Genomic DNA, 49,159 nt, shown 5'->3' with positions numbered 1-49,159 from the left:
TCAAGGCCTCAGCAGACCCAAGCCAGCCCGAGCACCAACCCAAGGACCGCAGAGTGGCGATCCCGGACCGACATCGTCGACCAATACGGCAAAGTCACACTCCGCTACGCCGGCAAGATCCGACACCTCGGCATCGGCAACGCCCACAACGGCACCCCCGTGCTCATGCTCATCCACGACCGCGACGTCGTCGTCAGCAACAGCAACACCGGAGAGACCATCGGTGAGTTCACCATCGACCCCGACAAGAACTACCAACGCAAGAAGCCGTGACGACTACGTCAACGATGACGCGACTCACCAACCCCACGTCAACCGTCAACACCCAAGGCAACAAAAAAGTCCTGAGCCGCGACTAGTTCGTAAACTATGTCGCGACTCAGGACAATGNAGGGGATTCGAACCCCTGACCCCCTGCATGCCATGCAGGTGCGCTACCAGCTGCGCCATAGGCCCAATTTGGGGCTTCCCGCTGGGGAAGCAACTCAACGACTATAGCCCAGATCTGAACGCGCGCGCAAGTTGAGCGCGTCCGGAGAGCCCAGCCCCGGGCATCCGCCCTACTTCTTCGACTGCGAGCGCACGTCCCAGATCATGCGAATCGCCACGAGCACGAGGAACACCGAGAACGTCACGTTCGCGGCGAACGGCGACAGCACGGTCGAGAGCCACACGCTNAACGGGGTCACGACGCCCGCGGCGACGCCGAGGGTCAGCGCGCCAACCGTGTCGACGTTGCGGTGGCGGATGTTCGCCACGGTGCCCGACAACCCGGTCGCGATGATCATGAGCAGCGACGTGCCCTTCGCAACGAGGTCGCTCGCGCCGAAGAGCACGACGAGCGCGGGCACGACGATCACTCCCCCGCCAATGCCGAGCAGGCCACCGGCGATGCCGGCCACGAGGCCGACGAGCACGATGAGCGCACCGCTGAGCAGGTCGACGTGCACCTCGGCATCGCGCGACGGCACAACCAAAAACAACGTGACGATGACGATCACCAAGAAGCAGATGAACACGATCTGCACGATGCGCTTCTCAAGCCGCTTGAGCAGCCACGCGCCGATCGGCGCGCCGACGATCGACCCCGCCGCGAGCAACAGCGCGAGCAGATAGTCGACGTCGCCGCGCAGGCCGTAGCTCACGACGCCGACGACGGCGGGAATCACGATCGCGAGCAGCGAGGTGCCCGACGCGATCTTGTGGTCATAGGCGAGCAGGTACACGAGCGCCGGCACGATGATGATGCCGCCGCCCACGCCAAACAGGCCCGACGCGATGCCGACGGCCACGCCGATGAGCATGAGGCCGAGCCAGTTCCGCTTCGCGGGAAGAGAGGGTGTCGTCACCCTGCGATGTTACTCCGGCGCCTGGTCGGCGTCGGGCTCGTCGTCGACTTCGGCTTCGGATGCGCTCGCCGCGGCAGCCTCAGCGGCCTCCGCCAGCCCGAGCGGCACGACCGGCGCATCCCGCCAGAGTCGCTCCAGCGAGTAGTACTCGCGCTCTTCCTCGTGGAACACGTGCACGACGAGGTCGCCGAAGTCGAGCAGCACCCAGCGACCGAGCTCGGTGCCCTCCTTGCGCAGCGACTTCACGCCGAAGTCCTCGCGCAGCTTGTCTTCGATCTCTTCGGCGATTGAGAGCACCATGCGCTCGTTGCGGCCGGAGGCGACGAGAAACACGTCGGCGTACGGCAGCGTCTCGCTCACGTCGAGGCCGATCTGCTCGGTGGCCTGACGCTCGTCGGCGGCCAGTGCGGCCGCCTTGGTCAATGCGATGGCGTTCTCAGAAGCGGTCATAGATCAAGGCTCCAACCCGGCAGCTAAATGCTGCGCTGTTCATCCGGCCGATAGAGCCGGTTCTTGGTGATGTATTGCACGATGCCGTCTGGCACGAGGTACCAGACCTGGGCGCCGGCGCGCACGCGGGCGCGACAGTCGGTCGACGAAATGGCGAGCGCGGGAATCTCGAGCACCGAGACATTCTCGAGCGACAGGCCCGCGAGGTCGAGCTCGTGGCCGGGTCGCGTGACGGCGACGAAGTGCGCGAGCGCGAACATCTCGTCGGCGTCTTTCCACTCGAGAATCTGCGTCACGGCGTCGGCACCCGTGATGAAGAAGAGCTCGGCCTCGGGCATGAGGCGGTGAAAGTCGCGCAGCGTGTCGATGGTGTAGGTCGGCCCCGGGCGGTCGATGTCGACGCGGCTCGTCTTGAAGCGCGGGTTCGACGCGGTCGCGATCACCGTCATGAGGTAACGATGCTCGGCCGGCGAGACGCCGTCTTTCATGTACGGGTTGCCCGTCGGAACGAAGAACACCTCATCGAGGTCGAAGTGCTGCGCAACTTCGCTGCCCGCGACGAGGTGACCGTGGTGAATCGGGTCGAAGGTACCACCCATAATGCCGACGCGGTGTCGTCGGCGCTGGGCGGGCTCGAATTCGTTCGGCGTCACGCCAGTGGTTCGCTAGTGATCTTGGTGCCGCTGTGCAGCACGCTGCTCACCCTGCGAGCGGCCGATCTGGTCGCGGACGAGTGCGTCTTCGTGGCCGGGCACAGCTCGCGCACCCTCGTGGGCGCCTTCGGCAATCGGATGACCCGGGTGACCGATGGGCTCATAGACGTAGACCGTCGGGTTCTCGGGGTGGCTCGCGGCCATGTTGCGGAACGAGAACGCCACAAGGGCGCAGACCAGCAGAATCACGAGGGCGATGATGCCGAACACGATCGGGGGAAACCACATCTCGCCCGGGTGGACGATCATTTCACCGGCCGACTGGATGACTGCGGGAAGCTCGAACATACCCACCATCCTAGCGCGAGTTCTCAGCCGATTCGGCCGCTTCGTCGTCGCCGTTCCAGATGCCAGCCTTGCGTTCGTCCTCAAGCTGCTCGCGGGCGGCCGACTTGGCGTCCATCCAGCGGTAGTAGTCCTCGCGGCGCTCCTTCGTGGTGCGACGCGTGCGCTCTTCGAAGCGGATGTCCGAGCCGCGCGCCGTCATCACCTCGGCGGCCGACGAAAGTGTCGGCTCCCAGTCGAAGATCATGCCGTCGCCAGGGCCAATCACCACGGTCGACCCGGCCTGCGCGCCCTTCGCGACCAGGGCATCCTCGAGGCCAAGCTTCGCGAGGCGATCGGCGAGGTAGCCGACGGCCTCGTCGTTCGCGAAATCGGTCTGCGCCACCCAGCGCTCGGGCTTGCGGCCGAGGATGCGGTAAATGTCACCCCAGGTGCCACCCTCGACGCGAATCGTGTAGTCCTTCTCGTCGACTGCCTTCGGTCGAATGACGATGCGTTCGCGCTGCTCGGTCTGCTCGGCACGCGCGGCGCGAGCCTGCTCGACGATGTCGCCGAGCGCGAAGCCGAGCTCGCGCAGGCCCTCGTGCGAAACGGTCGACACGAGGAACACCTTGTAGCCGCGCGCCTCGAGATCGGGGCGGATGAACTCGGCCAGCTCGCGCCCATCCGGCACGTCGATCTTGTTCAGCGCGACGATGGCGGGCCGCTGCGTGAGCGGCGTCTGCCCCTCGGGCACCTCGTAGGCGTCGAGCTCGGCAAGGATGATGTCGAGGTCGCTGAGCGGGTCGCGGCCCGGCTCGAGCGTGGCGCAGTCGAGCACGTGCAGCAGCGCCTCGCAGCGCTCGACGTGGCGCAGGAACTCGAGGCCGAGGCCACGGCCCTCGCTCGCGCCCTCGATGAGGCCCGGCACATCGGCCATCGTGAAGCGGCTGTTGCCGGTCTCGATAACGCCGAGGTTCGGGTGCAGCGTGGTGAACGGGTAGTCGGCGATCTTCGGTTTCGCGGCGCTCATCGCGGCGATGAGCGAGCTCTTGCCGGCGCTCGGGTAGCCCACGAGCGCGACGTCGGCGACGGTCTTGAGTTCGAGCACGAGCTCGGTCGTCTCGCCCGGCGTGCCGAGCAGCGCGAAGCCCGGGGCCTTACGCTTCGAGTTCGCGAGCGAGTTGTTGCCGAGGCCACCGAGGCCGCCCTCGGCCGCGACCAGGCGCATCCCAGGCGTGTCGAGGTCGACGATCACCTCGCCGTCGGTGTCGCGCACGACGGTGCCAACGGGCACGGGCAGCTCGAGATCGCCGCCCTTCGTGCCGTTGCGGTAGTCGCCCATGCCGAAGCCGCCCGAGTCGCTGCGCTGGTGCGGCGTGTGGTGGTAGGTGAGCAGCGTGGTCACATCGGGGTCGGCGACGAGCACGATGTCGCCACCGTCACCTCCGTTGCCACCGTCAGGGCCAGCGAGCGGCTTGAACTTTTCGCGGCGAATCGACATGCAGCCATTGCCGCCGTCGCCAGCGCGCAGGTACAGACGTACCTCATCGACGAACGTTGCCATGAGTGCTCCTTCGTTCCCGTTCCATTGTGCCGCCCCGCGTGGCGCCCGTGTTCAGGCCACGTGCGGCGCGGCAATGAAAAAAGGGGCGGAGAGTGTCCGCCCCTTTTTCAAAGTGTGCCGGTTTGCCGGCTCACAGCGCCTTACTCGGCAGCTGCGACGATGTTCACGACCTTGCGCATGCCCTTGGCGCCGAACTCGACCTTGCCGCCCGCGAGAGCGAACAGGGTGTCGTCGCCGCCACGGCCGACGTTGACGCCGGGGTGGAACTTGGTGCCGCGCTGGCGGACGAGGATCTCACCGGCGTTGACTTCCTGACCAGCGAAGCGCTTCACACCGAGACGCTGAGCGTTGGAGTCGCGGCCGTTCTTGGACGAGCTTGCGCCCTTCTTGTGTGCCATTTCAGTATGCTCCTGACGACTTACTTAATGTCGGTGATCTTGACCGTGGTGAGCTCCTGGCGGTGGCCCTGGCGCTTCTTGTAACCGGTCTTGTTCTTGTACTTCATGATGCGGATCTTCGGGCCGCGGAGGTTTTCAACAACCTCGGCCGAGACCGTCACCTTTGCGAGCTTGTCAGCGTCGCTGGTGATGTTGTCACCGTCGACGAGCAGCACGGCGGGAAGAATAACCTTGCCCTTGTCGTCTGCGACGACGCGGTTCATCGTAACGATCGAGCCAACCTCGACCTTTTCCTGCCGGCCACCGGCGCGCACTACTGCGAATACCACTTCAGCTACCTTTTCTTTGTGCTCGGCGACCGAAGTCGCTTCGCGAACGATTTGCGTGACGTGCCGGTGCACGTACCCTGACGCTCTCACTGCGCGGCCGACGCCGCGTCGCTCGAAGAGCGTGCAACAGCGACCTACTTTAGTCGATTCTTCGGGTGAGCGTCAACCCTCGGAGTCGACCCGCTCGCGGGGAACTACTCCCCCGCGATCGGGCCCGTCGTGATGCGCCGACGGCGCTTCGGCGAGCTGGTCTTCGGCGCCTCGGCGGCCGGGGCCGGCTCGGCGCTTGCCCGCGGGGCGGCCTGTGGCTGCTCCTTGGGCTGGCTGCTCGACTCGTTCGGCTCGGCGGTGCCGGCGAGCGAGTCGAGGGCGGCGTCGAGGGATTCGAGGCTCAGCGACGCGTCGACCTGCGGCTCGGCCTTCGGCGCCGGCTGCTTCGCCTCGGGCAGCTCGATCGAGAGCGCCGACTCGCGGCGCGCCTCGCTGCTCGAGGCATCGGCCGTGACCGTGCCGGTGCTCACGCGGCGGCGGCGCGGCTTGGATGCGCGGGGTGCCTCCTCGGCCTTCGTCGCGTCCTGCGCGGGCTGAGCCGTCGTGGTTGCGGCGCGGTCGTTGGCGCTGCGGTCGTTGGCGTTGCGATCGCTGTTTGCGCGGTCGCTAGTGTTGCGGTCGCTGGCCGAACGGTCGTTACCGTTGCGGTCGCTGCCCGACGCATCCTGCTGGATCGAATCGCGGCTGTCGCGGGCATCGCGACTGTCGCGCGCATCCTGCTGACCGTCGGCCTGCTCGGCGTTCGAGTTCTGCGACTCGTCGCCCTGCTGCTCGGCGTTGCGGTTGCGACCGCGGCCGCCGCGGCGCGAGCGCCGCGAACGACGGCCCTCACCGTTCGAGTCGTTGTCGTTCGACGCCTCGCCACCGGCCGCGAGCACATCGGCAGCGGGCTTGCCCGACGCTGCCGCGGCAGCCGCATCCGCGAGCTTCTCGGCCGCCTCGCGCACCGCCTCGTCGTCCTTCGCCGACACCATGGTCGACGCGGCGATCTTCGTCAGCGCGTTGCGGGCGTCATCGGTGATCTCGTGGGTGCCGCCGCCGTTCGAACCGCTCTGCGTCTGGTTCTGGTTCTGGTTCTGGTTTTGGCCCTGGTTTTGGTTGCGACCGTTGTCGTTCTGGCCCTTGTTGTTGCCGCGGCGCGACTGCGAGCGGCCCTTCGACTGGTTGCTGTTGCCGCCGCCGTGGTTGACCGGGTGCGAGTGCACGACGACGCCGCGGCCGGCGCAGGCAGCACAGGGCTCCGAGAAGGTCTCGAGCAGGCCAAGGCCGATCTTCTTGCGGGTCATCTGCACGAGGCCGAGGCTCGTGACCTCGGCGACCTGGTGCTTCGTGCGGTCGCGCGAGAGGCCCTCGACGAGGCGGCGGTGGACGAGGTCGCGGTTCGTTTCGAGCACCATGTCGATGAAGTCGATGACGATGATGCCGCCGATGTCGCGCAGGCGCAGCTGGCGAATGATCTCTTCGGCCGCCTCGAGGTTGTTCTTCGTGACGGTCTCTTCGAGGTTGCCACCCGAGCCGACGAACTTGCCGGTGTTGACGTCGATGACCGTCATCGCCTCGGTGCGGTCGATGACGAGCGAACCACCCGACGGCAGCCAGACCTTGCGGCTGAGCGCCTTGTCGATCATGTCGTTGACCTTGTACTCAACGAAGATGTCGTCGCCGGTGTACTTCTCGACGCGCTCGAGCAGGTCGGGGGCGACCTGACCGAGGTAGGTCTTGATCGTCTCGAGCTCGGAGTTGCCCTGGATGATCAGCTGGTGGAAGTCCTCGTTGAAGACGTCGCGGATGATCTTGATGAGCATGTCGGGCTCGGCGTGGAGCGTCTTCGGGCCCTTGCCTGCCGAGGCGACCTGCTTCTGGATGTCTTCCCACTGGCGCGTGAGGCGCTCAACGTCGCGCTGCAGCTGCTCCTCGGTCGCGCCCTCGGCGGCGGTGCGCACGATGACGCCAACGCCGTCCGGCAGCACCTCCTTGAGGATCTTCTTGAGGCGCGTGCGCTCGGTCTCGGGCAGCTTGCGGCTGATGCCGTTGAGCGTGTTGCCAGGCACGTACACGAGGTAGCGGCCGGGCAGCGAGATCTGGCTGGTCAGGCGGGCACCCTTGTGTCCGACAGGGTCTTTCGTGACCTGCACGAGCACCTTGTCGCCCGGCTTGAGGGCATTCTCGATCTTGCGGGCCGTATTCGGGCCAAGCTTCGCGGCGCTCCAGTCAACCTCGCCCGAGTAGAGCACGGCGTTGCGGGCCTCGCCGATGTCGACGAACGCGGCCTCCATGCTCGGCAGCACGTTCTGCACGCGACCGAGGTAGACGTTGCCAATGAGCGAGACGTCTTCGTTGCGGGCAACGTAGTGCTCGACCAGAATGTTGTCCTCGAGCACGCCGATCTGCACGCGACCGTCCTTGGCGCGCACGAGCATCTTGCGGTCGACCGACTCGCGGCGGGCCTGGAATTCGCTCTCGGTGACGACGGTGCGGCGGCGGCCGAGCTCGCGGCTTTCGCGGCGGCGGGCGCGCTTCGCGGCGAGGCGCGTCGAGCCCTTAACGGCCTGCGGCTCGTCGATGACCTCGGCGTCGGTGTCGTCGTCAAAGTCGCTCGAGTCGCGGCCAGAGTCGCGGCTGCGGTCGCGGTCGCGCTCACGGCGCTGGGGTTCGCGCTGCTCGCGCTCCTGCTCGTCACCGCGGCGGCCGCGGCGCGAGGTGCGGCGGCGGTTGTTGCTGTTGCTCTCGTTGTCGTCGCCGTCCTCGTCGTTCGCGTCGTCGCGCTGCTGCGGCTCGCGCGGCTCGTTGCGGCTGCTGCGGGGGGCCTCGGACAGCGGCGGCAAGTCGGGCGCAAGGAAGAAGAGGGTGCGCTGCGTGATGACCTCGGGAATGCGCGGGTGGCGCTCGTCCTCTGGCTTCGCGTCGTCGGTCTTCGCGGCGTCGTCAGCCTTGTCGGNGTCGGCCTTCGCGCTGTCGTCAGCAACTGCGGCCGCGTCGTCACTCTCTGCGACGTCAGCCTTTGCAGGGTCTGTGCTGTCGGCGTTGCTGGCCTCAGTCGAGTCGGCGGCCTCGGTCGCCGCCGCGTCGGCGTCGCCCTTGGCGTCGTCCGAAGTCACGTCGGCTGCAGTTCTGCCCTCGTTTGACTCGGCGTTGGCCGCGGGCTGCGACTCTGTGTCGGTCGATGCCGCGTCGACAGCATCGCTCGTCGACTCAGCCTGCGGCTGAGCGGCGTCGTCGATCTGGTTCGCTTCGTCGTTGGAGGTATTGGAATCGTTGTTGTGGTTGTCCACCGTCACTGGGGTGCTCCTGCTGTCGCCGACCAGTCGCTGGCGCGATTCCTGGTCGGAACTGTGTCTTGGCCGCGGTCAGCCCGCGGGAAATCTGTCGTCGTGGGTACGGCGTGCCGCTGGTGCGGCGGGAGCGGTTGCTCCGAAAGTCTCAGTACGCTTTCGCGCACTCTGACAGTATCGCACGGTGCGCCCCCGACCTGCTCGGTCAGTGACCCCGAACGCGCCACTTTGTCGGTACCCATTTGTACCGCTACGGCAGGACTGCTGCACGCACAGACCAATCCGGATCAGGTGACGTAATCGGGTCGATTTCAACGCGGAACGCGGAGGTTCCCGCGCAAAACACNCCAAAATCTCGCCGTTCGTCCAATAAGTCAGCCTTACCCCGCGTCGACGTAGGCCCGAATCGGGCTGCCGTCGCCGGCGTCGAGTCGCAGCGGCACCCCCGCGAAGCGCACGCGCGACGGCAGCCCCGTCAGCCCGCGCAGGTTCTCAATAATGAGCCGGTCGCTGCCCAGCACAAGCCGATGCACCTCGAGTTCGCCGCCGTCGCTCGGGTCCGGGTTGAGCGTGTCCATGCCGAGCACGTGCATGCCGGCCCCGATCAGCGCACGGCACGCGTCGGCGCCGAGCGTCGGGTGGGCGAAGTACGAGGCCTCGCCCCAGTGCGCGTCCCACCCCGTCGCGAGCAGCACGATGCGCGCGCCGCCGAGCCCGGCATCCAACAGCGGCGCGAGCCGCTCGACGGTGATCACCTCGCCGGCCGCGAGCCCGGGCAGCTGCAGCACGGCCGCCTCGCCGACGATCTCGTCGAGCGCGACCTGGTCAATCGTGCGGCCGCCGGCGATCGAGTGGGCCGGCGCATCCACATGCGTGCCGCTGTGGCTGCCGAGCTCGAGCCGGGCGACCGCGAAGCCGTCGCGTTCGAGCTCGGCGGCGGGCCGCACCGTGACCTCGGGGTCGCCGGGGAACACCGACATGCCGGTGCCGATCGGGTGCGAAAGGTCGATCAACATGGGGTCACGCTACCTCGGTGTCTTCGGTGAACCTGCCGCTCCCCCGGCGGAACGAATTCCGCGCGAGGAAGCGGTCAGGGTGGCCATGAACTTCGCGGCTACGCCGCCTCGGCGAGGTGCTGCGAGCGCGCACCCGCCTCGGCACGAATGCCGGTCGCCTTCACCCAGACGAAGTAGACGAGCGCCGACACGAGCACCGTCGGCAGCGCCGCGCCAATCGGCGAGAGCCATACGAACGCGAGCACCCAGTAGGTGGCGCCGCCGACGACCCAGGTGAGGATCGCGCCGATGTTCCAACCGCCGGCGAACCAGTACTTGCCGCCGCTGTGCCGCAGAATGTCGCGGTCGTAGACGCCGCGGCGCGCGACGTAGTAGTCGATGATCATCACGGCGAACACTGGAATGAACAGCGCGCCGATCGTCGAAAGGAACGTCGTGAACTGGTCGAGCAGGCCGAGCCAGGTCGAGCCGATGACCGACACGATGCCGAGCCCGAGCGCGGTCGGCACGAACGGCAGCGGCTTCTTTAGCGGGAACGCGTGCTGCAGCGACAGCGTCATGCCGAACACGACCATGGTGTTCGTCGCCATCACCGAGAGGAACATGACGATCGCGAGGGGCGCGCCGAACGCGTCGATGACGACGGTCGGGTCGAAGGGGATCGCCTCGTTGCCCTCAAGCAGCACATACGAGATCGCGACGGCGCCGAGCAGCATTGCGAGCACGGTCGAGAGCGTGTAGCCGATGGCCGCACCGGTCGCGCCGGCGCGCGGGGTGCGCGCAGTACGGGTGAGGTCGGCCGAGAGCACCGTCCACGAGATCGCGGTGGCGAACACGATGTCGAAGACGCTGAGGCCGGTCATGCCGAGCTCGGCGTCAGCCTGAATCGCGAGGTAGTCGCTGAGCGAGTGCTGCCCGAACGCTGAGATGAAGACGTAGGCCATGAAACCGAGGATCACGATGCCGAGCCACGGCTCGATCTTCGCGATGCCCGCGTGCCCGAAGATCGCGAGCAGCACAACGACAACCTCGCAGAGGGCGGCGAAGAGCGCGGGGTTGGTGAAGCCGGTCCAGCTAAAGATGAGGTAGTCGAGCGAGATGCCGGCGAGCATCGCCTGCACCCACGACCATCCCATGAGAATCACGAGGTTCGACAGGGCCGGCACGATCGAGCCGCGCAGGCCGAACGAGCCCTTCGTGAGCGCCATCGTCGACAGGCCGGTGCGCACGCCCATCGTCGCAATGAGCGTGAGCACGCACGCGCCGAGCACGGTGCCGACGACGATCCAGAGCGCCGACTCGGCGAACGTCACACCCGGCACGAAGAGCGTGCCGGTGAGCAGCGTCGTGACGACGAGGTTCGCGGCGAGCCAGATAAGCAGGATGCGCCCGCCGCCGAGCGTGCCGCGGACCGGACCCTCGGCTTGGGTCGCGTCGGCCGATTCGGTGTTGACGTCGTGGCTCACGCTGCGGCCTCGCTTACCTCGGACGCCTCGTCGATCGTCGAGAGGTGCTCGTGAATGGCGATGAGTTCGCCATCGCGGCGCGTGAAGACGATGGTCTCGCGCTCTTTGTACGTTTCGGTCTCGTCGCCGGTGCGCGAGGTGGTCTCGAGCTCGTGCACGAAGATGCCGCCCTCGGGGATGAGCTGGATGTGCGTCACGAGGCTGTGGCACTCGATGACCTCNCAGCCCTCGGCGCGCAGCTCGCGCCAGCCCTGCTGCCACTCGTCGCGCGCGGTGTGGATCTCGCCGTCGGTGTGGAACGCGAACGAGCAATCGGGCGCGAAGCGCGCGAAGTAGTCGGCCTCGTCGTTCGCGGCGTAGGCGGCGACGATCGCCTGCGCGGCCGCCGCGATGTCGTCGACGGTGATGGTGGGGTTCGTCATTGAGTCCTCCGGGAGGTGATCGCCGAACGAGCGGCGGTTGCGCTCCGCACGCAACTTTCTACGATTATGCAATCTTTGTTTTCTATAGTGCAACCTACGTGGCGCGGCTCGTGTGCGCGCGCTGGTGGATACTGGAATCCACCCAACGGAAGGACCATCGATGCGCGGCGTCACCCCCATGGCCGAATCCCAGGCGGCTCGGATCGGTGCCAAGCTGCGCGCAGCGCGCCGCGCCCAGGGACTCACGCTCGCCGAGGTCGCGAGCGGCACCGGCCTATCCAAGGGGTACATCTCGCGCGTCGAGCGCGACGAAACCTCGCCCAGTGTCGCGACACTCCACTCGCTCTGCCAGGTGCTCTCAGTGACGATCGGCAGTCTCTTCGACGAGCCCGACACTGCAGTCGTGCACCTCGACTCGGCACCGCACATCAACCTCGGCGGCTTCGGCGCACGCGAGCAGATGGTCACACCGCGCGGCCAGTCGGCCGTGCAGGTCATCCACTCGACGATCGAGGCCGGCGCCGACGGCGGCGACGAGCTCTACACGATCAACTGCGACGTCGAGGTGCTCCACGTCATCTCGGGCTCGCTGGAGTTGCGCCTCAGCACCGGCTCGATCCACCTCAAGGCAACCGACACGGTCACCTTCCACGGCGCCGAACCGCACAGCTGGCACTGCGACGAAGCGACCCGCGTCATGTGGATCCTCATCCCGGCCCCGTGGAGTAACGGCCGCTAACCCTCGCTCAGCCAAGTCGGATGCTCGAGACTTGCGCGGGCCGTGCACCGCGCGTAGTTTCGCAATAGACAACTTTTGTAATCTGACGGTGAGGTTGAGATGCGTCCCGAGTACGTGCAATTTGAGAGCGGCAAGCTGGGCCCCGCCGACGCGAGCAAGTCGCCGCGATTCGCCGACATTGCGACGTTCGCGCGCCTCCCCCGGCTCGAAGATGTCGAGTCGGCCGATGTGATCGTCGTCGGCATTCCCTTCGACAGCGGCGTGAGCTACCGCCCCGGCACCCGCTTCGGCCCGTCGCACGTACGCGAGGCGTCACGCCTGCTGCGCCCCTACAACCCGGCCGTCGACATCGCGCCGTTCAACGAGGTGCAGGTCGTCGACGCCGGCGACATCCCCGTCAACCCCTTCGACATCACCGAGGCCGTCGCCGAGATGGAAGCCGGCGCCGACCAGCTGCGCGCCGACGGTGCCCGCCTCGTCGTCATCGGCGGCGACCACACCCTCGCGCTGCCGATGCTGCGCTCGGTCGCGAAGCAGCACGGCCCCGTCGCGGTCGTGCACTTCGACGCGCACCTCGACACCTGGGACACCTACTTCGGCGCGCCCGTGACGCACGGCACGCCGTTCCGCCGCGCATCCGAAGAGGGCCTGATCGACCTCGAGGCGAGCCTGCACGTCGGCACGCGCGGCCCGCTCTACAGCAAGCAGGATCTCCGCGACGACGAGCGCCTCGGTTTCGCGATTATCTCGAGCGATGAGATCGAGAACGAGGGCGTGCCTGCGGCGATCGAGCGGATGCGCACCCGCCTCGGCGACCGTCCCGTCTACCTCTCGGTCGACATCGATGTGCTCGACCCGGCGCACGCGCCCGGCACCGGCACGCCCGAGGCCGGTGGCATGACGAGCCGCGAGCTACTGCGGATGATTCGCCAGTTCTCGGACTTCAACCTCGTCGGCGCCGACGTCGTCGAGGTCTCGCCGCCCTACGACCACGCGCAGATCACCGCCGTGAGCGCCTCGCACGTCGCCTACGAAATCGTCAGCGCGATGGCCGCCCGCCCGTAGCGCGCCAGCTCCCTCAGACTGTGGCCCTCGTCTCCCCGGAGACGAGGGCCACACTGCTTTCCACCCTTGACGCGTGTGTACAACGGACTTCCGGCGTCGCTGTGGATACTTGGCCGTCCACAGTTGGGCTCCACCACTCAACGTTTGCGTGACCGCACCGGGCAGGCTGCCGCCATGCACGACGATCTCGACGCCTACCTCAATCGCAACCACCAGGTCATCACGACCGAGGAGCTCCACGACCTCGGCTATGACCGGCATGCCATCGGCAAGTTCGTCGCGACCGGCCGACTCAAGAAGCAACAGCGCGGCTGGTATCGCCTGCCGACCACTCCCCTCACGATGTTTGGCCGTGCCCGGATCGCCGGCGGCGCCGTCACTTGCCTCAGCGCACTGCAGCACCTCGGCTTCTGGACACCAGAGTTCAGCGAGCTACACCTGCGGGTGGGCGCCTACGGGCTCGGCGACACGTGGCACCACCTGCCCTCGCTCAGCCTCCCCGATGATGCGCTCGACAGTCACGAGGGAATCCTGTTGTGTGCCCAAGACTGCTGCGAGCTCGACGAACTCGTGGCGATCCTCGACGAGATGGCCAGGCGCGAACTCGACGTCACGTCGCTTAACGAACACCCGCTGGCCAAGGAGAAGCTGCAGCGCGCCATCGCGTTGTCGGGGCATCGCGCCGACTCGGCGCTCGAGTCGCTCGTGCGAGTGCGGCTTGACCAACTCGGCATCAAGCACCGTCGGCATGTGAAGGTGGGTGTGTTCGAGCTCGACTTTCTCATCGGCGACTACCTCGCCGTCGAGTGCGACGGCTTCGCCTACCACTCGAATCAGGCCGACGTAATCCGCGACCGCAAGAAGGACCGCTACTTCGAGTCGCTCGGCTACTCGATGCTGCGGTTCACGTACTGGGACATCATCGAGCGCTGGGACGAGTGCGCGTCGCAGATCCTCGCGATGGTGCGCGCTGAGCGACACCGCTACCCGTCGTCTCGCCGAGTCGCCCCCTTCGCCGTCTAACCCAAAAGTCTGTCGAGACGAAGCTCACGTATCGACGCGGGTCGACACGCGTAGCGCGCAAGGCAACGAAGAGCGACGCGCGGAGTTGTTGGGTCGAATTATCGTGTGTTCTGGCGCGCCACTGCGAAGAACTGCGGCCTCGCGGGGCCGGTGACCTCGGGAAACANNNCCAAAATCTCGGCGTTCGTCCAAGAATCTGCTCCGCACCCGACCCAAGCAGCCCGATTTGCGGCTCAAACGCCCCCACTTGGTGACCGCGCCAGAACACCACTGGCCGCTTCGGAAACGCGAATGGTCGCGCCGGGGATCCGGCGCGACCATGAGCGTTGGTGCGAGCAGCGTTACTTGAACCAGATGCCGAGCTCGCGGTCGGCCGAGAGGGTCGAGTCCGAGCCGTGCACGATGTTCTCGATGACGGCCTTGCCCCAGTCGCGACCGAGGTCGCCGCGGATGGTGCCGGGCGCGGCAGTCGTCGGGTTGGTGGCGCCGGCGAGCGAGCGGAAGCCCTCAACGACGCCGTTGCCCTCGACGCGCACGGCGACGGTCGGGCCCGACATCATGAACTCGACGAGCGGCTCGAAGAACGGCTTGCCCACGTGCTCCTCGTAGTGCTCGGTGAGCAACTCGCGGGTGGCGCTCACGTAGCGGAGGTCGGTGACGACGTAGCCCTTGCGCTCAATGCGGGCGATCACCTCGCCGATGAGGTTGCGGCGAACGCCATCGGGCTTCACGAGAACGAGGGTCTGTTCGGTCATTCCTGCTCCTATTCGTTGCAGCGGATATCGCTGTCGACGTTAGTCGGTGGTGGTTGCGGCGCGCGGGGCGCCAGTGTCGTCAAGCGGGGCGCCGGTTTCGTCAATCTCGCCCGCCGCGAGGGCGCGTTCGAACTCGGCGATGATGGGCGCGCGCTCGGCGTCGATCTTGCCGCCGCGGAACATGCAGAACAGCCAGACGGCCAAGAACAGCCCGCCGACGATGAACACGATCGAGTCGAGGAACCCGCCGAGGGTGAGCAAAACCTGCAGCCCGAGCACGTACCAGCGACCCCAGTTGAACCGCAAGAAATACACGCCGGCCACAAACGCGAGCACGAACACTGCCCCGCCACCAAGCGCGGTGCCGGCGGGCAGCGCGCGCAGCCCGAACAGCGCGAGGGCGACGAGCGCGACCGAGATCACCTCGAACGCAATGAGAATCGAGCCGAGCTGCTCGGTGACGGTGCGATACCTTCGCGCCACGCCTACTCCCCCGCGTCTTCCGGCGGCAACTTCCAGCCGCCCTCGTGCGCGAGCGCGTACGCCTCGCCGATGAGCGTGATCGAGCCGGTCACGAGCACGCCGGCCGACTGTGGGAGACCGTGGTCGTCCTCGCCGAGCTCGAACGTGGCGGCCTCGGCACGGGCCTGCAGCAGCGCATCCTCAGAGCGGTCGATGACGCGCACCTGCTTCTGCTCGGCGAGCTCCTCGCCCAGCACGTCGCGCACCATTTCGGCGAGGTCGTAGGCGTCGATCGCGCGCGGCGAGTCGGACTGCGTCACGATGATGCGGTCGGCGATCGTCGCGAGCGGGCGCACGATGCCCTCGACGTTCTTGTCTTCGAGCACTGCGAGCACGAGCGTGAGCTGGTCGAACGCGTACGTCTCGGTGACGGCCTGCGCGAGGTGCGCGGCGCCGTGCGGGTTGTGCGCGGCATCAACAATGACGGCCGGGGATGCGCCAACCAGCTCGAGCCGGCCGGGCGAGAGCGCCTCGGCGATGCCGGCCTCGACGTTCTCGGCGAGCAGCTCGCGCTCGCCGCCGAAGAACGCCTCGACCGCCGCGAGCGCGAGCGCCGCGTTGTGGGCCTGGTAGTCGCCCGCAATCGCGAGCGGCAGGTCGTCGTACTGCCCAGAGAGGCCCCGCACCGAGATGAGTCGGCCGCCGACTGCCATGTGATCGGCGGTGACGGCGAAGTCGGTCGGCTCGACGAAAAGCTTGGCCTCGAGCCGCTCGGCTGCCGCGGCGATTTCGGCGGCGGCCTCGGCGGGCTGCGCGGCCGACACGACCGAGGCGCCGGGCTTGATAATGCCCGACTTCGTGCGCGCGATCTCGGCGACGGTCGAGCCAAGCCGGCCGACGTGGTCGAGCGAGATCGGCGTGAACACCGAGACCGCACCGTCGGCGACGTTCGTCGAGTCCCACTCGCCGCCCATGCCGACCTCGACGACGGCGACGTCGACCGGCGCATCCGCGAAGCACGCGAACGCGAGCACGGTGAGTGCCTCGAAGAACGTCAGCCGAACCTCGCCGGCCTCCTCGAGCTCGGCGTCGACGATCGCGAGGAACGGCTCGATGTCGCGCCAGTTCGCGACGAGTCGCTCGTCGGCGATCGGCGCACCGTCGATACCGATGCGCTCATTGAGCCGCACGAGGTGCGGGCTCGTGAGAATACCGGTACGCAGTCCGTGGGCGCGCAGCAGCGACTCGGTGATACGCGCGGTCGACGACTTGCCGTTCGTGCCGGTGATATGAATCATCGGCCACGCGCGGTGAATGTCGCCGAGCAACTCGCACGCGCGCCGCGTGGGCGCGAGCCGCGGCTGCGGCTGGCCTTCGCCGACGCGCTCCATGAGCTCGTCGAACACGGCATCGGCTTCCTCGCGCCAGTCGGTCTGCTCGAGGCGGCGGCGCTCCTCGGCCTCGCGGTCGCTGAGGCGCACCTCCTCGGCGGCAAAGTCGTCGGCGAAGTCGGTGTCGAAGTCGAGGCCGTCGTCGAACGGCGCCCCGCCGAGCAGCTTCGCGATGTCTTCGGCGGTCAGTTCTTCTTCGGGGAGGTTGTCGTCGGACTCGTCGCGATTGCGGTCATCGCTCATGCCTTCTCCAGTTCAATCTCGAGGGCGCCGTAGCTGTGCGCCACGGATGCGCGCGCCGGGTCGGGCGCGGCGCCGCCCGTGATCTCCAGGCTAGTGGCGAGCGTCTCGCCCGCGAGCAGATCGCGGTTCGCCTCGAGCGAAGCCACCGACGCGTCGTCGGCGCGCAGGCGCAGGCGGATGCGGTCGCTCACCTCGAGCCCGGCGGCCTTGCGGGCATCCTGCACCGCGCGCACGGCGTCGCGGGCCGTACCCTCGGCCGCGAGCTCGCCGGTCACTTCGGCGTCGAGCACGAGGATGCCGCCGTTCGGCAGCAGCCCAAGGACGTCGGTACCCTGCGAGTCGGCGACCTGGAGGTCGACCTCGTACTCGTTCGGCTCGAGCGCGATGCCGCCGGCGACGACGTTGCCCGCGTCATCCTGCTGCCAGTCACCCGACTTCGAGCCCTTGATGGCCTGCTGCACGAGCTTGCCGATGCGGGGTCCTGCGGCGCGCGCGTTCACGCGCAGCACGCGCGAGACGCCGTAGGCAGCAGCGGCCTCGTCGGTGCGTGGCTGCAGCAGCACCTCGCGCACGTTGAGTTCGTCGGCGACGATCGACGCAAAGCCCTCGAGCTCGCCCGCGCGCTCGGTGAGCACGGTGAGGCGGTGCAGCGGCAGGCGCACGCGCAGCTGGTGCTGCTTGCGCAGGGCCTGGCCGGCCGAGACGATCTCGCGCACCGCATCCATCGACGACACGAGCTCGACGTCGGCGGGGAACGACTCGGCGTCGGGCCAGTCTTCGAGGTGTACCGATCGGCCGCCGGTGAGCCCCTGCCAGATCGTCTCGGTGACGAACGGCGCGAGCGGCGCGGCGACGCGGCAGAGCGTTTCGAGCACGGTGTAGAGCGTGTCNAAGGCGTCGCGGTTCGCCTCGCCGTTGTCGCCTTCGAGTCCCTCCCAGAAGCGGTCGCGCGAGCGGCGCACGTACCAGTTCGTGAGCACCTCGGCGAAGTCGCGCAGGCGCTGGGTGGCGTTCGAGGCGTCGAGCTCGTCGAGGTCGGCCTGCACGCCACGCATCGTCTCGCCGAGCTTCGCAAGGATGTACCGGTCGAGCACGTGCGCCGAGTCGGTGCGCCACTGCGCCTCGTACCCCGGCGCATCCGGCCCGTTCGCGGTGTTCGCGTAGGTGGTGAAGAAGTAGTAGGTCGACCACAGCGGCAGCAGGAACTGGCGCGTCGACTCGCGGATGCCCTCTTCGCTCACGATGAGGTTGCCGCCGCGCAGCACCGAACTCGACATGAGGAACCAGCGCATCGCGTCGGAGCCGTCGCGGTCGAATACCTCGTTCACGTCGGGGTAGTTGCGCAGCGACTTCGACATCTTGCGGCCGTCCGAGCCAAGCACGATGCCGTGCGAGATGACGTTCGAGAACGCCGGGCGGTCGAACAGCGCGGTCGAGAGCACGTGCATCATGTAGAACCAGCCGCGTGTCTGCCCGATGTACTCGACGATGAAGTCGGCGGGCGAGTGCGTGTCGAACCAGGGCCCGTTCTCGAACGGGTAGTGCACCTGCGCGAACGGCATCGAGCCCGAGTCGAACCACACGTCGAGCACATCGGGGATGCGGCGCATCATCGACTTGCCGGTCGGGTCGTCGGGGTTCGGGCGCACGAGCTCGTCGATCGCGGGGCGGTGCAGGTCGGTCGGCCGCACCNCCGAAGTCGCGCTCGAGCTCGTCGAGCGAGCCGTACACGTCGACGCGCGGGTAGTTGTCGTCGTCGCTCTTCCACACCGGAATTGGCGAACCCCAGTAGCGGTTGCGCGAGATCGACCAGTCGCGGGCGCCCTGCAGCCACTTGCCGAACTGGCCATGCTTCACGTTCTCGGGCACCCAGGTGATGTCTTCGTTGAGCTCGACCATGCGGTCGCGGAACTCGGTGACCCGCACGAACCAGCTCGAGACGGCCTTGTAGATGAGCGGCTGCTTGCAGCGCCAGCAGTGCGGGTACGAGTGCACGTACGACTTCTGCTGCACGAGCCGGCCGCGCGCCTTGAGCTCCTGCACGAGCGGCTTGTTCGCGTCCTGCCAGTTCAGGCCGGCGACGAGCGGCACGTCGGCGAGGAACTTGCCGCCCGCGTCGAGCGAGAGGATGGTCGGGATGCCCGCGGCGTCGTTGAGCCGCTTGTCGTCCTCACCGTAGGCGGGCGCCTGGTGCACGATGCCCGTACCGTCGCTCGTCGTGACGTAGTCGTCGACGAGGAACTGCCAGGCCCGCTCGGTGCCCCACTTCGCGGTGTCGGTGTAGAAGTCGAACAGCGGCTCGTAGGTGACGCCGGCGAGATCGCGGCCGGATATCATCCACGGATCGAGCATCTCGGAAGCCAGTTCGGGGTCAATGCCCTGGTCAACGAGATCCTTGTAACCGACGCGTTCGGACGCTGCGGCCATCGCATCCTCAGCGCTCTCGTAGCCGAGTTCCTTGAGGTAGGCAGGGATGCGCGCCTCGGCGAGCAGGTAGGTGGCGGTGCCGTCGGCCTTCGGCACAACGACATAGTCGATTTCGGGGCCGACCGCGAGCGAAAGGTTCGTCGGGAGGGTCCACGGCGTCGTCGTCCACGCGAGCGCCGCAACGCCCNAGGCCGAGCTCGGATGCGCGGGCGCCGGTGAGCGGGAACGACACGGTGACCGTGTTGTCCTGGCGATCCTGGTAGACGTCGTCGTCCATGCGCAGCTCGTGGTTCGACAGCGGCGTCTCGTCGTTCCAGCAGTACGGCAGCACGCGGAAGCCCTCGTAGGCGAGGCCCTTGTCGTAGAGCTGCTTGAACGCCCAGATCACCGACTCCATGTAGGTGATGTTCAGCGTCTTGTAGCCGTTCTCGAAGTCGACCCAGCGGCCTTGACGCTCGACGTAGTCCTGCCACTCCTGCGTGTAGCGCAGCACCGATTCGCGCGCCTCGCGGTTGAACTCCGCGACGCCCATCTCTTCGATCTCGTCCTTCGTTGTGATGCCGAGCTGCTTCATGGCCTCGAGCTCGGCGGGCAACCCGTGGGTGTCCCAGCCGAAGACGCGGTTGACCTGCTTGCCGCGCATCGTGTTGTAGCGCGGGAAGACGTCCTTCGCGTAGCCCGTGAGCAGATGCCCGTAGTGTGGCAGGCCGTTCGCAAACGGCGGGCCGTCATAGAACACCCACTCCTCGGCACCCTCGCGCTGATCAATCGACGCCTGGAAGGTGTTGTCGCTGCCCCAGAACTTGAGCACCTGCTGCTCGAGGTTCGGGAACGAGGGCGAAGCGGGCACATCGGCGCCGAACGCCGAGGCGGAGGACTTGGGGTACGTCGCGCTCATATGGGTGGTCTCCTGCAGATGACTGGTTTGCCAGGCCCAGGGGCGCTTTCGCGCGGTACCACCCCGATTGCAGCGTGCGCTGCCACTTCGTTACGGCTGTTTCGGGCCTACCCGTTCGGTTCTACTTGGCCGCGGGCGGCCGTTCTTCCGAAGACTCCCCGTTGATGGCGGATCATCGTCACTGCCGCCAAGTCTAGCGGCCGGCGGGCGGCCGCCGCTACCAGGACTCGTCGCCCCAGACGAACGATTCCTCGGGCAGCGGGTCGCCGATCGTGATCGCGTTCGGCGCATCCGCATCGACCTGGTAGCCGACCTGGCCGAAGCGCTCGACGAGCCAGTCCGGCGCGGTGAGGGCGAGCGGCGTCGACTGGGGCAGCCCCGCCAGGGTGAGGAAGTCGACGTCGAGCGTCGCCCGCTCGGGCGCGACGCCGGCAAAGTTCACGTCGACCGACGCCGCCGAGGCCGTGAGCGAGCGAATCTCGCCGCGTGCGCTGAACGTCGCGGTCGGTCCAGCGAGCTCGAGGGTGTCGATGTCGCCCCGCACGTCGGCCCAGCCGGGGCCGGTGACCGTGACGCTCACTCGCTCGGCGTCGGTGTTGAGCCAGAGGTTGGCGTCGTCGGAGAGCGACGCGGTGATCTCGAGCCCCGCCGCCATGTCGCTCGGCAGCAGCAGCACGCCGGTCGCCATGGCATACCCGTCGCTCCGCCACGGCATCGGCTCCTGCTCGGTCGAGGTGATGCGCAGCGTGCCCTCTGCCGACGTGTCGACCTCGAATGGCCCCTGACCGTCGATGCCGGTGCCGTACACCTCGAGCGTCGGCCGCTTGATCTCGTTGTCGCGCTCGACCGAGAGCGTCGACACCGTGCCGAGTTCGAGCTCGATGCGCTGGGCCATGGGCAGCTCTACCGTGCTCGTGACGTCGAACTCGCGGGATGCGCCATACGCCGAGACACCGGCGATCGTCGCGCCGGCGAGCACGATCAGGATGCNGACGGCGGCGAGGATGCGCGCTGCCCAGCCTGCGCGTGGGCGAATGGCGGGAGTCGTCATGGCTGCCTCGCTTCGACCTCGAGATAGGTGAGCACGGCCTGCACTCGGCGGTTGCCCGCGCGGTCGGTCGAAAGGTCGAGCTTCTGGAAAATCTGTGCGCTGTACTTCTCGACGGCGCCGTTCGACACGAACAGCTGCCCCGCGATCTCGGCGTTCGAGCGGCCCTGCGCCATGAGCCCGAGCACCTCGCGTTCGCGAGGTGAGAGCGCCGCGAGCCGGTCGTCGCTCGTGCGACGCGCGAGCAGCTGGGCAATCACGTCCTCGTCGAGCACGTGCTCACCGGCGTGGATGCGCTCGAGGGCGTCGAGGAACACGTCGATGTCGGCGACGCGGTCTTTGAGTAGGTAGCCGAGCCCGGCGCCGGGCTGGCGGATGAGCTCGGTCGCGTAGCGCTCCTCGACATACTGCGAGAGCACGAGCACGGGGAAGCAGGGGCGCTCACGTCGCAGCTCGAGCGCGGCAAGCACGCCCTCGTTCGTGAACGTCGGCGGCATGCGCACATCGAGCACCGCGATATCGGCGTCGGCCGCCGCGTCGGTGAGCCCGCGCGCATCCGACAGCGTCGCTACCACCTCGTGGCCGGCCTCGCGCAGCAGGCGCACGAGGCCCTCCCGCAGCAGCGCGTGGTCTTCGCACACTACGACGCGCATGGCACCATCACCTCAATCTCGGTCGGGCCGCCAGCGGGGCTCGAAAACACCATCGAACCACCCGCCGCGGCGACGCGTTCGCGCACGCCCTGCAGACCGCCGCCCGGCGTGAGCAGCGCCCCGCCGTGCCCGTTGTCGCGAATGTCGGCGCGCAGGCCGTGCTCGCTGCGCCAGATGCGCACGTCGATGTTCGTCGCGCCCGAGTGCTTCATCGCGTTCGTCACCGACTCGGCGACGGCGAAGTAGACGACGAGCTCGGTCGTCACGTCAGCGCGGTCGGTGACCTCGTTGACGAGCCGCACGGGCACCGCGCTTGACGAGACGAGCGCCGAGAGGGCGGCGTCGAGGCCGCGGTCGCTGAGAATCGCGGGGCGCATGCCCCGCACGAGCGCGCGAAGGTCACCGATGCTCAGCTTCGTCGTGCGAATCGCCTCGTCGATGAGCTCCTCGGCCGCCGACGCATCGGTCGCGAGCTTGCGTTTCGCGAGTGCGAGCGTCATCGCAACCGACACGAGCTGCGGCTGCACGCCGTCGTGGAGGTCGCGTTCGAGCCGGCCCTGCTCAATGTCGGCGGCCGAGATTGCGTGGCGGCGGCGGTCGCGCTCGGCGCGGGCGGCCTCGCGCAGTTCGGCTTCTTTCGACGGCACGAGCATCGCGCGGGTGAGGATCGCGAACAGTGGGAGGATGCCGACGATGAGCCCGAGGCCAACGACGATCGCGCCGATCGCAACGCCGATCACGGTGCCCCGGTCCACCGGCACCGTGAACACGGCGACGACGTTCGAAGGGTGCGCGATCGCCCGCACGAGGTAGCCCACCCCGATGCCGATGGCCATCGCGAGCAGCAGCACCGCGGTGCCGGTGAGGACCGCGACGACGGCGTTTGCGAAGCCCCACCAGTTGCGCCGGTCGGCGAACTGCGCGAGCGAGCTCGCCGACACTGAGAACTCCTCGCCACTCCCGCCGCNCGCACCGGATGCTCGGGCACGGCCAGGCCGTACGTCTCGCGTCCGAAGCGCTCCTGCACTCGCGCCGCGCCAGCGAGCACCCAGGGCGAGGCGACCGCGATCACCGCGAGCAACACGAGGGTCGCCGCGACGTACGCGAACGTCGTGCCGATCGCCCACCCCACCGATTGCGCGAGCACCAGCGCCGCGAACAGCATGCCGAGCACCACGGTGGCCTCGAGCACGAGGTGACCTGCCGACAGCAGCAGGCGCGCGGGGGTGATCTTCATGCCCGTAACGCTACGAGGCGGGGTGGGTGCCGCCAATGCAGTTTTCCCTACAGTAGACACAGCCCCTACAGTCGGCACAGGCCCGACGGTCGAAATAGCCCCGACGGTCGACACAACCTCTGCCGTTGCAACCGCACCGACGCTCGTCGCCGACGCGCGCGCTACTCGCCGCGCCACTGGGTGCCGAGCACCGCATCCATGCGCTCGGCGAGCGCGCCGCGGGCGACGCCGTCGCCGGCCCAGTCGACGACGACGAGCACGACGCCAAGCGCGCCCATCTCGGCGCGGATGCGCTCGCCCGCGTCCTGCGGGTGCGGTGCGATGTGGCGCACGAGTCGGCGCGCGCGGCTCAGCGCCGTCTCGGCGATGGCGTTCTGCGCGCCCATCGCCTCGGCATGCGTGAGCGCGGCCGGCGGGCCCGCGACCTGCAGGCGCTCGACGACGTCGACGAGCGAGGTGCCCGCGTCCGCCGCCTCGTCGAAGGTCGACCAGAGCACGTCAGACTTCGCGGTGAAGTAGTTAAAGAACGAGGAGCGGCTTACGCCGGCGCGCGTCGCGATGTCGTTCACTGAAATCGCGTCCCACCCCTGCTCGAGGGCGAGTTCCCCCGCGGCCTCCTCGAGCGTGACGCGGCTCGAGGCCGCGGGACGACCGATGCGGCCCTTGCGCTGCGACATGCATGACTCCGTGTTCTCTCGTGTTCGTATGCGATGCTATCGGGCGCACCAGCATCACTTTTGGAGGAATACCATGCGCAGCGTTTCCCGCGCGCTGACCGGCCTCGCGGTCGGCATCTCGCTCCTCGCCCTCACGGCGTGCGGCGCCGTCGGCCCCGAGTCGGGCGGCGAGCGCGAGACGACGCAGCAGGCGGTTCCGAGCGAGATCACCTGCGCGAACATCGGCAGCGAGCTCGAGCGCATCGGCTCCGACCTCAGCACGGCGGCCGAGTCGGCGCTGACCGACCCGCAGGGATTCATTGCTGAGCTCCAGCAGCTCTCCGAGCGCGTCACCCAGCTCACCGACAGCACGACCGATCCCGAGCTGCGCACGCGCATGGAGGCGGTCGAGACCGCGATCGGCGAGCTCGTGTCGAGCGTGTCGAGTGGCTCGGGGCTGAGCGATCTTGGCGAACTGCAGCAGCAGGCGCAGGAGGTTGGCGACGCCGTCACCGCCGTCAGCGACTACTGCGGCTCGGCGGCATAGGAAGATAGGGAGCAATGATTTCGTCTCGCCGCACCCTCACTGTCGTCGCCACCCTCGCCGCGACCGCCACGCTGCTCGTTGGCTGCAATGTCTCACCGCCCACCGGCGTCGTCGACGGCGGCACCGTTCTGCCGACGAACACGCACCCCGCGCCGACCTCGGTCTCGTGCGCGACCATCGAGAGCGATCTCGCCTACGCGAACCAGATCGTCTCGGAGGCGGCGCAGAACTTCGGCGACGATCCGTACGCGACGCTCGACCGCATGCGCGTCGCGATCGGCTACATCAAGGACCTCCGCAATGTTGCCGAGGACGTCGAACTCGAGGGGATGCTCAACGAGGTTGCGGTCGAGGGCGAGGACCTCGTCGACACGATCGAGCGGGTGATGGACAACGGCACGATTCTGCTCGAGTTCGACCAGATCGCCGACGGCGCGGATGCGGTGGAAGACCGCATCAACGACCTCGTCGACTACTGCCGGTTCTAACGCTCTGCGCGCAACCCGCCGTTTCTAAACACGGTCTACAAACAGCTAGGCTGGGAGCTATGCCTGCTCCTCTTCGGCGTGCGCTCGCCGTGGCTACGGGTCTCGCGCTTCTTGCGCCCCTCGCCGCCTGCTCCGCACAAGCCGCTACCACCACCCTTGTCTACGCGACCGGCCAGTCGGAGCCCGATTGCCTCGACCCACACGTCGGCGGCAACTGGCCTCAGGCCGAGCTTGGCCACCAGGTGCTCGAGTCGCTCTTCGCCCGCGACGATAACGGCGACATCGTGCCCTGGCTCGCCGAGTCGTCCTCGCTGAGCGACGACGGCCTCACGCTCACGGTGCCGCTGAAGCAGGGCATCGAGTTCTCCGACGGCACGCCGTTCGACGCGGATGCCGTGGTGGCGAACATGGAGCACGTGCGCGACCCCGACACGGCCTCGTCGACGGGCATCCTCGCCCTCGCGAAGGTCGACGAGATCGTCGCGACCGACGACTCGACCGTCGAGTTCCGCCTCAACACCCCCGACTCGGCGCTCACCGCATCCCTCGCCCAGACCTGGCTCGCGATCATGTCGCCCGCCGGCCTCGAGCGCGGGCAGGACGCGAACTGCGAGGACCCGATCGGCACCGGCTACTTCAAGGTCGACTCGTGGGAGCGCCAGAACCAGGTGACGCTCGTGCGCAACGAGACGCACCAGGCGAACATGCCGGGCGAGATTCTGCCCGACGAGGGCTCGCGCCTCGAGCGCCTCGAGTGGCGGTTCATCCCCGACGCCGCGACCCGCGCCGCCGCCCTGCAGGCGGGCCAAGTCGACGTGATCGACCAGGTGCAGCCCGACACCCTGAGCCAGCTCAGCGACGAGGCGGGCTACGAAACCGTCGTCGCGGCGCGCCCCGGCACGACCGCGCGCATCGAGCTCAACTCGACCCGCGCGCCGTTCGACGACCCGAAGGTGCGCGAGGCGTTCGCGGTGTCGACCGACATCGATGCGGCCGTCGAGTCGCTCTACTTCGGCACGCTCGACCGCGCCTACTCGCCGCTCTCGTCGGCGCTGCCCGAGGCGGTCGAGTCGTACGACGGCACCGACTTCTCGGCCGTGCTCGCGGCCGACCCCGACCGGGCGAACGAGCTGCTCGACGAGGCCGGCTACACCGAGCGCAACGACGATGGCATTCGCCTCAAGGACGGCGAACCGCTCACCGTCAGCTTCCCGCTCTCGACAAACCAGTCGATTCCGGCCGAGGTCTCGCTCGTCGAGCAGATCGCCGCGTCGGCCGCGAAGATCGGCTTCGACGTGCAGATCGAACAGCTCGACATCTCTTCTTGGTACGCCGCGAGCGGCGAGTGGGACTTCGACGCGATCATCGCGCCGTACTCGAAGTCGTCGGCCGACGTGCTGCGCATCGTGTACCACTCCGACGGCAACACCCCCGCGCCGAGTGGCTACCATGCGAACAACACCGGACTCGCCGACCCCGACATCGACGCAATGCTCGACGAAGCCGGCTCGACGACCGATGAAACCGCCCGCGCCGAGCTCTACGCGCAGGTGCAGGCGTACCTCGTCGCGAACTACTACGTCGTGCCGCTCTACGACCAGACGGTGCAGTTCGCCTACCGCGACGCGGTGCAGGGCTTCCGCCTCGACCCGTCGCTCAACCTCGTCACGTTCACGAACGTCGTCATCGCCTCGTAGCTCGTGACCGTCACCACCGCCGCCCCGTCGGCGGCGCCCACCCGGGTGCCGCCGACGGGGCGTTCGTGGCGGCGCCTCGGCCTGCGGGTCGCCGGCCGGCTCGTCGCGGCCGCGGTCGTCGTCTGGGCGGTCGTCACCTTCACGTTCTTCGCGGTGCGCGCCGTGCCCGGCGACCCGGTCACCGCGATTCTCGGCGGCCCCGGCTCGAACGCGTCCGAGGAGGCGATCGCGCAGGCGCGCGCCGACTTCGGCCTCGACCTGCCGCTCGGGCAGCAGTACCTGCACTACCTCGGCCAGCTGCTGCGCGGCGACCTCGGCGAGAGCTACCGGTTGCACCGCGACGTCGCCGACATCGTCGGCCAGCTCGTGCCCGGCACCCTCGCCCTCGCGTCGCTCGCGCTCGTGCTCGGCTGGGTCTTCGCGCTCGGCCTCGCCTGGTGGTCGGTGCGCGGCGGCCGCGGCTCGGCGCTCGCCGCCGACTTCATCGGCATCATCGCCTCGGCGCTCCCCCACTTCTGGCTCGGCGCGCTCCTTATTTCGTTGCTCGCCACCGGCCTGGGCCTGCCGGTCGCGATCTCGGGCCCCGGCTTCGGCGGCCTCATCGTGCCCGCCCTCACGCTCGCGCTGCCGCTCGGCGGCTACCTCGCGCAGGTCATGCGGGATGCCCTGGTGGCGACGCTCGAGGAGCCCTACGTGCTCGCGGCGCGGGCCCGCGGCGAGACCCGGGCCGGCGTGTTTTTGCGCCACCTGCTGCGGCGCGCGGCGGTACCCGCGATCGGCCTCACCGGCTGGGCCTTCGGCTCGCTCGTGTCGGGTGCCGTTGTCGTCGAGCAGCTCTTCGCGCGCCCCGGTCTCGGCCGCGCGCTCGTCGACGCGGTGCTCGCGCGCGACGTGCCAATGGTGCAGGGCGTGCTCATCGTCGTCGCGGTCGCCTATGTCGTCGTGACGCTCGCCACCGACGTGCTCGAGCGAGCCGTGTTGCCGCCGGCGAAGGAGGCCCGCGCATGACCGTGCCACCGATCACCGCGTCGCTGCCCGCCCAGCGGCTGCGTGCATCCGGCCGCGGTATGCGCGCCGGCATTCTGCTCTGCCTCATCGTCGTCGCCTGGTACGTCGTCGCGGCCCTCGCGCCGCAGCTGCTCGCGCCGGGCAGCCCGCTCGACATCGACCCGGCGCAGGCGTATCAGGCCCCGAGCCTCGCGCATCCGTTCGGCACCGACGAGTCGGGTCGCGACATCTATACCCGCGTTGTGCACGGCGCGGCCCGCTCGCTCACGATCGGCGTCGTCGCGACCGTGATTGGCCTCGCACTCGGCACCCTCCTCGCGCTTGTCGCGGCGTTCGGCGGTCGCGTCGGCGACTGGCTCTCGACGCGGCTCGTCGAGACGCTCTACGCGCTGCCGGGCATCCTGCTCGCGCTGCTGCTGCTCTCGCTCACCGGGCCCGGCGTCGTGCCCGCGACGATCGCCGTCGGCCTCGCGACCGCGCCCGGCTATGCCCGGATGCTCCGCTCGCAGCTGCTGCGCGTGCGCGAGTCGGGCTACGTCGACGCCGACCGGATTCTCGGACGAAGCTGGGGCTGGCGGCTGTGGCACACCGTGCTACCGAACGCGTTCGCGCCGCTGTTTGCGCTCGCGACACTCGGCATCGGCCAGGCCGTCGTCTGGGCTGCCGCGCTGAGCTACTTGGGCCTCGGCGATCCCCCGCCGAGCGCCGAGTGGGGCGCCATGCTCAACGCCGGAGCGACGTATCTGCCCGCCGGTGGCTGGTGGATGTCGGTGTTCCCTGGCGCCGCGATCGCGCTCGTCGCCGTCACCGGCACGCTGCTCGGCCGATTTGTCGAGGCCGAGGCGAGGAGATCGCGATGACGCTTCAAGTTCAGGGCCCGCTGCGCCGCTTTGGCCGGTGTGTCGAGGCCGAGTCGAGGAGGCCGCGATGACGCTCGAAGTTCAGGGCCTGCGCATCGGCTTCGGCCGCGGCACCGACGCCCGCGAGGTCGTGCGAGGAATCGACCTGCGCATCGCGCCCGGCGAGGCGCTCGGCCTCATCGGCGCGTCGGGCTCGGGCAAGTCGCTCACCGCAAAGGCCTTGCTCGGGCTCGTCACCTCGTCGGCGCCCGACGCGCGCGTCACGGCCGAGCGGCTGCGGCTCGGCGACACCGATCTGCTCGAGCTGCGCGAGGCCGGCTGGCAGCGCCTGCGCGGCCGTCGCGTCGGGCTCGTGCTGCAGGATGCGCTCGGCTCGCTCGACCCCGCGCGCACGATCGGCGCCGAGCTCGCCACCGCAATCACCACCCACGACCGCCGCCTCAGCCGCGCCGCCGTGCACGAACGCTCCCTCGAANTGCTGCGCCGCGTCGGCCTGCCCGAACCCGAGGTGCGGCTGCGCCAGCGCGCCGTGCAGCTCTCGGGCGGCCAGCGACAGCGCGCCCTCATCGCGACCGCGATCGCCCACGAGCCCGAGCTGCTCATCGCCGACGAGCCGACGACCGCGCTCGACGCGAGCGCGCGCCGCGAGCTCCTCGCCCTGCTGCGCGAGCTCGCCGACGCGGGCATGGGCATCCTCTTCGTCTCACACGACCTCGCCTCGGTGCAGCTGCTCTGCGAGCGCGTCGCGGTGATCGACGCGGGCGAGATGGTCGAGACCGGGCCGACCGCGCGCATCCTCACCGCCCCCGAGACGCCGCCGGCCCGCGCCCTCGTCGAGGCGCTGCCCCGGCCGCCCGAGGCTCGCCCGGACGCTTCGACAGAGCTCGTACTGCGCGCCGAACACCTCGCTCGCAGCTATGCGCGCCCCGACGGCAGCCGCTTCACCGCGCTCGACGTCGACGACCTCGAGCTGCATCGCGGCGAGACGCTCGGCATCGTCGGCGCCTCGGGCTCGGGAAAGTCGACCCTCGCCCGCGAGTTGCTCGCACTCGAGCCGCCCGAGCGAGCCGATGCGCGCATCCTCCTGGGCGAGTTCAGGTGGCAGCCCGCGAGCGAGCGGACCCGCCGGCCCGAGCGCCACCGCATCGGCCTCGTGTCGCAGGATCCCCTCGCGAGCTTCGACCCGCGGCTGCGCGCCGGGCAGATTCTCGCGGATGCGCACAGCCGAGGCCGCTCGCGCCGCGTCGGTGCCCAGCACGACGAGTTGGTGCGGATGCTCGAGGAGGTCGGGCTCGGCGCTCAGCACCTCGGCGTGCGCCCGAGCCGCATGTCGGGCGGAGAGCGCCAGCGGCTCGCGATCGCGCGGGCCCTCGCGGCCGACCCCGAGGTGCTCATTTGCGACGAGGCGGTATCGGCGCTCGACGCGACGGTTCGTCGGCAGGTGCTCGATTTATTGCGGCGCGTGCAAGAATCCAGACAACTTAGCGTCGTGTTCATCTCGCACGATCTCGACGTTGTGGGCGAAATCGCTGACCGTGTCGCGGTCGTCGAGGCGGGCTCGGTTGTTGAATCAGGCCCCACCAGCGGTTTGTTTTCAGCCCCGAAACATCGGGCCACGCGCCGTCTGCTCGGCTTCGAGGCCTCGTCGAAAAACTACGACAGAACGTAGTTATCCTTGGCCCGCCCGCCAACTCTTGTGTGCGATATGCGTGCAATACTGATTTGAACAACCTTCGCCCCGTGCCTCGCGCCCATAGTCGGGATAGCTGAGGCCATCAGGTGAAAGAGCCCCAATCGGCCAAATGAAAGTTGCTTTGCCATGACGACCCATGCGCCAGTCACCGCCGCTGACATTGAACAGCTGTCGGCCAACCCAGAGGTCAACGAATGGGTGGTGAAGGTCGCCGAGCTCGCAAAGCCCGACCGCGTCGTTTGGGCGGATGGTTCGCAAGAGGAGTATGACCGCATCGCCGCGGAGCTCGTCGAACAGGGCGTGCTGATCAAGCTCAACCCGGAGCTGCGCCCGAACTCGTACCTCGCGCGCTCCGACGCTGCGGACGTCGCCCGCGTCGAGAGCCGCACGTTCATCTGCTCCGAGAAGGAAGAGGACGCCGGCCCCACGAACAACTGGCGCGCACCCGCCGAGATGCGCGCCGAGCTCGATGGCCTGCTCGACGGCTCGATGCGCGGCCGCACGATGTACGTCGTGCCCTTCGCAATGGGCCCGCTCGGCGGCAAGATCACGCAGTACGGCGTTGAGATCACCGACTCGCCGTACGTTGTGCTGTCGATGGCACTCATGACCCGCTCGGGCACCGAGGCACTCAGCTACATCAAGCCCGATGCTGAATGGGTCAAGGCCCTGCACACCGTCGGCTACCCGCTCGTCAGCGCCGACGGCGTCGAGCGCGACGACGTCGCGTGGCCCTGCAACGACACGAAGTACATCACCCACTTCCCCGACGACCTCGAGATCATCTCGTACGGCTCGGGCTACGGCGGCAACGCGCTGCTCGGCAAGAAGTGCTTCGCGCTGCGCATCGCCTCGGTGATGGCCCGCGACGAGGGCTGGATGGCCGAGCACATGCTGCTCATTCAGGCCACGAGCCCCGAGGGTAAGAAGTACACCATCTCGGGTGCGTTCCCGTCGGCCACCGGCAAGACGAACCTCGCCATGATGCGCCCGAAGCTCGACGGTTGGAAGGTCGAGACCATCGGCGACGACATCGTCTGGATGCGCCCCGGCGACGACGGCCGCCTCAACGCGATCAACCCCGAGTTCGGCTTCTTCGGCGTCGCCCCCGGCACCGGCTGGTCGACGAACCCGGTCGCGATGGAGACGATCAGCAAGAACGCGATCTTCACGAACGTCGCGCTCACCGACGACGGCGACGTGTGGTGGGAGGGCATGACCGACGAAGTGCCCGCGCACCTCACCGACTGGCAGGGCAACGGCTGGACCCCCGCATCCGACCTGCCCGCCGCGCACCCGAACGCGCGCTTCACGGTGCGCGCCGAGCAGTGCCCGACCATCTCGCCCGACTGGGAGGCCGCCGACGGCGTGCCCGTCGACATCATCCTCTTCGGTGGCCGCCGCCGCACCAACGTGCCGCTCGTCTACCGCTCGAAGAGCTGGGAGCACGGTTGCTTCCTCGGCGCGACGCTCGGCAGCGAGCAGACCGCCGCGGCCGAGGGCCCCGTTGGTGTGCTGCGCCGCGACCCGTTCGCCATGCAGCCCTTCACCGGCTACCACATGGGCGACTACTGGGCGCACTGGCTTGAGATGGGCGAGACGCTCGGCGACAAGGCGCCCGCGATCTTCCAGGTCAACTGGTTCCGCCGCGACCAGGACGGCAGCTTCCTCTGGCCGGGCTTCGGCGAGAACATTCGCGCCATCAAGTGGGCCATCGAGATCCTCGAGGGCACGGTCACCCCGGTCGAGACGCCGATCGGTCTCCTCCCCGAGACTTCCGACATCGACGTGAGCGGCCTCGACGTGAGCGACGAGCAGCTGCAGGCGCTCTTCGATGTACCGACCGCGGGCTGGGTCGAAGAGCTGCGCAAGACCGACGAGTACTTCGCGTCGATCGGCGACCGTGTGCCCGCGCAGCTGCACGAGCAGCTCAGCAAGGTGCGCGCCGGCTTCGCCAACTAGTCACCACAACGAAGAATCCCACCTGCGCAGCCTCGGCTGCCGGGTGGGATTTTTTTGTGTGGTCTGGTTCGGGGTTCGCGGGTCGTGATGAGCGTTGAGGCGAGCCATTAGCGGCCTACGGCTAATGGCTGACCGTAACGCGNGGATGCGCCTTCGGTCATGGAGTGCTGTCTTGGCACAGCGGGCGGCCGGAGAGAAGCGGGCCCGAAGGCAGGGACGGTGGATGCGGCGCGCGTCGTTGCGGCGCGGGGCGGGGCGGGGTGAGACGGGTGGGCGCTCGCGCTACGCGAAGAAGCGCGTGGCCTCGTCGCTCACGTCAATCGGGGGGTACCAGGTGAGTGCCGCCATCGGGATGGCGACGACGAGTTCTTCGCAGTACTCGTAGTCAACTTCGCCCATGATGCTTCCTCGGGTTCGGGGGTGGTGCGTCCGCGCCGTCGTGACGCGATCTGGGAATTGGATGCGCGAGGCGCGCGAAAAGTTCCCGAGTCCCGGGTATCCGTTGAATCTGCGGCGGTGGACTGCCATGCGCCCCTACTCCCCCTCAACCTTGGCAACAAGTTCGCGGTCGCGGGCCACCCCGAACAGCATGACGGCGGGGAAACACACCGTGAGCGCGGCGACGAGGTAGGTAATCAGCACCCAGGCCGACTTCGGCCGCTCGGCCGACGTGCTGTTGTTGGCGGTGAGGATAAGGGCGACAACGACGGCCGCGATGGTGAGCCAGGTCGGCAGGGCGGGGCCGCCGCCGAGGTACATCTGCGGGTTGAAGAACTCGGTGACCGAGATCGAGCGGATGCGCTCACCAGTACCTTCGGCGAGACCGATCGCGGTGAGCGGCATTCCCGCCAGCGCAATGACGATGCCGAGCCCGGTCGCGTAACCGATCAGAGTTCGCATGGTTCTCAGGATATGTACACCGGGCAAACTTGCGGTAACGCGTCGCACATCCCTGCACCCGCCCGCCTCGCGGGCTGGGCCGTTTGCCGGCGGTTAACCGAGCAGCGCCTCGATCGGCGTGCGCGCGAAGTAGATAACGAAGCCGGCAGCGACTATCCAGAGCAGCCAGTGGATCTGGCGGATCTTGCCTGCGAACGCGTTCACGACGACGAAGGCGATAAAGCCGACGCCGATGCCGTTCGCAATCGAGTAGGTCAGCGGCATCGCGATGACGGTGAGGAACGCGGGCAGCGCGATCGAGAAGTCCTGCCAGTCGATGTCGGCGACCTGCACCATCATCATCGCGCCGACGATGACCAGCGCGGCCGAGCCGACCTCCATCGGCACGATGACCGCGAGCGGCGTGAAGAACATCGCGATGAGGAAGAGTGCGCCCGTGACGACCGAGGCGAAACCCGTGCGGGCGCCCTCGCCGATGCCCGAGGCCGAGTCGACGAAGATCGTGTTCGACGAACTCGACGTCGCGCCACCGACGACGGCGCCGAAGCCCTCAATGATGAACGCGTGGCGGATGCGCGGGAACGTGCCGTCGGCGCGCGCGAGCCCGGCGTTGCGCGCGAGGCCGGTCATGGCGCCCATCGCGTCGAAGAAGTTCATGAAGACGAGCGTGAGCAGCAGCATCAGGGCCGCGACCGGGCCGAGGCGCGTGAAGGCGCCGACCGGGTCAAACGCGCCGACGAGGCTGAGGTCGGGCACGGCGATGAGCTGCTCGGGCAGGCTCGGCACGGTGAGGTGCCAGCCGCCGGGGTTGTCGGTGCCGGATGCGCCGAGGTTCCAGAGCGCCTCAGCACCGAGCGCCAGCAGGGTGCCGACGACGATGCCGATGAGGATTGCGCCCGGCACCTTGCGGATGAGCAGCACGGCCATGATGAGCAGCGTGACGATGAAGACGAGCGTCGGGATTGTCGAGATCGAACCCGAGAGGCCGAGCTGCACGGGCGGGCCACCCTCGGTGCGGGTGACGAAGCCCGAGTTCACGAGGCCGACGAAGGCGATGAACATGCCGATGCCGACGGTGATCGCCGACTTCAGGCCCGCGGGCACCGCGTTGAAGATCGCCGTGCGGGCGCCGGTCGCCCCGAGAATCACGATGACGACACCGTTGAGCAGCACGAGACCCATCGCCTCGGGCCAGGTGATTTGCTGCACCATCGACACCGCGAGGAACGAGTTGATGCCAAGGCCGGCCGCGAGCGCGAACGGCAGGTTCGCGACGAAGCCGAACACGATGGTGAGCAGGCCGGCCGCGAGCGCGGTCGTCGACGCGACCTGAATCGAGTCGAGCACGCCGCCCTCGACGTCGGCCGAGGCGGCGCCGCCGAGCACGAGCGGATTGAGCACGAGGATGTACGAGATGGTGACGAAGGTCACCAGGCCGCCGCGCAGCTCGCGGCCCATGGTCGTGCCGCGGCCCGAGAAGTTGAAGATGTGCTCGAGCCAGCCGGGGGTGCCGGATGCTGGCGCCGGGCTGGCGGCGGGGGTGGCAGATTCGTCGGTGACAGATCGCTTACTCACGCGTCGAGCTTAGTCTCCGACGAAATCGAGCGGGGGCGGATGCCCGAGTGGCACATCCCGGCCGCTGCTGCGAGACACGGGCGCCTAGTCGAAGACGATCACGCTGCGCGCGATCTTGCCGCACTCGAGCTCGGCGTACCCGGCGTTGATGTCCTCGAGACGGATCGTCTTCGAGACGAGGTCGTCGAGGTTGAAGCGGCCCTGCTGGTAGAGGTCGGCGTAGAGTGGAATGTCGCGCTTCGGGCTCGCCGAACCCATGTAGACACCCTGGTATTTGCGCTGCTGCATGAGGATGTCGACGAAGGGGTCGATCTCGAGCTGCTTGCCGATCGGGATCATGCCGATCTGGTAGGCGCCGCCGCCGACGCCGAGGATCTCAATGGCCTGCTCGGCGGTGGGCTTCAGGCCAATAACCTCGAAGGCGTGGTCGACGCCGCTCGTCTCGGTGATTTCTTGCACGGCCGCGACGACGTCGTCGACCTCGTTCGGGTTGATCGTGTGCGTCGCGCCGAACGTCTTCGCGAGCTCGAGCTTCTCGGGCTGCAGGTCGATCGCGATGATCTTGTGCGCGCCGGCGAGACGCGCGCCCTGCACGGCGTTGAGGCCGACGCCACCGCATCCGATAACCGCGACGGTGTCGCCAACGCGCACCTCGGCGGTGTTGATCGCCGCGCCCGCGCCAGTGACGACGCCGCACCCGAGCAGGCACGCCTTCTCGAACGGGATGTCCTTCGTGACGCGCACGACGCAGTTCTCGTGCGCGAGTGCCTGCTCGGCGAAGCCCGAGAGCTCCGAGAACTGGGTGACGGTCTCGCCGTTACGGCTGAGGCGCGGTGCCTCGCCCTCGCCGCGGCGGGTTTCTTCGGGATGCTCGCACTCGTACGGCTTGCCCGGCGCGCACCTGCGGCAGTGACCGCAGAACGAGACGAGGCAGCCGACGACGTGGTCGCCAGCCGCGATTTCGTTGACGTCGGAGCCAACCTTCGTGACGACGCCGGCGAGCTCGTGACCGAGCACCGTCGGCATCGGGAAGCCGAAGTCGTGGTCGCGAATGTGCGCGTCACTGTGGCACAGTCCGCACGTCTTCACGTCGATGAGCACTTCGCGACCGATCGGATCGGCGATGTCGATGTCTTCGATGACGAAGTCCTGGCCGACCCCATTGAGCACCGCTGCCTTCATTTGAGAGCTCCTTTGCACTCTGAACTGCCTATGCCTCGGCGTCGTCGTTGACGCCCGGAAACATAAACGATGTTTCATGACACTATTCGACACGCGTCACCTAACCAACAGGTGATGCGGAAACTCGGGGAACCCTCAGCTTGCGGTTTCGGCTTGAGCGTTGGTCGCGTCGACTGTCACCTGGGATTGAGATCACGCAGAGACACCATGACGCAGCTACCGCAGCTCGTGCCACCACGCGGGCAGGCAGGCCGCGACGGCGTCGGCGAATTCCGCATCCGACAGGTCTTGCCGGTGCAGCCACACGCCGATGCCGCCGAGCACGGCGTTGCCGATGCACGCGGCCGCGATCTCCGCATCCACGCCCTTCGGCAGCGCATCCTGCCGAGCGAGAATGCCGCGAATCGACTCGACGAAGTGCGAGCTCACGGCGCGCGTCAGCGTCGAGTCGACGGGGCTGCGCACCGACTGCTCATACACCGGAAGAAACCGCCGCACGTGGTCGAGCACCTCACTCATCGTCACGCGAAAGTTGCCGCCGTGCGGGCCGTTCACCGCGTCGCGCAGCTCGAGATCGTGCTGGCGGGTCCGGTCGAGGTCGTCGCGCAGCACCTCGAGCAGCACCTCCTGCGGCGAGTCGTAGTGGTCGTAGAAGGTCGCACGGTTGATGCCAGCGGTCTGCGTGAGCGATGCGACGGTGACCGAACTCGGGTCCTGTGCCGACGCGAGCTCGACGACCGCACGTTGCAAAGAACTCCGGGTGCGGAGGGTTCGTGGATCTGACATGAGAGCTCCTGACAGAAAGGATGCGCGCGCATCGTTGCGCTTTGACTTGAGCCTAGCCCGCGCGGGGCCCAAGCGCGGCGCCGCGCCGGTAGACTTGGGCACACCTACAGCAGGCACCCCAGACTCGGTGCCGCCCATAGTGATCGGAGCACGAATGACGGCCACGCCCGCGAACATCCCGGACCGCCCCGCCCTCGAAGGTCTCGAGCAGAAGTGGGGTGACGCCTGGAATGCACAGGGCACCTACGCGTTCCGACGCGACGGTGCGACCCGCGAGCAGGTCTACTCGGTCGACACTCCCCCGCCCACCGCATCCGGTTCGCTGCACATCGGCCACGTGTTCTCCTACACGCACACGGATGTGGTGGCGCGCTACCAGCGCATGCGCGGCAAGCGCGTGTTCTATCCGATGGGTTGGGACGACAACGGCCTGCCGACCGAGCGCCGCGTCCAGAACTACTACGGCGTGCGCTGTGACCCGTCGCTGCCGTACGTCGAAGGCTTCGTGCCGCCGCACGAGGGCGGTGACGGCAAGAGCATCAAGGCCGCTGACCAGCAGCCGATCTCGCGCCAGAACTTCATCGAGCTCTGCCTGAAGCTTTCGGAAGAGGACGAGCGCGCCTTCGAAGAACTTTGGCGCCAGCTCGGCCTCTCGGTCGACTGGAACCAGACGTACCGCACGATCGACGACGACGCGCGCCGCATCTCGCAGCTCGCGTTCGTGCGCAACATCGAGCGCGGCGAGGCGTACCAGGACATGGCGCCGACGCTCTGGGACATCACGTTCCGCACTGCCGTCGCGCAGGCCGAGCTTGAGGACCGCGAGCAGCCGGGCGCCTACCACCGCCTCGCGTTCCACGGCGCCGACGGCGACGTGTTCATCGAGACGACCCGCCCCGAGCTGCTGCCCGCGTGCGTCGCCCTCGTCGCGCATCCCGACGACGAGCGCTACCAGCCGCTGTTCGGCAGCACGGTGCGCACGCCGCTGTTCGACGTCGAGGTGCCGGTGCTCGCGCATCCGCTCGCACAGCCCGACAAGGGCTCGGGCATCGCGATGATCTGTACCTTCGGTGACCTCACCGACGTCATCTGGTGGCGCGAGCTGCGCCTGCCGAACCGCTCGATTCTCGGCGAAGACGGTCGCATCCTCGCCGACGCCCCCGAGGTGATCATGAGCGAGCGCGGCCGCGAGGCCTACGCGACCATGGCCGGCAAGACCGTGTTCAGCGCGAAGCAGGCCGTCGTCGAGGCGCTCGGCGAGTCGGGCGAGCTCATCGGCGAGCCGAACAAGATCTCACACCCCGTGAAGTTCTTTGAGAAGGGCGACAAGCCCCTCGAGATCGTGTCGACGCGCCAGTGGTACGTGAAGAACGGCGCGAACGACGACGAACTGCGCGCGAAGCTGCTGCAGTTCGGTGAGCAGCTCGAGTTCTGGCCCGAGTTCATGCGCGTGCGCTACCTCAACTGGGTCGAGGGACTCTCGGNTCATCTCGCGCCAGCGCTACTTCGGCGTGCCGATTCCGGTCTGGTACCCGATCGACGCCGACGGCGTGACGCAGTACGACCAGCCGATCGTGCCCGCCCCCGAGCAGCTGCCGGTCGACCCGTCGACGGATGCGCCGAACGGGTTCGACGCATCGCAGCGCGGCCAGGCTGGCGGCTTCGAGGGCGAGCTCGACGTGATGGACACGTGGATGACCTCCTCGCTCACGCCGCAGCTCGCCGGTGGTTGGATGCGCGATGACGAGCTCTGGAACCTCGTCGCGCCGTTCTCGGTGCGCCCGCAGGGCCAGGACATCATTCGCACGTGGCTGTTCTCGACGCTGCTGCGCTCGCTGCTCGAGGACGACCGCCTGCCCTGGGACAACGCGACCATCAGCGGCTTCATTGTCGACCCCGACCGCAAGNGATGTCGAAGTCGAAGGGCAATGTGGTGACGCCGAAGGGCCTGCTCAACGAGCACGGCTCGGATGCGGTTCGCTACTGGGCAGCATCGAGCCGCCTCGGCACCGACGCGGCCTTCGACCCGCAGCGCCCGACGCAGATCAAGATCGGCCGCCGCCTCGCGATCAAGGTGCTCAACGCCGCGAAGCTTGTGCTCGGCTACGAGGCCGGCGACGCCGGTGAGGCCGATGTGACGAACCCGCTCGACCGGGCGATGCTCGCGCAGCTGCGCGACGTGGTCGCCCAGGCGACCGTCGCGTTCGACGCGTTCAACCATGCTCGGGCGCTCGAGGTGACCGAGTCGTTCTTCTGGTCGTTCTGCGACGACTACCTCGAGCTTGCGAAGGAGCGTGCCTACGGCGGCGCCACCCCCGAGGGTCAGCGCTCGGCCGTGGCGGCGATGCGCCTCGCGGTCGACGTGCTGCTGCGCCTGCTCGCCCCGTTCATCCCGTTCGCGACCGAAGAGGTGTGGTCGTGGTCGAACGAGGGCTCGGTGCACGAGGCCGCCTGGCCGACCGTCGAGGAGCTTGCGGCGGCCGGCGACGGCGAGCCGCGGATGCTCGACCTCGCGTCGGCCGCGCTGACCTCGATTCGCGGGGCGAAGACCGCCGCGAAGGTCTCGCAGAAGACCCCGATGCTGCAGGCGACGTTCGTGACGAAGCCGGGCGGCGATGGTGCGAGCGTGCTGTCGCTGCTCGAGGGCGCCGCGGGAGACATCGCCGCGGTGGGTCGCATCGAGTCGTTCTCGTTCACCGAGGGCGCGGCCGACGACGTCGCGTTCGCGGAGGGCGCGGTGCTCGAAGTACGCGACATTGAACTCGGCGAGCCGCCGGTCAAGAAGTAGCGGCGGGCCGCTTCGATGACGATCGCCTTCGAAGGAATCGACGAGTCGTCCCCCGCGCCGCCGTACGAACAGCTGCGGATGCAGGTGGTCGCGGCGATTGCGGATGGGCGGCTCGCCCCCGGCGACCGCCTGCCGTCTGTGCGCGCGCTCGCGAGCGAGATTGGCCTGGCCGCAAACACGGTGGCGCGCGCGTACCGCGAGCTCGAGGTCGACGGCCACGTCGTGACTGCGGGCCGCAACGGCACGCACGTCGCCGAGCGTGAGCTCACCGCAGTCGACGAGGCGCGCGCATTGGAGCTGACCGTCGCGTTCCTGCGTGACATGCAGGCGCTCGGCATCGGGCCGGAGTCGATCGAGCATCGCGTCGCGGCGGCGCTCCGCCCACTCGCGTAGGGGTCGGCGCGCGCGGTGTTGGGTCGCCCGGCGTTAGCGCACTGGCGCTAGCGCGCGCTGCACGGTCGTTTCCGAGCGCGATTCCATGCCAGCGCATCCGCCGAGCCCGCCGCGCATCCCGGCCCGCGCATCCAAAGCCGCGAAAACCGCATCAAAGTTAGAAAACTGCACCGTGCGTGCGTTGCTTGCCGGAACACCCTGTTGTGGTGGGACAGATCCGGTCGGATGCGTCGGAACAGCAACATCCGGATGCACGGGAACAGCAACGCACGAATGCATCGGATGCGCGGGAGCAGCACCGCCCGGATGCACCAGCCGGCAGCACGCGCGGCCAACGACGCGCGCAGCTACGGGTTGAGAACGGTCGCGTGCGCACCCATCAGCACGAAGACGAATGACGCGATCGCCATGACCACCCCGGCGCCGGTCAGACTCAGCGCGAAGCGGTGAATGAAGCCCTCGGGCTGGCCCTCGACGAGCTGCATGATCGCGGTGAAGAACAGCAGCAGGAGCATCGCGATCGGCACCCAGGTGAGCTGCCGCTCCGGCGACGCGAGCACGCCCACGAGCACGGCGGCCACCACGGCCACGGCCCACACCGCCACGATGCGCAGCCGCGACGCCCGCGATTCGGGGCGCGCGTCGGCTTCTCGTGGCGTGGGCGCATCGGACATGCGCCACAGTCTACGCACCGCCCATCCGCAAGCGCGTAGCAACCATCAGCCCCAGTGCTTCTCACCGAAATACGACTCCCCGCCCGCCACATGAAACGCTCACCCGCACGCGTCACCCGCGCCCAGTACAGTGAAGCAATGGCCTCACCTCACCTCACCGCAGCAGATCTGGGCGCCGAATTCGAAGAGTTCAGCGCTCTCGTCACGTCGGCCGATGGGGTCGCCCCCTTCAACGAGGCCACGATGCTCAATCCAGCCGAACGCGAGGCCCGCGTCATCCGCGGCGACAGCGGCGACATCGATGCCCTCGCGCTGACGCACGCGCTCGACGACGGCACGATCGAGGCCGAGCTGGCCGTGGCCCCGACTGCGCGCGGGCTCGGTCTCGGCCACGAACTCGTCGACCGCATCCGCTCGGCCGGCCCGAGCGTGTTCTGGGCCCACGGCGACCTGCCGCAGGCCCAACAGCTCGCGCAGAAATCCGGCCTCACCGCGACCCGCCGCCTCTACGTGCTCGAGCGGCCGCTCACCGAAGACGAGACGGCGCCAGCACAGCTGCCGTCGGGCGTGCGCATCCGCCCCTTCAACGAGGAGGCGGATGCAAACGCTTGGGTCGAGCTCAACGCTCGCGTCTTCCGCGACCACCCCGAGCAGGGCTCGATCACCCGCGACGACCTCGCCGACCGCATCGCGCAGCCGTGGTTCTCGGCCGACAACTTCCTCGTGCTCGAGGGCGCGGGCGGCATTCTGCTCGGCTACAACTGGCTCAAGGTGACCGACGATGAGGCCGAAATCTACGTCGTCGGCGTGGCCCCCGAGGCCGCGGGCACCGGCTTCGGTAAGGCGCTTATGCAGGCGGGCCTCGCCCGTTTGCGGGAGACCGGCGCCGACGCCGCAGTGCTCTACGTTGACGGCGACAACGAGCGCGCCGTCGAGCTGTACCGCAAGCTCGGCTTCACGCCGCGCTCGCTCGACGTGCAATACCGCTAACCGCCGAGCCTCCGACCACCCCTGGGCGCTCGCCCGCTCCATTACCCACCGTTTACCGGCACTAGGAAAGATGCGTCTTATGGACACCGGAACTCCCGTGACGAACGACACGATCGGCCTCGACCGCTACATCGACCGCGAGACGAGCTGGCTCGCGTTCAACCAGCGGGTCCTCGAGCTCGGCGAAGACGCCAACGTGCCGCTCCTTGAGCGCACGAACTTCATGGCGATCTTCCCCTCGAACCTCGACGAGTGGTTCATGGTGCGCGTCGCGGGTTTGAAGCGCCGCATCGACACCGGCCTCGCGGTGCCCACCCCCGCGGGTGTGCCGCCGCGCCAGGAGCTCGCGACCATCCGCGCCGCCGCGCGCGACCTCCAGGTGCGCCACGCCGAGCACTTCCGCGACTCGATCCGGCCCGCGCTCGCCGCGGAGGGCATCCACATCCTCGCCTGGAACGACCTCAGCGCCGAGCAGCAGGCGAAGCTCACCGAGGTGTTCGGCACCGAGATCTTCCCCGTGCTGATGCCGCTGGCGGTCGACCCGGCCCACCCGTTCCCGTACATCTCGGGCCTCTCGCTCAACCTCTCGGTGCGCGTGCAGAACCCGACGGCGGGCAAGGCCGAGTTCGCGCGCCTCAAGGTGCCGCCGATGCTCCCGCGCCTCTACCCGCTCGACGCGCCCGAAGGCGAGACCTGGTACATCCTGCTCGAGGACCTCATCGCGCAGCACCTCGACGCCCTCTTCCCCGGCATGGAGGTGCTCGACCACCACGCGTTCCGCGTCACCCGCAACGAGGACGTGACGATCGAGGAGGACGAGACCGAGAACCTCCTCCAGGCGCTCGAGAAGGAGCTGCTGCGTCGCCGCTTCGGCCCGCCGATCCGCCTCGAGGTGTCGGAGGACATGGACGACGAGACGCTCGACCTGCTCAAGGACGAGCTCGACGTCGACGACGAAGCCGTCACGGTGCTGCCGAGCCCGCTTGACCTCACCTCGCTCTTCGCGCTCGGCGGCATCAACCGCCCCGACCTCAAATTCTCGACGCACGTGCCGGTGACGCACCCCGCGTTCCGCACCTCTGACTCCGACGAGTCGCCCGACGTGTTCCGGGCGATCGCCGAGCGGGATGTGCTGGTGCACCACCCGTACGAATCGTTCTCGACCAGCGTGGTCGAGTTCATCGAGCAGGCCGCCTCCGACCCGGATGTGCTCGCGATCAAGCAGACGCTCTACCGCACCTCGGGTGACTCGCCGATCGTCGCGGCGCTCATCAAGGCGGCCGAGTCGGGCAAGCAGGTGCTCGCCCTCGTCGAGATCAAGGCGCGCTTCGACGAGCAGAACAATATCGTCTGGGCCCGCAAGCTCGAGAAGGCGGGCGTGCACGTCGTCTACGGCCTCGTCGGCCTCAAGACCCACTGCAAGCTCCTGCAGGTGCTGCGCCGCGAAGACGGCAAGCTGCGCGCCTACAACCACATCGGCACGGGCAACTACAACCCGAAGACCTCGCGCATCTACGAGGACCTCGGCCTGTTCACCTGCGACCCCGAGGTCTCGGGTGACGTGACCCGCCTGTTCAACCAGCTCTCGGGCTACGCGATCGAGCGCGACTTCAAGCGCCTGCTCGTCGCGCCGCTCCACCTGCGCAAGGGCCTGCTCGACCTCATCGACCGCGAGCGCCAGGCCGCACTGCGCGGCGAGGAGAGCCGCATCCGCATCAAGGTGAACTCGATAATCGACGAGGAGATCATCGACGCGCTCTACGCGGCCTCGCAGGCCGGCGTGCCCGTTGACATCTACGTGCGCGGCATCTGCGGCATCCGCCCGGGCGTGCCCGGCCTCAGCGAGACCATCCAGGTGCGCTCGGTCGTCGGCCGCTATCTCGAGCACTCGCGTATCTTCACGTTCCACAACGGTGGCGACACGCAGACGTACATCGGTTCGGCCGACATGATGCACCGCAACCTCGACCGCCGCATCGAGGCGCTGGTTCGCCTCGCCGACCCGCACCACGTCAAGGAACTCGAGGACTTCTTCGACATGGGCATGTCGAACGACTACTCGACGTGGACGCTCGAGTCGAGCGGCGAGTGGGTGCGCCGCAGCGTCGACGAGAATGGTCGCCGGCTGCCCCAGCTCCACGACGAGCTGATGCGCCGCATCCAAGCGCGTCCGATGCGCCACACCCTGCGTTAGCATTCGGAAGCGTCCCCGCGCGGCCGAGCCCGCGCATCCTGATCGATTCTCTGGAGCACCTCGTCGATGACCACCGCACTTCGTGACGACACCGTCTATGCCGCCGGCGCCATCCTCTGGCACATGGACGGTGAGAAGCCGCGGGTGCTCGTGATTCACCGCGACCGCCACGGCGACTACTCGTTCCCGAAGGGCAAGGTTGACCCGGGCGAGACGCTGCCCGAGACTGCGGTGCGCGAGATTCGCGAGGAGACCGGCTTTCGGGTGACCTTGGATGCGCCGCTCGGCTCGATCGAGTACACGCTGCCGAGCGGGCGGCCGAAGGAGGTCCACTACTGGGCCGCCGAAGTGCCTGCTGAGGAGGTCGCGCGCAACGAGTTCGTGCCGAACGACGAGGTCGACAAGCTCGAGTGGATGGGCCTGAAGAAGGCGAGCAAGCACCTCACCTACGGTCGTGACAAAGAGCTCCTCGCGGTGCTGCACGAGCGCATCAAGGCCGGCACGGCGCGCACCTTTGCCGTAATCGCGCTGCGGCACGCGCAGGCGGTGCCGCCCCTGTCGTGGCCCGGCAACGACGAATCGCGGCCGCTCACCTCGCGCGGCCAAGAGCAGGCCGAGCAGGTCGCGGACATCCTCGAGGCGTACGGACCGAAGCGCATCGTGTCGTCGACGGCCGTGCGCTGCCTCACGACCGTGAGCCCCGTCGCCAGCACGCTCGGGCTTGTCCCCTCAAGCGAGCGAGCGATCTCGCAGTCGGCAGGCCCGGGCGACGGCGACGTCGACGAGGTCGTCCTGTCGGCCCTCGCCGAGCCGAGCACCGTAGTTATCTGCAGCCACTCCCCCGTCATGCCCGACATCGTGCGCTCCGTCGCACGCGCCTGCGGCAACGAACCGGCGCCGCTGTCGCGCTATGCGATGCTCTCGACCGCCGAGTTCACGCTGCTACACGTGCCCGCCGAGGGCACCGAACGCGGCCTCGTCGCGGTCGAAACTCAGGGCCCGCGCATCTAACACGCCTGGGCCGGCTGCGCATCCCTAGCCGCGCGAAATTCGCGCCGTGATCAGCCCCGATTCATGTTGCGTACGCATCAATGACAGATTGCATTCATTTGTCACGGCCACCAGGGATCGTTCACCGCGCGTTCATATTTCCGCTGCAAGTACGTTACCGCCCACGCATAGTTTCGGTTCACGAACCCGAACAGGTTCGAAACCAAATACGTTTCTTATGGAGGAAACTCAATGAAGCTTTCGCGTGTTGGCGCATCGGTCGCCATGACCGCAATTGCCGCGCTCGCTCTTGCCGGCTGCGCTGGCGGCGACGCAGGTACCGACTCGACCAGCGGCGCGGACTCGACCGCAGCTGCCGGCGGCGGCTCGCTCTCGGGCAGCCTCAACGCGACGGGCGCGAGCTCGCAGGAGCAGGCTCAGCTCAACGCTTGGGTTCCCGGCTTCCAGGGCATCGAGTCTGGCGTCACCGTCAACTACGAGGCCACTGGTTCGGGCACCGGCCGCGAGAACTTCGTCGCTGGCTCGTCGGACTTCATCGGTTCGGACCGCGCCTACAAGACCGACGAGATCGAAGAGAGCACCTTCCCGCTCTGCGCCGACGGCACCGACCTCGTCGAGTTCCCCGCCTACATCTCGCCGATCGCGGTGGCGTACAACCTTCCGGGCGTCGACGGCCTCAACCTTGACGCCGAGACCATCGCCAAGATTTACGCGGGCGAGGTCACCACCTGGAACGACCCAGCCATCGCCGCGATCAACGAGGGCGTCGACCTCCCCGACACCACCATCACCGCTGTGCACCGTGGCGACAAGTCGGGTACCACCGGTAACTTCACCGCGTACCTCACCGAGGCCGCTCCCGACACCTGGACCTACGGCGACGAGGACGACTTCCCGGCCGACCTTGGTGGCGAGGCCGCGAACCAGACCGCTGGTGTTGCTGAGGCCGTTGCTGCTGGTGAGGGCACCATCGGTTACCTCGACGCTTCGGCTGCGACCGACCTGCAGACCGCTGCGATCAAGTCGGGTTCGGAGTTCGTGCCGTACAGCCCCGAGGCTGCCGCGCAGGTTGTTGCTGGCTCGTCGCTCGAGGAGGGCCGCGCCGCGACCGACCTCGCCTACGCGCTCGACTACACCGGCGTTGAGGGTGCCTACCCGATTGTTCTCGTGTCGTACCTCATCGGCTGCGCCGACTACCAGGACGACGCCAAGGGCGAGCTCGTGAAGGCCTACTTCAACTACGTCATCACCCCTGAGGCGCAGGACGCCGCGGCTTCGGTTGCCGGCAACGCCCCGATCTCGGACGAGATCCGCAGCGAGGCCCAGACCGCGATTGACGCGATCCAGTAGTACTCCTACTGCGTTTCTCGCAGTGAAGTAAGGTGCCCGGTGCCGTGCATTATGCCGGTACCGGGCACTTACTGCGTAGAAGCGCCCCCCGACCTTGAGACTTACCTCACCCCCACGTTTCACTGAGGAAGGCACGTCAGATGACCACCACTGACACGGCGACCCCGACGCCTCCGGCTCGCGCCAAAGCGGTCCGACGCGTTGGCGACACCGTTTTCGAGACCATTTCCACCACTTCCGGCGCGCTCATTCTGGCGATCCTGGCCGCAGTGTTCTTCTTCCTGCTGATCCAGGGCCTGCCGGCCATCACCACCCCGGTCGCCGAAGACTCGGCCGACTCGCTCCGCCAGAACGGCGGCTTCCTCGGCTACATCGCCCCGCTCGTGTTCGGCACCGTCTGGGCGTCGCTGCTCGCGATGATCATGGCGTTCCCGGTCGGCGTCGCGGTGGCCCTCTTCATCAGCCACTTCGCGAGCCGCAAGCTCACCGGCGCCCTCGGCTTCATCATTGACATGCTCGCCGCGATCCCCTCGGTCATCTTCGGTCTCTGGGGCATCCTGGTGTTCGCGCCGATCGCCGGCCCGCTCTACACGTGGCTCAGCAACTACCTCGGCTGGATTCCCCTCTTCGCGGGCAACCCGACGCCAACCGGCAAGAACATGCTTACCGCCGCGATCGTGCTCGCGATCATGATCCTCCCGATCATGACGTCGCTCAGCCGCGAGATCTTCCTGCAGACCCCCCGTCTGCACGAGGAGGCCTCGCTCGCCCTCGGCGCGACCCGCTGGGAGATGGTGAAGCAGGCGGTCTTCCCCTACGCATCCTCGGGTATGTTCGCCTCCGCGATCCTCGCCCTCGGTCGAGCGCTCGGTGAAACGATGGCCATCACGATGGTGCTGTCGGCGACGGGCGCGGTGACGTTCAAGCTGCTCACCTCCGAGAACCCGACCACCATCGCCGCATCCATCGCCCTCAACTTCCCCGAGGCGCACGGCCAGAACTCGTCGACGCTCATCGCCGGTGGCCTTGTCCTGTTCGCGATCACGCTGATCGTGAACTCGATCGGCCGCTGGATCATCAGCCGCAACGTGAAGAAGTAGAGAGGAACAGTTCATGTCTACTACCACGACAACTCCTGCGGCCCCGTCGAAGGGTCGCGCCAAGAACGCCCTTACCGCCGGCCACCTCTCGGGTGGCCAGGTCGGTCTGATCGCCGTTGGCGCACTCGTCATCTCGACCATCATCTTCGGTCTGCTCTGGCTCATGAGCGGTGACCCGCTCTTCATCTTCACCGAGCAGACCGGCAAGCTCACGCTCAACTTCAACTGGGGCGCGTGGCTCGCGCTCGCTGGCCTGGTCTACCTGCTCGGCGTGTACTTCATCTCGCGCCAGGTTGAGGGTCCCCGCCAGGCCACGAACCGCTTCGTGTCGGGCCTGCTCACGGTGGCGTTCGTCATCGCGATGATCCCGCTGCTCTCGCTGATCTTCACGCTCCTCGTGAACGGTATCCCGGGCCTGCTCCAAGCCAACTTCTGGACTCGCGACGCCGCGGTGCCCGGCCAGCGAGGCGCGCTTAACTCGATCATCGGTACGCTCTGGATCACCGGCCTCACGACGCTCATGTCGGTGCCGATCGGTATCTTCACGGCGATCTACCTCGTCGAGTACGGGCGCGGCAACTGGCTGAGCAAGCTGCTCAACTTCTTCGTCGACGTGATGACGGGTATTCCCTCGATCGTCGCCGGTCTGTTCGCCTTCGCGCTGTTCATGCTGTTCACGCAGCTGGCAGGCGGTGACATCACCACGATCAAGAGCGGTTTCGTTGGCTCGATCGCGCTCATGGTGCTGATGATCCCGACCGTCGTGCGCTCGGCTGAAGAGATGATTCGCCTCGTGCCGATGGACCTCCGCGAGGCCTCCTACGCCCTCGGTGTGACGAAGTGGCGCACGATCGTCAAGGTTGTGCTTCCTACCTGCCTCGGTGGTCTCGTGACCGGTGTGCTACTGGCCATCGCCCGCGTGATCGGTGAGACCGCTCCCCTGATGGTTGCTGCCGGTATGACGATCAACATGAACCTGAACCCGTTCCAGGGCGCCATGTCGACGCTGCCGACGCTCGTGTTCCAGCAGTGGAAGTTCACCGGTGACGAGGCCGAGATGCTCTCGTGGGCGGGCGCCCTCGCGCTGCTGCTCATCGTGGTCGTGCTCAACGTCATCGGCCGCGTCATCAGCTACTACTTCTCGCCCAAGAAGGACCGCTAGGTCGTCGGGCTTAACTTCGAAACAAAGGATCTTTCACAGTGTCGAAGCGTATTGAAATCAAGGACCTGGACATCTACTACGACAAGTTCAAGGCTGTCGAGGGTGTCAACATGACCATCGAGCCGAAGAGCGTCACCGCCTTCATCGGCCCGTCGGGTTGCGGTAAGTCGACCGTGCTCCGCACCCTCAACCGCATGCACGAGGTCATTCCCAAGGCTTGGGTTGACGGGGAGGTGCTTCTCGACGGCGACGACCTCTACGGCACGGGCGTTGACCCGGTGAACGTGCGCCGCCAGGTGGGCATGGTGTTCCAGCGCGCGAACCCGTTCCCCACGATGTCGATTCGTGAGAACGTGCTCGCCGGTGTGCGCCTCAACAACAAGCGCATTGGCAACAAGGAGGCGACCGAGCTCGTCGAGAAGTCGCTGCGCGGCGCGAACCTCTGGGAAGAGGTCAAGGACCGTCTCGACGCTCCTGGTGGCGGCCTCTCGGGTGGTCAGCAGCAGCGTCTGTGCATCGCCCGCGCGATCGCGGTGAAGCCCGATGTGCTGCTGATGGACGAGCCCTGCTCGGCCCTCGACCCGATCTCGACGCTCGCGATCGAAGACCTCATTCACGAGCTCAAGACCGACTACACGATCGTGATCGTGACCCACAACATGCAGCAGGCCACTCGCGTCAGCGACAAGACCGGCTTCTTCAACATTGCGGGTACCGGCAAGCCGGGCAAGCTCATCGAGTTCGACGACACTCGCACCATCTTCGAGAACCCGAGCAACAACCAGACCCAGGACTACGTGACCGGCCGCTTCGGCTAAGTCGCGCATCCTGTGCGTTGGCGGGCGCCCCACTCCGGTGGGGCGCCCGCGTCGTTTCCGGGGGCGTGCGCGGCGGCGCCGCGCACG

Annotated in this window: 40 protein-coding genes and 3 pseudogenes; 20 read left to right on the top strand and 23 right to left on the bottom strand. The window is 67.9% G+C overall.

What is annotated here, in order from left to right:
- A pseudogene (locus ID132_RS06735) lies at positions 1–273 on the top strand (IS481 family transposase); the annotation flags it as partial.
- 287 nt (positions 274–560) lie between these two features.
- On the opposite strand, the gene ID132_RS06730 reads toward ID132_RS06735, so the two are convergent.
- The 11 genes from ID132_RS06730 to ID132_RS06680 form a co-directional block, all read right to left on the bottom strand.
- Entirely contained in the window at positions 561–1,304 is a 744-nt protein-coding gene (locus ID132_RS06730; protein WP_193128178.1) for a sulfite exporter TauE/SafE family protein, read from the bottom strand.
- 54 nt (positions 1,305–1,358) lie between these two features.
- Positions 1,359–1,799 (bottom strand): ribosome silencing factor, encoded by a 441-nt coding sequence (gene rsfS, locus ID132_RS06725; protein WP_193128171.1) that lies wholly within the window; start codon positions 1,797–1,799, stop codon positions 1,359–1,361.
- A gap of 23 nt (positions 1,800–1,822) precedes the next feature.
- The gene (gene nadD / locus ID132_RS06720) at positions 1,823–2,452 is read right to left on the bottom strand and encodes a nicotinate-nucleotide adenylyltransferase (RefSeq protein ID WP_125107131.1); all 630 of its coding nucleotides are present in this window, start codon (positions 2,450–2,452) and stop codon (positions 1,823–1,825) included.
- A gap of 12 nt (positions 2,453–2,464) precedes the next feature.
- On the bottom strand, positions 2,465–2,800 hold the full coding sequence (locus tag ID132_RS06715) for a hypothetical protein (protein ID WP_193128170.1): 336 nt from the start codon (positions 2,798–2,800) through the stop codon (positions 2,465–2,467).
- Positions 2,801–2,810: 10 nt separating this feature from the next.
- Entirely contained in the window at positions 2,811–4,343 is a 1,533-nt protein-coding gene (obgE, locus tag ID132_RS06710) for a GTPase ObgE (protein WP_193128169.1), read from the bottom strand.
- A gap of 140 nt (positions 4,344–4,483) precedes the next feature.
- A complete protein-coding gene (gene rpmA / locus ID132_RS06705) occupies positions 4,484–4,741 on the bottom strand; it encodes a 50S ribosomal protein L27 (RefSeq protein ID WP_125107128.1) in 258 nt (85 codons plus the stop codon).
- Between the two features lie 20 nt (positions 4,742–4,761).
- Positions 4,762–5,070: a 50S ribosomal protein L21 gene (gene rplU, locus ID132_RS06700; protein ID WP_193128168.1), complete on the bottom strand. Its 309-nt coding sequence runs from the start codon at positions 5,068–5,070 to the stop codon at positions 4,762–4,764.
- 194 nt (positions 5,071–5,264) lie between these two features.
- The gene (locus ID132_RS06695; RefSeq protein WP_193128167.1) at positions 5,265–8,399 is read right to left on the bottom strand and encodes an Rne/Rng family ribonuclease; all 3,135 of its coding nucleotides are present in this window, start codon (positions 8,397–8,399) and stop codon (positions 5,265–5,267) included.
- Between the two features lie 374 nt (positions 8,400–8,773).
- Positions 8,774–9,409, bottom strand: coding sequence for a cyclase family protein (locus tag ID132_RS06690; protein WP_193128166.1), 636 nt, complete (start codon positions 9,407–9,409; stop codon positions 8,774–8,776).
- A gap of 98 nt (positions 9,410–9,507) precedes the next feature.
- Positions 9,508–10,875, bottom strand: coding sequence for a purine-cytosine permease family protein (locus ID132_RS06685; RefSeq protein ID WP_125107124.1), 1,368 nt, complete (start codon positions 10,873–10,875; stop codon positions 9,508–9,510).
- Entirely contained in the window at positions 10,872–11,297 is a 426-nt protein-coding gene (locus ID132_RS06680; protein WP_193128165.1) for a nuclear transport factor 2 family protein, read from the bottom strand. Before ID132_RS06680 ends, ID132_RS06685 begins: the two co-directional genes overlap by 4 nt.
- A 160-nt stretch (positions 11,298–11,457) precedes the next feature.
- Between ID132_RS06680 and ID132_RS06675 the strand changes: the two genes are divergently transcribed.
- The 3 genes from ID132_RS06675 (at position 11,458) to ID132_RS06665 (ending at position 14,124) form a co-directional block, all read left to right on the top strand.
- Complete coding sequence (locus ID132_RS06675; RefSeq protein ID WP_125107122.1) at positions 11,458–12,036, top strand: helix-turn-helix domain-containing protein; 579 nt, start codon at positions 11,458–11,460, stop codon at positions 12,034–12,036.
- Between the two features lie 99 nt (positions 12,037–12,135).
- The gene (gene speB, locus ID132_RS06670) at positions 12,136–13,101 is read left to right on the top strand and encodes an agmatinase (protein ID WP_125107121.1); all 966 of its coding nucleotides are present in this window, start codon (positions 12,136–12,138) and stop codon (positions 13,099–13,101) included.
- Positions 13,102–13,275: 174 nt separating this feature from the next.
- On the top strand, positions 13,276–14,124 hold the full coding sequence (locus ID132_RS06665; protein ID WP_125107120.1) for a type IV toxin-antitoxin system AbiEi family antitoxin domain-containing protein: 849 nt from the start codon (positions 13,276–13,278) through the stop codon (positions 14,122–14,124).
- Positions 14,125–14,465: 341 nt separating this feature from the next.
- On the opposite strand, the gene ndk is transcribed toward ID132_RS06665, so the two are convergent.
- The 7 genes and pseudogenes from ndk to ID132_RS06625 all read right to left on the bottom strand — a co-directional run bounded on the left by ndk (position 14,466) and on the right by ID132_RS06625 (position 23,915).
- Positions 14,466–14,879, bottom strand: a complete 414-nt coding sequence (ndk, locus tag ID132_RS06660) for a nucleoside-diphosphate kinase (RefSeq protein WP_125107119.1) — start codon at positions 14,877–14,879, stop codon at positions 14,466–14,468.
- Between the two features lie 39 nt (positions 14,880–14,918).
- A complete protein-coding gene (locus tag ID132_RS06655; protein WP_164509761.1) occupies positions 14,919–15,362 on the bottom strand; it encodes a DUF4233 domain-containing protein in 444 nt (147 codons plus the stop codon).
- A gap of 2 nt (positions 15,363–15,364) precedes the next feature.
- On the bottom strand, positions 15,365–16,975 hold the full coding sequence (locus ID132_RS06650) for a bifunctional folylpolyglutamate synthase/dihydrofolate synthase (RefSeq protein WP_193128164.1): 1,611 nt from the start codon (positions 16,973–16,975) through the stop codon (positions 15,365–15,367).
- A pseudogene (gene ileS / locus ID132_RS06645) lies at positions 16,972–20,300 on the bottom strand (isoleucine--tRNA ligase). The gene ID132_RS06650 and the pseudogene ileS overlap by 4 nt, the downstream one beginning before the upstream one ends.
- Before the next feature lie 1,047 nt (positions 20,301–21,347).
- On the bottom strand, positions 21,348–22,001 hold the full coding sequence (locus tag ID132_RS06635) for a LuxR C-terminal-related transcriptional regulator (RefSeq protein ID WP_193128162.1): 654 nt from the start codon (positions 21,999–22,001) through the stop codon (positions 21,348–21,350).
- On the bottom strand, positions 21,989–22,942 hold the full coding sequence (locus ID132_RS06630) for a sensor histidine kinase (RefSeq protein WP_193128161.1): 954 nt from the start codon (positions 22,940–22,942) through the stop codon (positions 21,989–21,991). The genes ID132_RS06635 and ID132_RS06630 overlap by 13 nt, the downstream gene beginning before the upstream one ends.
- 457 nt (positions 22,943–23,399) lie before the next feature.
- The gene (locus ID132_RS06625) at positions 23,400–23,915 is read right to left on the bottom strand and encodes a TetR/AcrR family transcriptional regulator (RefSeq protein ID WP_193128160.1); all 516 of its coding nucleotides are present in this window, start codon (positions 23,913–23,915) and stop codon (positions 23,400–23,402) included.
- A 73-nt stretch (positions 23,916–23,988) separates the two neighbouring features.
- Here ID132_RS06625 and ID132_RS06620 point away from each other — a divergent pair, with 73 nt between their 5' ends.
- The 7 genes from ID132_RS06620 (at position 23,989) to ID132_RS06590 (ending at position 32,149) form a co-directional block, all read left to right on the top strand.
- A complete protein-coding gene (locus ID132_RS06620; protein ID WP_193128159.1) occupies positions 23,989–24,441 on the top strand; it encodes a hypothetical protein in 453 nt (150 codons plus the stop codon).
- A 14-nt stretch (positions 24,442–24,455) separates the two neighbouring features.
- A complete protein-coding gene (locus ID132_RS06615) occupies positions 24,456–24,929 on the top strand; it encodes a hypothetical protein (protein ID WP_125107111.1) in 474 nt (157 codons plus the stop codon).
- A gap of 59 nt (positions 24,930–24,988) precedes the next feature.
- Positions 24,989–26,626, top strand: coding sequence for an ABC transporter substrate-binding protein (locus ID132_RS06610; RefSeq protein ID WP_193128158.1), 1,638 nt, complete (start codon positions 24,989–24,991; stop codon positions 26,624–26,626).
- 3 nt (positions 26,627–26,629) lie between these two features.
- Positions 26,630–27,634: an ABC transporter permease gene (locus tag ID132_RS06605; RefSeq protein WP_328743705.1), complete on the top strand. Its 1,005-nt coding sequence runs from the start codon at positions 26,630–26,632 to the stop codon at positions 27,632–27,634.
- Positions 27,631–28,494 carry an ABC transporter permease gene (locus ID132_RS06600; RefSeq protein WP_125107109.1) on the top strand — a complete coding sequence of 288 codons (864 nt, stop codon included), beginning with the start codon at positions 27,631–27,633 and terminating at the stop codon, positions 28,492–28,494. Before ID132_RS06605 ends, ID132_RS06600 begins: the two co-directional genes overlap by 4 nt.
- 67 nt (positions 28,495–28,561) lie before the next feature.
- Positions 28,562–30,163, top strand: coding sequence for an ATP-binding cassette domain-containing protein (locus tag ID132_RS06595; RefSeq protein ID WP_193128157.1), 1,602 nt, complete (start codon positions 28,562–28,564; stop codon positions 30,161–30,163).
- A gap of 150 nt (positions 30,164–30,313) precedes the next feature.
- A complete protein-coding gene (locus tag ID132_RS06590) occupies positions 30,314–32,149 on the top strand; it encodes a phosphoenolpyruvate carboxykinase (GTP) (protein ID WP_125107107.1) in 1,836 nt (611 codons plus the stop codon).
- Between the two features lie 534 nt (positions 32,150–32,683).
- On the opposite strand, the gene ID132_RS06585 is transcribed toward ID132_RS06590, so the two are convergent.
- The 4 genes from ID132_RS06585 to ID132_RS06570 form a co-directional block, all read right to left on the bottom strand.
- Positions 32,684–33,049, bottom strand: a complete 366-nt coding sequence (locus ID132_RS06585) for a hypothetical protein (protein WP_125107106.1) — start codon at positions 33,047–33,049, stop codon at positions 32,684–32,686.
- 93 nt (positions 33,050–33,142) lie between these two features.
- The gene (locus ID132_RS06580) at positions 33,143–34,624 is read right to left on the bottom strand and encodes an NCS2 family permease (RefSeq protein WP_125107105.1); all 1,482 of its coding nucleotides are present in this window, start codon (positions 34,622–34,624) and stop codon (positions 33,143–33,145) included.
- 84 nt (positions 34,625–34,708) lie between these two features.
- Positions 34,709–35,806: a Zn-dependent alcohol dehydrogenase gene (locus ID132_RS06575; protein ID WP_193128156.1), complete on the bottom strand. Its 1,098-nt coding sequence runs from the start codon at positions 35,804–35,806 to the stop codon at positions 34,709–34,711.
- A gap of 216 nt (positions 35,807–36,022) precedes the next feature.
- Positions 36,023–36,592, bottom strand: coding sequence for a TetR/AcrR family transcriptional regulator (locus tag ID132_RS06570; protein ID WP_193128155.1), 570 nt, complete (start codon positions 36,590–36,592; stop codon positions 36,023–36,025).
- A gap of 154 nt (positions 36,593–36,746) precedes the next feature.
- Here ID132_RS06570 and valS point away from each other — a divergent pair.
- Positions 36,747–39,380 (top strand): annotated as a pseudogene (gene valS / locus ID132_RS06565) (valine--tRNA ligase).
- Between the two features lie 15 nt (positions 39,381–39,395).
- Complete coding sequence (locus tag ID132_RS06560) at positions 39,396–39,773, top strand: GntR family transcriptional regulator (RefSeq protein ID WP_125107101.1); 378 nt, start codon at positions 39,396–39,398, stop codon at positions 39,771–39,773.
- Between the two features lie 347 nt (positions 39,774–40,120).
- Here ID132_RS06560 and ID132_RS06555 read toward each other — a convergent pair whose 3' ends face one another.
- The gene (locus tag ID132_RS06555) at positions 40,121–40,447 is read right to left on the bottom strand and encodes a hypothetical protein (RefSeq protein ID WP_125107100.1); all 327 of its coding nucleotides are present in this window, start codon (positions 40,445–40,447) and stop codon (positions 40,121–40,123) included.
- Between the two features lie 138 nt (positions 40,448–40,585).
- Here ID132_RS06555 and mshD point away from each other — a divergent pair, with 138 nt between their 5' ends.
- The 7 genes from mshD (at position 40,586) to pstB (ending at position 49,072) form a co-directional block, all read left to right on the top strand.
- Complete coding sequence (gene mshD, locus ID132_RS06550) at positions 40,586–41,437, top strand: mycothiol synthase (RefSeq protein ID WP_164509759.1); 852 nt, start codon at positions 40,586–40,588, stop codon at positions 41,435–41,437.
- Between the two features lie 79 nt (positions 41,438–41,516).
- Entirely contained in the window at positions 41,517–43,631 is a 2,115-nt protein-coding gene (locus tag ID132_RS06545) for an RNA degradosome polyphosphate kinase (protein WP_125107098.1), read from the top strand.
- Positions 43,632–43,697: 66 nt separating this feature from the next.
- The gene (locus tag ID132_RS06540) at positions 43,698–44,642 is read left to right on the top strand and encodes an NUDIX hydrolase (RefSeq protein ID WP_125107097.1); all 945 of its coding nucleotides are present in this window, start codon (positions 43,698–43,700) and stop codon (positions 44,640–44,642) included.
- Between the two features lie 231 nt (positions 44,643–44,873).
- The gene (gene pstS / locus ID132_RS06535; protein ID WP_125107096.1) at positions 44,874–45,992 is read left to right on the top strand and encodes a phosphate ABC transporter substrate-binding protein PstS; all 1,119 of its coding nucleotides are present in this window, start codon (positions 44,874–44,876) and stop codon (positions 45,990–45,992) included.
- Between the two features lie 140 nt (positions 45,993–46,132).
- Complete coding sequence (pstC, locus tag ID132_RS06530) at positions 46,133–47,092, top strand: phosphate ABC transporter permease subunit PstC (RefSeq protein ID WP_125107095.1); 960 nt, start codon at positions 46,133–46,135, stop codon at positions 47,090–47,092.
- A gap of 13 nt (positions 47,093–47,105) precedes the next feature.
- Entirely contained in the window at positions 47,106–48,254 is a 1,149-nt protein-coding gene (gene pstA / locus ID132_RS06525; RefSeq protein WP_125107094.1) for a phosphate ABC transporter permease PstA, read from the top strand.
- A 38-nt stretch (positions 48,255–48,292) separates the two neighbouring features.
- Complete coding sequence (gene pstB, locus ID132_RS06520; protein WP_193128154.1) at positions 48,293–49,072, top strand: phosphate ABC transporter ATP-binding protein PstB; 780 nt, start codon at positions 48,293–48,295, stop codon at positions 49,070–49,072.
- Positions 49,073–49,159 lie beyond the last annotated feature (87 nt).

Origin of the sequence: Gulosibacter sediminis (assembly GCF_014904065.1) — a bacterium.
Taxonomy (GTDB): Bacteria; Actinomycetota; Actinomycetes; order Actinomycetales; family Microbacteriaceae; genus Gulosibacter; species Gulosibacter sediminis.
The sequence above is the reverse complement of the archived record's forward strand: the minus strand, read 5'-3'. Positions and strand labels throughout refer to the sequence as shown.

What these genes read in the sequence shown, in the direction of transcription:
- rsfS (WP_193128171.1), bottom strand. Translation starts at nt 1,799, where the DNA reads ATGACCGCTTCTGAGAACGCCATCGCATTGACCAAGGCGGCCGCACTG.
- ID132_RS06715 (WP_193128170.1), bottom strand. Translation starts at nt 2,800, where the DNA reads ATGTTCGAGCTTCCCGCAGTCATCCAGTCGGCCGGTGAAATGATCGTC.
- obgE (WP_193128169.1), bottom strand. Translation starts at nt 4,343, where the DNA reads ATGGCAACGTTCGTCGATGAGGTACGTCTGTACCTGCGCGCTGGCGAC.
- rpmA (WP_125107128.1), bottom strand. Translation starts at nt 4,741, where the DNA reads ATGGCACACAAGAAGGGCGCAAGCTCGTCCAAGAACGGCCGCGACTCC.
- ID132_RS06690 (WP_193128166.1), bottom strand. Translation starts at nt 9,409, where the DNA reads ATGTTGATCGACCTTTCGCACCCGATCGGCACCGGCATGTCGGTGTTC.
- ID132_RS06675 (WP_125107122.1), top strand. Translation starts at nt 11,458, where the DNA reads ATGCGCGGCGTCACCCCCATGGCCGAATCCCAGGCGGCTCGGATCGGT.
- speB (WP_125107121.1), top strand. Translation starts at nt 12,136, where the DNA reads ATGCGTCCCGAGTACGTGCAATTTGAGAGCGGCAAGCTGGGCCCCGCC.
- ID132_RS06665 (WP_125107120.1), top strand. Translation starts at nt 13,276, where the DNA reads ATGCACGACGATCTCGACGCCTACCTCAATCGCAACCACCAGGTCATC.
- ndk (WP_125107119.1), bottom strand. Translation starts at nt 14,879, where the DNA reads ATGACCGAACAGACCCTCGTTCTCGTGAAGCCCGATGGCGTTCGCCGC.
- ID132_RS06650 (WP_193128164.1), bottom strand. Translation starts at nt 16,975, where the DNA reads ATGAGCGATGACCGCAATCGCGACGAGTCCGACGACAACCTCCCCGAA.
- ID132_RS06635 (WP_193128162.1), bottom strand. Translation starts at nt 22,001, where the DNA reads ATGCGCGTCGTAGTGTGCGAAGACCACGCGCTGCTGCGGGAGGGCCTC.
- ID132_RS06625 (WP_193128160.1), bottom strand. Translation starts at nt 23,915, where the DNA reads ATGTCGCAGCGCAAGGGCCGCATCGGTCGTCCCGCGGCCTCGAGCCGC.
- ID132_RS06620 (WP_193128159.1), top strand. Translation starts at nt 23,989, where the DNA reads ATGCGCAGCGTTTCCCGCGCGCTGACCGGCCTCGCGGTCGGCATCTCG.
- ID132_RS06615 (WP_125107111.1), top strand. Translation starts at nt 24,456, where the DNA reads ATGATTTCGTCTCGCCGCACCCTCACTGTCGTCGCCACCCTCGCCGCG.
- ID132_RS06610 (WP_193128158.1), top strand. Translation starts at nt 24,989, where the DNA reads ATGCCTGCTCCTCTTCGGCGTGCGCTCGCCGTGGCTACGGGTCTCGCG.
- ID132_RS06600 (WP_125107109.1), top strand. Translation starts at nt 27,631, where the DNA reads ATGACCGTGCCACCGATCACCGCGTCGCTGCCCGCCCAGCGGCTGCGT.
- ID132_RS06590 (WP_125107107.1), top strand. Translation starts at nt 30,314, where the DNA reads ATGACGACCCATGCGCCAGTCACCGCCGCTGACATTGAACAGCTGTCG.
- ID132_RS06585 (WP_125107106.1), bottom strand. Translation starts at nt 33,049, where the DNA reads ATGCGAACTCTGATCGGTTACGCGACCGGGCTCGGCATCGTCATTGCG.
- ID132_RS06575 (WP_193128156.1), bottom strand. Translation starts at nt 35,806, where the DNA reads ATGAAGGCAGCGGTGCTCAATGGGGTCGGCCAGGACTTCGTCATCGAA.
- ID132_RS06570 (WP_193128155.1), bottom strand. Translation starts at nt 36,592, where the DNA reads ATGTCAGATCCACGAACCCTCCGCACCCGGAGTTCTTTGCAACGTGCG.
- ID132_RS06560 (WP_125107101.1), top strand. Translation starts at nt 39,396, where the DNA reads ATGACGATCGCCTTCGAAGGAATCGACGAGTCGTCCCCCGCGCCGCCG.
- ID132_RS06555 (WP_125107100.1), bottom strand. Translation starts at nt 40,447, where the DNA reads ATGTCCGATGCGCCCACGCCACGAGAAGCCGACGCGCGCCCCGAATCG.
- mshD (WP_164509759.1), top strand. Translation starts at nt 40,586, where the DNA reads ATGGCCTCACCTCACCTCACCGCAGCAGATCTGGGCGCCGAATTCGAA.
- ID132_RS06545 (WP_125107098.1), top strand. Translation starts at nt 41,517, where the DNA reads ATGGACACCGGAACTCCCGTGACGAACGACACGATCGGCCTCGACCGC.
- ID132_RS06540 (WP_125107097.1), top strand. Translation starts at nt 43,698, where the DNA reads ATGACCACCGCACTTCGTGACGACACCGTCTATGCCGCCGGCGCCATC.
- pstS (WP_125107096.1), top strand. Translation starts at nt 44,874, where the DNA reads ATGAAGCTTTCGCGTGTTGGCGCATCGGTCGCCATGACCGCAATTGCC.
- pstC (WP_125107095.1), top strand. Translation starts at nt 46,133, where the DNA reads ATGACCACCACTGACACGGCGACCCCGACGCCTCCGGCTCGCGCCAAA.
- pstA (WP_125107094.1), top strand. Translation starts at nt 47,106, where the DNA reads ATGTCTACTACCACGACAACTCCTGCGGCCCCGTCGAAGGGTCGCGCC.